The 57,671-nt window shown below is 68.9% G+C and carries 29 protein-coding genes and 2 pseudogenes (2 of these 31 cut by a window edge); 12 read left to right on the top strand and 19 right to left on the bottom strand.

Annotation, left to right across the window (positions count from 1 at the left end):
- Together ACT89H_RS22550 and ACT89H_RS22545 are read right to left on the bottom strand one after the other, a co-directional pair.
- On the bottom strand, nucleotides 1-131 hold the beginning of the coding sequence (locus tag ACT89H_RS22550; RefSeq protein ID WP_445110625.1) for a hypothetical protein. Its footprint begins 394 nt before the window's first position; only the first 131 of its 525 coding nucleotides appear in the window; it begins with the start codon at nucleotides 129-131; its stop codon lies off the left edge, out of view.
- A gap of 262 nt (nucleotides 132-393) precedes the next feature.
- Nucleotides 394-966 (bottom strand): GNAT family N-acetyltransferase, encoded by a 573-nt coding sequence (locus ACT89H_RS22545; RefSeq protein WP_445110624.1) that lies wholly within the window; start codon nucleotides 964-966, stop codon nucleotides 394-396.
- A gap of 216 nt (nucleotides 967-1,182) precedes the next feature.
- On the opposite strand from ACT89H_RS22545, the gene ACT89H_RS22540 reads away from it, so the two are divergent.
- The 4 genes from ACT89H_RS22540 to ACT89H_RS22525 all read left to right on the top strand — a co-directional run bounded on the left by ACT89H_RS22540 (nucleotide 1,183) and on the right by ACT89H_RS22525 (nucleotide 4,216).
- Entirely contained in the window at nucleotides 1,183-2,091 is a 909-nt protein-coding gene (locus ACT89H_RS22540; RefSeq protein ID WP_445110623.1) for a TIGR04222 domain-containing membrane protein, read from the top strand.
- Nucleotides 2,092-2,104: 13 nt separating this feature from the next.
- Nucleotides 2,105-2,959, top strand: coding sequence for an MbnB/TglH/ChrH family RiPP precursor modification enzyme (locus ACT89H_RS22535; protein WP_445110658.1), 855 nt, complete (start codon nucleotides 2,105-2,107; stop codon nucleotides 2,957-2,959).
- Entirely contained in the window at nucleotides 2,956-3,339 is a 384-nt protein-coding gene (locus tag ACT89H_RS22530; protein ID WP_445110622.1) for an SCO6045 C-terminal-like domain-containing protein, read from the top strand. Before ACT89H_RS22535 ends, ACT89H_RS22530 begins: the two co-directional genes overlap by 4 nt.
- Nucleotides 3,340-3,715: 376 nt before the next feature.
- Nucleotides 3,716-4,216 (top strand): metallophosphoesterase family protein, encoded by a 501-nt coding sequence (locus ACT89H_RS22525; protein ID WP_445110621.1) that lies wholly within the window; start codon nucleotides 3,716-3,718, stop codon nucleotides 4,214-4,216.
- 111 nt (nucleotides 4,217-4,327) lie between these two features.
- On the opposite strand, the gene ACT89H_RS22520 is transcribed toward ACT89H_RS22525, so the two are convergent.
- The 4 genes from ACT89H_RS22520 to ACT89H_RS22505 form a co-directional block, all read right to left on the bottom strand.
- Nucleotides 4,328-5,398, bottom strand: a complete 1,071-nt coding sequence (locus ACT89H_RS22520; RefSeq protein ID WP_445110620.1) for a mechanosensitive ion channel family protein — start codon at nucleotides 5,396-5,398, stop codon at nucleotides 4,328-4,330.
- A 166-nt stretch (nucleotides 5,399-5,564) separates the two neighbouring features.
- Nucleotides 5,565-5,711, bottom strand: coding sequence for a hypothetical protein (locus ACT89H_RS22515; protein ID WP_445110619.1), 147 nt, complete (start codon nucleotides 5,709-5,711; stop codon nucleotides 5,565-5,567).
- A 167-nt stretch (nucleotides 5,712-5,878) separates the two neighbouring features.
- Nucleotides 5,879-7,330, bottom strand: a complete 1,452-nt coding sequence (locus ACT89H_RS22510) for a lipase maturation factor family protein (protein WP_445110618.1) — start codon at nucleotides 7,328-7,330, stop codon at nucleotides 5,879-5,881.
- Nucleotides 7,331-7,511: 181 nt separating this feature from the next.
- Nucleotides 7,512-8,864 carry a hypothetical protein gene (locus ACT89H_RS22505; protein ID WP_445110617.1) on the bottom strand — a complete coding sequence of 451 codons (1,353 nt, stop codon included), beginning with the start codon at nucleotides 8,862-8,864 and terminating at the stop codon, nucleotides 7,512-7,514.
- A 633-nt stretch (nucleotides 8,865-9,497) separates the two neighbouring features.
- Between ACT89H_RS22505 and ACT89H_RS22500 the strand changes: the two genes are divergently transcribed.
- Nucleotides 9,498-10,256 (top strand): PP2C family protein-serine/threonine phosphatase, encoded by a 759-nt coding sequence (locus ACT89H_RS22500; protein ID WP_445110616.1) that lies wholly within the window; start codon nucleotides 9,498-9,500, stop codon nucleotides 10,254-10,256.
- 307 nt (nucleotides 10,257-10,563) lie between these two features.
- On the top strand, nucleotides 10,564-11,046 hold the full coding sequence (locus ACT89H_RS22495; protein WP_445110615.1) for an adenosine-specific kinase: 483 nt from the start codon (nucleotides 10,564-10,566) through the stop codon (nucleotides 11,044-11,046).
- 94 nt (nucleotides 11,047-11,140) lie between these two features.
- Here ACT89H_RS22495 and ACT89H_RS22490 read toward each other — a convergent pair whose 3' ends face one another.
- Nucleotides 11,141-12,016, bottom strand: coding sequence for an LLM class F420-dependent oxidoreductase (locus ACT89H_RS22490; RefSeq protein WP_445110614.1), 876 nt, complete (start codon nucleotides 12,014-12,016; stop codon nucleotides 11,141-11,143).
- A 90-nt stretch (nucleotides 12,017-12,106) separates the two neighbouring features.
- Nucleotides 12,107-12,469 (bottom strand): ArsR/SmtB family transcription factor, encoded by a 363-nt coding sequence (locus tag ACT89H_RS22485; protein WP_445110613.1) that lies wholly within the window; start codon nucleotides 12,467-12,469, stop codon nucleotides 12,107-12,109.
- Between the two features lie 93 nt (nucleotides 12,470-12,562).
- Here ACT89H_RS22485 and ACT89H_RS22480 point away from each other — a divergent pair, with 93 nt between their 5' ends.
- Nucleotides 12,563-14,527 carry a heavy metal translocating P-type ATPase gene (locus ACT89H_RS22480; protein ID WP_445110612.1) on the top strand — a complete coding sequence of 655 codons (1,965 nt, stop codon included), beginning with the start codon at nucleotides 12,563-12,565 and terminating at the stop codon, nucleotides 14,525-14,527.
- A 49-nt stretch (nucleotides 14,528-14,576) separates the two neighbouring features.
- Here the strand turns inward: ACT89H_RS22480 and gnd are convergent, their stop codons facing one another.
- Nucleotides 14,577-16,022 (bottom strand): NADP-dependent phosphogluconate dehydrogenase, encoded by a 1,446-nt coding sequence (gene gnd / locus ACT89H_RS22475; RefSeq protein WP_445110611.1) that lies wholly within the window; start codon nucleotides 16,020-16,022, stop codon nucleotides 14,577-14,579.
- A gap of 639 nt (nucleotides 16,023-16,661) precedes the next feature.
- On the opposite strand from gnd, the gene ACT89H_RS22470 reads away from it, so the two are divergent.
- Nucleotides 16,662-19,013, top strand: a complete 2,352-nt coding sequence (locus tag ACT89H_RS22470) for an arylsulfatase (RefSeq protein WP_445110610.1) — start codon at nucleotides 16,662-16,664, stop codon at nucleotides 19,011-19,013.
- A gap of 87 nt (nucleotides 19,014-19,100) precedes the next feature.
- Here ACT89H_RS22470 and ACT89H_RS22465 read toward each other — a convergent pair whose 3' ends face one another.
- The 6 genes and pseudogenes from ACT89H_RS22465 to ACT89H_RS22440 form a co-directional block, all read right to left on the bottom strand.
- A complete protein-coding gene (locus ACT89H_RS22465; protein ID WP_445110609.1) occupies nucleotides 19,101-19,895 on the bottom strand; it encodes an FkbM family methyltransferase in 795 nt (264 codons plus the stop codon).
- Entirely contained in the window at nucleotides 19,889-44,341 is a 24,453-nt protein-coding gene (locus ACT89H_RS22460) for a non-ribosomal peptide synthetase (protein WP_445110608.1), read from the bottom strand. The genes ACT89H_RS22465 and ACT89H_RS22460 overlap by 7 nt, the downstream gene beginning before the upstream one ends.
- Nucleotides 44,342-45,874: 1,533 nt before the next feature.
- Nucleotides 45,875-46,777 (bottom strand): universal stress protein, encoded by a 903-nt coding sequence (locus ACT89H_RS22455; RefSeq protein WP_445110607.1) that lies wholly within the window; start codon nucleotides 46,775-46,777, stop codon nucleotides 45,875-45,877.
- Nucleotides 46,778-46,964: 187 nt separating this feature from the next.
- A complete protein-coding gene (locus tag ACT89H_RS22450; protein WP_445110606.1) occupies nucleotides 46,965-48,608 on the bottom strand; it encodes an MFS transporter in 1,644 nt (547 codons plus the stop codon).
- Nucleotides 48,609-48,914: 306 nt separating this feature from the next.
- Nucleotides 48,915-49,137: pseudogene (locus ACT89H_RS22445) on the bottom strand (pyridoxamine 5'-phosphate oxidase family protein); the annotation flags it as partial.
- A gap of 21 nt (nucleotides 49,138-49,158) precedes the next feature.
- Nucleotides 49,159-50,526, bottom strand: coding sequence for a wax ester/triacylglycerol synthase family O-acyltransferase (locus ACT89H_RS22440; protein ID WP_445110605.1), 1,368 nt, complete (start codon nucleotides 50,524-50,526; stop codon nucleotides 49,159-49,161).
- 188 nt (nucleotides 50,527-50,714) lie between these two features.
- Here ACT89H_RS22440 and ACT89H_RS22435 point away from each other — a divergent pair, with 188 nt between their 5' ends.
- On the top strand, nucleotides 50,715-51,851 hold the full coding sequence (locus tag ACT89H_RS22435) for an NAD(P)/FAD-dependent oxidoreductase (RefSeq protein WP_445110604.1): 1,137 nt from the start codon (nucleotides 50,715-50,717) through the stop codon (nucleotides 51,849-51,851).
- Here the strand turns inward: ACT89H_RS22435 and ACT89H_RS22430 are convergent.
- Nucleotides 51,841-51,981: a hypothetical protein gene (locus ACT89H_RS22430; RefSeq protein WP_445110603.1), complete on the bottom strand. Its 141-nt coding sequence runs from the start codon at nucleotides 51,979-51,981 to the stop codon at nucleotides 51,841-51,843. The two genes, ACT89H_RS22435 and ACT89H_RS22430, sit on opposite strands and share 11 nt — an antisense overlap.
- Nucleotides 51,982-52,148: 167 nt before the next feature.
- Here ACT89H_RS22430 and ACT89H_RS22425 point away from each other — a divergent pair, with 167 nt between their 5' ends.
- A complete protein-coding gene (locus ACT89H_RS22425; protein WP_445110602.1) occupies nucleotides 52,149-53,186 on the top strand; it encodes a cupin domain-containing protein in 1,038 nt (345 codons plus the stop codon).
- An 86-nt stretch (nucleotides 53,187-53,272) separates the two neighbouring features.
- On the opposite strand, the gene ACT89H_RS22420 is transcribed toward ACT89H_RS22425, so the two are convergent.
- A complete protein-coding gene (locus ACT89H_RS22420; RefSeq protein WP_445110601.1) occupies nucleotides 53,273-54,241 on the bottom strand; it encodes a TIGR03557 family F420-dependent LLM class oxidoreductase in 969 nt (322 codons plus the stop codon).
- A 321-nt stretch (nucleotides 54,242-54,562) separates the two neighbouring features.
- On the opposite strand from ACT89H_RS22420, the gene ACT89H_RS22415 reads away from it, so the two are divergent.
- Together ACT89H_RS22415 and ACT89H_RS22410 are read left to right on the top strand one after the other, a co-directional pair.
- A complete protein-coding gene (locus tag ACT89H_RS22415) occupies nucleotides 54,563-55,093 on the top strand; it encodes a hypothetical protein (protein WP_445110600.1) in 531 nt (176 codons plus the stop codon).
- Nucleotides 55,094-55,229: 136 nt separating this feature from the next.
- Entirely contained in the window at nucleotides 55,230-56,351 is a 1,122-nt protein-coding gene (locus ACT89H_RS22410) for a CapA family protein (protein WP_445110599.1), read from the top strand.
- Here the strand turns inward: ACT89H_RS22410 and ACT89H_RS22405 are convergent.
- Nucleotides 56,332-57,003, bottom strand: a pseudogene (locus tag ACT89H_RS22405) (dienelactone hydrolase family protein); the annotation flags it as partial. The gene ACT89H_RS22410 and the pseudogene ACT89H_RS22405 overlap by 20 nt on opposite strands.
- A gap of 93 nt (nucleotides 57,004-57,096) precedes the next feature.
- Nucleotides 57,097-57,671, bottom strand: the 3' portion of a protein-coding gene (locus ACT89H_RS22400; RefSeq protein ID WP_445110598.1) for a hypothetical protein. The gene runs 187 nt beyond the window's last position; 575 of the gene's 762 nt are visible here — the last part of the coding sequence; its start codon lies beyond the right edge, outside the window — the gene reads right to left on this strand; it ends in the stop codon at nucleotides 57,097-57,099.

Raw genomic sequence — 57,671 nt, 5'->3', positions numbered from 1 at the left:
CCGGGCCGTTTGCCCGGCGCGCCTTCGGCGAATGTCGTGAGATGTGTCCGGTCCGCGCCGGCCCCCGCGACCTCCCACTTGTCCTTGCTCTCGAAGTCGTCCAGGAGCACCTCGACCGAAGCGTCCGACATCCCCACTGTCCCTTCCTGCGCGCCCGCGCCGGTTGTTCTCCCGGCTCCGCGCACACCCTACAAGCCGCCGAATGCGGTTGCCCGCAGCACAACTGAGCGTTCGCCCGTTGGCCATCTCCACGCGGCATTCCCCGAAGCGACCGGCGCACGAGGTTTCGGCGTCAGCGGGGCCCGGCGTCCAGTTTCAGGACCACGCGCGCCGGTACCGGTATGCGATCGACGAGCGGGTTCGTGCGCCGACGGGTGAGCACGGTGACGACGATCAGCGCTCCTTGATCCAGTACATTCCGCGACCGGACTCCGCGGGCGCACACTTGTCGCGTGGCTCGATCCGGTCCAGGCGGTAGCCGAGCCGCCGGGCCACCGCGGCGCTGCGGATATTCGCCTCGTCACAATGTATCTCGACCCGGTCGACGCCCGGCAGTGTCAAGGCGATGCGGGTCAAGGCAGCTGCGCTGCGGGTGATCACCCCTCGGCCACGGTGTGCGGTGTGACACCAGTAGCCGATCTCCACAGCACGCGAGCCGAGCCGGTCGTGCAGGCCGATCCCACCGAGCACGCTGCCGCCGGCGTCGAAGATGCCGAAGTTGAAACTGCCCGCGGCGCTGGGCCAGCTCTCGTCCGTTTCTCTGCCGAAGGCGCGTTGACCCTCCAGTGTCGCCGGTTCGGCGAGCCAATCCATCCACGGGTGGATCTCGTCGAACGAGGCGTTGATCGCCTCGAGTCGCGGCCGCACATCCTGCGACAGCCACCGCCGCAACAGCAGATCTTCCAGTTCTATCCGCTCCGGTGGCCCGACGCCCGGTCCGAGCGCCGAGCATGATTCGACGTCCATATCGCTATCGTTGGTGTTCCACCCACCGCCGTGCAAAGCAATTTCCGCCGCGGGTCGTCCCTGATGGTCTCCGAGCAACTCGGCCTCGGCCGCACGACAGTGAGCCCGGCTGCCCGGGCGCGGCCGCTGACTTTGCACGCCACGGCGATTCGGCATGGCGTGTGAGCCGCCGCGGACCGATACTGAGGGCAGGTTGGACCGATTCCGAGGTGGGAGATGAACGTGATCGGGGTGGGCTCGGAGGGACTTGTCGCGGCCGGTGATACCTGGGGTATTTCCGGGCCGCAGTTCCTCGCCGTCTACATACCGCTCGTGCTGGTAGCCGTGCTCGCCGGGATCTGGCTGCGGTCGCGGGTGACGAGCGCGGATCCGGAGACCGACGCGGTCGCCGCGCCGGGCGCGGAACTGACCTCGCCCGAGCTGGGGATGCTGTACGGCGACCAGAACGCCGTACTCGCGGCGATAGCGCGATTGCGTGGCCTCGACGCGATCGATTCGGCCGCCGCGCCGGTTCGCGCCATCACCGCGCAGGAGCTCGGGCGGCTGGATCCGTTCACCGTGTCGGTATACGACCGGCTGGCGGCGGGTCAGCGCACGCCCATCGGCGCGATCGCAGGCGGGCCACTCGACGCGCTGCGCACCAGAATGGTCGGCCTCGGGTACTTCCCCGGACCCGAGACGCGCCGCGGTCTGCGTGACGCGGGCATACCGATCCTCGTCACCGGCGCGCTCGGCCTGGTGCGGATCATCGCGGGCGCGACGCACGGCAATCCGGTCGGTCTGCTGGTCGTGCTGGTGATCGCGCAGGCAGTCGTCTGCTGGTTGGTGGTGCGCACGCCGCGGCTCACCGCACTCGGCGTCCGCGCCCGGGACGCCGCCTCCGAGCGCAATCGGCATCTGCGGCCCGCCAATTCACCGTCGTATGCGACTTATGGCGCCGAGAGCGCGGCGCTCGCGGCAGCCGTTTTCGGTATCGGCGCGCTCGTCGCCCTCGATCCCGGACTCGCCCAGGCCGTCGCGCCGCCGAGTGCGTCGGGCGGCGGTGACAGCGGGGGCGACAGCGGGAGCGACGGAGGCGGATGCGGCAGCGGGTGCGGCGGGGGCTGCGGCGGTTGTGGTGGATGAGCGCACCGGACCGCTGCCGCCGGACGCGCTCGGTATCGGCTGGCGGCCCGAAATCTGCGGGGTGATCGCCACCTTGGCGGGACTCGGATTCTGCGAGGTCATCGCCGAGTCACTGCCCCGCGATCCCCGTCATGCCGGGGAGATCGCCGTCCCCGAGGAACTGGCCGCTCTACGGGCCCGCGGCGTGGCCGTGGTGCCGCACGGCATCTCGCTGTCGCTCGGCGGTGCGGAACCGGTCGCGGGGCATCGCGTCGAGCACTTGGCGTCCTGTGCGGCGGCGGTAGCGGCCCCCTTGGTGAGCGAGCACGTCGCTTTTGTCCGCGCGGGCGGCCTGGAAGCCGGACACCTGCTGCCAGTGCCGCGGACCCGGGAAGCCCTGGACGCACTCGCCCGCAATATCGCCCGGACCAGGGCGGCGCTGGACGTCCCGCTCGCGGTGGAGAACATCGCCACGCTGTTCGACTGGCCCGATGACGAATACACCGAAGCGGAGTTCCTGTCCGAACTCGTCGAGCGCACCGGTGTGTCGCTGCTGCTGGATCTCGCGAACGTCTACGCCAACGCCCGTAACCGCGGTCGCGATCCGCTCGCCGAACTGTCGCGCCTGCCCGCCGAACACGTGGCGTACTGCCACGTCGCGGGCGGTCACGAAGCCGGCGGTCGCTACCACGACACCCACACCGACCCGGTTCCTGGCGACGTGCTCGCGCTCGTCACGGAATTCACCGCGAATCGTCCGGCGCCGATGATGCTGGAGCGCGACGGCAACTATCCGCCCGCGGCCGAACTGCTCGACGAACTGGACGCCATCGCGGCCGCCGCCGCCCGCCCGCCGATCACCGCGCGCGCCAGGGCGGTACTGGCGTGAGTGCCGATTCGGTACCGGAACAGCGTGACCGCGCGACGCTGGCCCAGCGGCAAGCAGCCCTGGTGCGCGCACTGGTCGCGGGAGCCGCGGTACCCTCCGGCTTCGATGCCGAGGCCGTCGGGGCGGCGGCGGACGCCCTGCTGCGCAAGCGGTCCGGCGAAGTGGCGCGCCGTTTCCCACTGCTGGTGCACGCGTGTCAGGGTGACTTCACCGCCCGCTTCACGGCGTGGGCCCGGAATCACCCGAAGACGACCACCTCCGCCGATGCCGCCGCCTTCGCCAGCGCCGCCGGCATCGACTGGAGGGTCGCACCTCGCCGCCGGGTGACAACGCGCTGGCGATTCCCCCGGCGTCGCGCATCGGACGACAGCACCCCCTGAGTCAGACCGGGTCTTCCTACGAACGGCGGGCTTCGACTCCGACCGCGGAGTCGCCGGCGGCGCGACGCTCCTCGAGCCACACACTGATCGCCACCGTCACATACGCAGCGACGGTCGCCATCCCCGGCAGCATCAGCATGAGCATGAGAAATGAAAGCATCGAAGACACAAGCCCTCCCGGACAACGCGGTGGAAACTGTCGTACCGGTGCGCTGCACTGCGTCACCGTCACGCCCGGCATACCCACGATCGGAGGTCCGATCTCGACCGGGCCGCCGAGTTAATGTGATAGATGTCATAGACACGATCTGCCGCGCTGTCCGTCGGACGGACTGGATAATCGGCACCCCGCCGCAGCCGTGGTAGACCGGTTCCCATGCGGTTGCTCATCGTCGCCGATACGCACGTGCCCAAGCGTGCGCTGGATCTGCCGGAGGTGCTCTGGCGCGAGGTCGACGCCGCCGACGTCGTCGTGCACGCGGGCGACTGGGTGGACGTCGCGCTGCTCGATCGCCTCGAAGCGCGCAGCGAACGCCTCGTCGGTGTATACGGCAACAACGACGGTCCGGATCTGCGCGCGCGGCTGCCCGAGGTCGCCCGTGCCGAACTCGACGGACTCCGGCTGGCGGTGGTGCACGAAACCGGACCCGCGAAGGGCCGGGAACAACGCTGCGCCCGGAATTTCCCGGACACCGACGTTCTGGTCTTCGGCCACAGCCATATTCCCTGGGACAGCGTCGCCGACAGCGGGTTGCGCTTGCTCAATCCCGGCTCGCCCACCGACCGCCGCCGGCAACCGGAGCACACCTATCTCACCGCGCGAATACAGTCGGGGCGGCTCAGCCAGGTGACGCTGCACGCCGTTCCGAAGCGTTGACCGCTCGAGCGGCGGACGGCGTGGACGAGCATCGTGGGCGCGGGTCCAGCCCCACCGCATCGGACACGTGCCGCGCGAGTGGGACGGTGAGTCGGCCCGTGCCGAGTAGCCTCAGTCGCCCACCAGCGCCAACTGACGATCGCCGGTGGCGGAGCCGGTGATCGCAGTGGAGATCTTCGGCAGCGCGTAGGGATGATTGCGGCCGAGCCAGCCGAGCATTTCCTCGCGGACCGCGCAGCGCAGATTCCACACGTCGTCGGCATCGGCCGCCGACATCGTCGCGCGCACCACGATGTTGGTCGGCGTGCTGTCGGTGACCTGCAGACTCCAGGCGCGGCCGTCCCACTCCGCGCGCGTTCGCAGGTACTCCTGCAAATGCTCACGCAGGAGTGGCACCGGTGTGCTGTGGTCCAGATAGAGGAAGACCGTCCCGGTGATCTGCGGGCCGCCACGCGACCAGTTCTCGTACGGCTTGTTGTTGAAGTAGGAGACCGGCATGGTCAGCCGCCGGTCGTCCCAGATCCGCACGGTGAGGAACGCCAGAGTGATCTCCTCCACGATGCCCCACTCCCCTTCCACCACCACGGTGTCCCCGATCTTGACCGAGTCGCCGAACGCGATCTGCAATCCGGCGATCAGGTTGCTCAACGTCGACTGCGCGGCGACACCGGCGATGATGCCGATCACCCCCGCGGAGGCCAGCAGCGAGGTACCCAGGGTCCGCAAACTCGGAACCAGAAGCAGGATCACGACGGCGGCGGTCGTAACCACCAGTACCGACGTGATGATCCGGCGCACCAGGCCGAGTTGGGTACGCAATTGCCGCACCCGTGTGATGTCCTGGGTGCGCCGGGCGTACGAACGCAGCGTGTTCTCCGCTACCGCGTCGGCGGCACGGATGACCACCCATGCCGCCGCCATGATCGCCGCCGTTGCCAGGGCCGTACGGATCATCGCATCCTGGCGCAGTTCGAATCGCGCCAGCGGATAAGTGGCGTGCAACGCCAACGCGCCGAGCAACATCTGCACAGGCAACTGCACCCGGCGCAACAATGTGGGGAGTTGGTTGCCCGGACGTCTGCGGGCGCTGTAACACAGTAAGCGATCGATCAGCAGACCGGCTGTCACGGTGATGGCCACCGTACCGAGAAGCACGATGAGCGGCCGTAATACTGCTTCCAACGGATCGAACTCCTTCTCCTCGTCCACTCGCCCGTGCGATGCACTGTTTTCGCCGCATCGGCAAGGAACCTCGAACACTCGATGCTGCTCGGCTCCGCACAGGTGAGTGCAATGCTTCGATTCCGGCGCCGGCGAAGCGGCCCGTCATCCGACCGAGGTGGTGCTCCTACAGGAGCGCCAGCGCCATGCTCAGCACGGTCAACACCAGGACCCATGCCGCGATGGTCCATTCGACGGGACCCTCCGTGCCGGGACAACCGCTGTCACCGCGTCGAGCGGCGCGATACTGCGAGCGCGAGGCCGAGATGGACATACATCCTCCTTCGGTCGGTTGCGTCATCCAGGCGCATACCCGCTTTCGCCGCCCATCGTCGCCACGCCACTGTGGCGAATGCCACGCTTCACGGCGTCCTACGGGCGCACGCCGTTGTGTGTCAGGGATTCTCAGGTCGAGCGCAGTGGCCGATCCGAGCGTCATCGTCAGCCGTACTGGCTGCGGTAATGCAGGTCGTCCAGCGATAGGGGCGGAACGTATCGCGTCACCAGCGTGCGGTCCCACCACGCCCGGGTGCGAGCCCACTCGCGAAATGTGGTGAAGCGGTACAGATACAGTTGCGCCCGGACGAAGCGCGGCGCGGCTTCCTGGAACGGATTGTGCCGGAGCAGTCGCAGGGTGGCCGCGTCGTTTTCCAACAGCCGCGCCAAGAAGGGGCCGAGCCACGACTGCGCGTATCGCGGTGAGGCGGCGGCGAACCACATGAGCCAGTCCAGCCGTAGGTGGTAGGGGGCCCATTGGCGCGGCAGACGGCGTGGATCACCGGGTTTGCCCTTGAACTCGTACTCCTTCCACTGCGTCCGGCCGCTGACGGTCGGCTCGTCGGTGCCTTCGACGACCACCTCGTAGCGGGTGCGGCCGATGCTGCCGAACGCGCCGTAGGTGTTGACCAAGTGATAGGGGTCGAACGACCGGTTCATGGCCTGATGACTGGAGACGAGATTGCGCGCGGGCCGGTAACTCAGGAAGACCACCAGCGCGGTGAAGGCGATCACCGAGCCCGCGAACCACGGCGGCGGTGCCGGCAGCGACGGCGGTTGTGGCACCGGCAGCACCGCCGCGGCCGCGGAGTCGCTGACGGCGCCACACGCGAGGATGATCGTCAGCCAGTTCAGCCAGGCGAAATTTCCGGACAGCACCAGCCACAGTTGGGTGATCACGATGATTGCCGCGGCGATACTCGCCACCGGCTGCGGGGCGAACAAACCGAAGGGCACGACCAGCTGTGCGAAATGATTGCCCAGCACCTCCGCCCGATGCAGCGGCTTGGGCAGGTGGTGGAACAACCAGCTCAGCGGTCCCGGCATCGGCTGCGTCTCGTGGTGGTAGTACAGGCAGGTCAGATCGCGCCAGCACCGGTCACCGCGCAGTTTGATCAGCCCGGCGCCGAACTCCACGCGGAACAGCAACCAGCGGGCGAGCCACAGCACCAGCACCGGCGGCGCGGTGCGGTCGTTACCGAGGAATATCACCAGGAACCCGCACTCCAGCAGCAGTGACTCCCAGCCGAACGCGTACCAGTCCTGTCCCACGTTGACGATCGACAGGTAGAGCACCCACAGCAGCGTCCACATCAGCATCGCCGCCCACAGCGGCACCAGATCGGCGGCGCCGGCCACCATCGCCGCGGACAGCGCCACACCGAACCAGGAAACGACCGCGAAGAAGCGGTCGGAGTAGTGGACATGGAAAATACTCGGCGTGCGCCGGAACGACCGCCGGGCCAGCCAGCGCGGCACCGGCAGCATGCCGTGCTCCCCGATCAGCGCCCGGAATTGGCGGGCGGCGACGACGAAGCCGATCAGATAGACGGCCGCGACACCGCGGGTCAGCAGCTGCCTGCTCAACCAGTATTCGGATGCGGTGAACCAGTCCATGCCCGCAACTCCTCCGACCGCGGACCTTCGTCCTCCGGCCCGCATACCCAGCCCGGCAGCGGGGAAACACGTACTGCATCCGGTAAGGCTGTGCTACGTGGGTTGGGTTCGGCAGCCGCGTCTCATGGCAACAGGCCCCGCCATCTGCCCGACGACGCGGGGAACTGCTCGGCGCCTGGCGTCAGCGTGCGCGGCGGCGGCGTGGCCGAGGCGCGAGTTTCAGGCCGAAGAGCAGATCGGTATTGCGGACCGGCGTCGGTTGTTCGGACTTCCGCAGCAGTCCGGCTGCGCGGATCCAGCTGTGGTGCCAGTGGTACAGATCCGGCAGCGTCACCTCGCACGTCGCGGCGAGCCTGCGGAGACGGAAACCCGCTCCGCCGACGGCGCCTGCGAACAGTTTGGTGCCGGGGGTGGGGCGCGATTCCTGGTGGACGCGGGCTTCGTAGAGCAGAGGCCGCGCCGGTGGCGGTATCACCCACACATACAGGTCGGGAGCATGGGTGTAACCGATCGGGCCGTTGAAGATCAGCGCGTCCGCGGTGAGCGCGACGCATGGGATGGCGTTGAGTTCCATCGCGGTGGCTCCGGTGAACAGCGCCGTGACGATCGCCGCCGCGTCCACCGGATCGGCGGTCCTGGCCCGGACCCGGGCGACGATGTCGTCATCGACCGGTACCGTCGTCAGCCCTGGACCGACCGAGTAGGCCAGGTCGTGCGGCAGATCCAAGCGCAGCGCGTGCAGCAGGAACGCCGCTTGCGCGCCACGCAGTCGCGTGATGGTGTGCCCGCGGCTGGGACTGTCGGCGACCAGGGTGCCGAGGAACCGGTACAGGCCGAGAATGTCGTTCCACTCGTCCACCACACCGGCGCCCTGCTGGATTCGGTCCGGCACGGTGAGACGAGGTTGCAGTACCGAAAGCATGTATTCGGCCAGCCCCGCCCCCCGCGGCCCCAGCCGGCTGCCGACGCCGTTCTGGTTCAGGTCGTGCCGGCACGGTCGTCCGGTGTGTTCGGCCAGCCACCGGCAGGCCGTCTGGATCCCGTCGGTGTAGACGGCATCGATGCGCGCGAATTCTTCCGGTGGCAGGTTCCGGTAGGCATCGGCCCGGAAGGTCGTGACGTTCCCGTCGGAGATCTGCGGCAGCAGCCCGCCTCCGGCCGCCTCGGGAAGCGTGATGATGCGGGACGGCCGGTGATCGATCCGGCCATATCCCACCTGCCTGGTCGGTGGCTCCGGGCCGTCGATCCGAGTGGTGGGCGGATCAGGGACGCCGATGCGGGTGGTCGGCTGCTCGGCAACATCGACGCGGGTGGTCGGCTGCTCGGGGAGATCCTGCTCGGGGAGATCGATGCGTCTGGTAGGCGCGGACGCATCGCGGCGCTCGCCCAGCCACCGCCACAGGTCGTCCTCCGGCACGCCCAGCCGCTGCGAGCTCGATCGCACCTGGTCTGCGGAAAGTTCGTTGTGTTCGTCGAGCTGAGCCAACCTCTCCAGCTCGGACGGACGCAGCGTGGGCACGCTTGCGTCGACCACAGCCACAACCTCCCGGATTATTACACCCGTGATTCGTCACACGGGTTCGAGACTTCAGTTGCAGGGCATTCGATCACGTACCCGCCGATAGGGCTGGGAATTCAACCGAGTTTCGGCTGTTGTCTACGTCACCGACAACTTCTCCCGCGACCGAAATCGCAGCCTGCGGAACGCATTTTGCCTAGTCATCATGTCTGCCGGCAGCCGCGACGCAAGCGCGCGAGCGATGCCGACATCCGAAACCCTAGGTGGCTTTGTCTACTGCGCTGGACACCGCCACGTCGGCACACCCTCGATCGCCACAGGCACGAGCGTGGACGCGGGAACCCGACGCCCGCGGCCACCGCGGGCTCCATGCCGGCGCCGCGTAGAAGCACAGGTCCATGCCCGCGATGGCCACCGGTGAGCGATCAGTGCGGCCCCACGTACGTCCCCGCCGGCGGCATCCCGCGACGATGTCCTCTGCGGTCGCAACCGCGCAGCTCACCCGACCGGGACTCCGGCCGTGACCTGATCGAGAGCGAATTCTCAGCATTCACACAACGGACTCTCGCCAAGCCCAAATACTGATGCGGTGTCCTGGACAGGTGCTGGTCGGCAGCACTCAGAGCCCAACCCCGAGGAGACCAGTTCATGTCTACCGGCACCACCGCGAGCATGCCGCGCATCGAGACATCGTGGTTGGGCGGGGCGATGAGCGCTTCGGCTAGTCGGCGCGCGTCACGATCGATCAACGCCGACGCGGTCGCGGCCGAGACCAACGCGGACACCGGAGCGACCGCGTACGTCGTCGCCGATGGCGTCGGAGATCATCTGCTCGGCGCCCGCGCGGCACGCACGGTCGCCGCCGCGGCGGCACGCGCCGCCGCGGGCGACGGAGCACGCGCGGGAATTCTCGCGGCCCAAGAGGAACTGCTGCGGGAGGTTCCCGAGCCTTCGGCCGACAGCGTGCTCGTGGTCGCGGTTTTTCCGGCCGCCGGTGGACTCGACGGCCCCTGTGAGGTGGCCTGGGTCGGTGACTGTCGCGCGTATCGCTGGAACGGGCGGGTGCTGCATCAGATCACCACCGACCACACCGTCGCCGAGCTGTATCGAGCCCGCGAGATCGATCCCGGACCGCGGATGCACCACCTGGTCACCACCTCGGCGCGCACCGTACGGCCGGACGCGATCGGGTACGCCGTCACCGGGTCGAGCACAGGCAGACTGCTGTTGAGCACCGACGGTGTACACAAGCCACTCGGGATCGCCGCGGTCAAAGCCATCCTTGCGCAGAGCGACGGGGCTCCCACGGTCGCGAACACCTTGGTGGACGCCGCCCTCCGGGCTGGTGGAAGGGACAACGCCACCGCACTGGTCGTCGACCTGCCTTCCCGGCCCGGCGGGGCATAGGCGTACCTCCGCATTCGCTCCGGCCATGCGCACCAGACGTACCTCCGCATTCGCTCCGGCCATGCGCACCAGACGTACCTCCGCATTCGCTCCGGCCATGCGCAGGCTACCGACGGGACAAGCCCGACCACACCCACCAGACGTACCTCCGCATTCGCTCCGGCCATGCACAAGCCACCGACGGGTGCGATGACTGCCCTCAGGCTGGTGCGTCCCCACTGCGGGCGGTCACGCGACCGCGCACGACGCGTGCGGTACAAATGTCGAAATGCTATGAATCGACGTGGGTAGGGCGCAGTATGTCGCTGTGGAGTTGACAGCCGTGCGTATCGACAAACCGGACGATCTCAACGTCGTCCTCGGACAGTCCCACTTCATCAAGACCGTGGAAGACCTGCACGAGGCGCTGGTCGGGGTCGGTCCCCACTTGCGCTTCGGGCTGGCGTTCTGCGAGGCCTCCGGACCGTGCCTGGTGCGCTGTTCCGGTAACGACGACGCGCTCGTCGAGCTCGCCACGAAGAACGCGGTCGACATCGGCGCGGGACACTCGTTCATCGTCTTTCTCCGCGAGGGATACCCCGTCAACGTACTCAACGCCGTGCAGCAGGTGCCGGAAGTATGCGGAATCTACTGCGCCACAGCCAACCCCGTCGAGGTTCTGATCGCCGAGACGGAGCTCGGCAGAGGAATTATCGGCGTGATCGACGGTTCGGCCCCGCTCGGTGTGGAGAATGCCGACGACCAGGCGGCCCGCAAGCATCTGTTGCGCCAGATCGGCTACAAACTGTAGAACCACGATCCAACGGCCCGCCCGGTGGTATCGCGTGAGCGCCGCACCATCCGGGCCCGGAACTCGCAAGCTGTCCGGGCCCGCGCCGGAGAGCTCAGCCGAGTTCCGCCAGTTGCCGGACAGCAGGCGCCATGCCATCGATCCAGGCCGCCGGTGAGCCGGTAGTGGGAGTGACGATGGCGGTCCCGATGCCGAGTTTGGCGTAGTCGGCCATGTGCCGGACGAATTCGTCGCGGTTTTCCGGGTTCGGCCGCGGATTGTTCGCGAGGATGGTCTTGCGGATCTCGTCATAGTCGCGGCCGACGTCGTCGCAATGCCTGCGCAGCACGTCGAGCTTGTGCTCGACATCCGCCGGGGAGGAGCCGAACAGGTTGCAGGCGTCGCCGTACTGCGCGACCAACCGCAGCGTCTTGCGCTCTCCCCCACCGCCGATCAGCAGCTTCGGCCGGTTGATCGGCTGCGGCGAACACAGCGTCTCGGCCAGCTGGTAGTACTTTCCGTCGAAGGGCCCGTTGTCCTGCGGGTCCCACATCTGGCGGCAGATGCGCAGCGTCTCCTCCAGCCGCTCGAACCGTTCGGCAGTCGGTGGGTACGGCACGCCGAGCCCGCGGTGTTCGCGCTCGAACCACGCGGCGCCGATCCCGAGGACCGCCCGCCCGCCCGAGAGGACATCGAGGGTGGTGACGATCTTGGCGAGCAGGCCGGGGTGGCGGTAGGTCACGCCGGTGACGAGCAGGCCGAGGTCGATGCGCGACGTGTGCGCGGCCAGGTAGCCGAGGGTGGTGTACCCCTCCAGCATGTTGGCCTCCGCGGGCAGGCCGGTCGGCTCGATCTGGAAGTAGTGGTCCATGAACGACAGCCAGGTCGCCCCGGATTCCTCCGCGGTCGCGCCCACCCGCGCCAGCTCACCGGCGATGGCAGTGGTGCCACCGTCGATATCGAAGATTGGTAGATGAAACCCGAGCTCCATGAAGTGATCCCTTCCGCTGGACAACCCAGTACGAGCGCACACTAAGTGCTGGAGTGCGCTCTAGGTCAAGCGGCGGCTCGATCCGGGTGGTCAGCCTGCGGCTTCGGGGCGGTCGGACAACCCGAGTCGCAGGTGTTCGCTGTGGTAGATCGCCTCGTCCAGCAATTGCGCGACGTGGTTGTCGTAGAGGCTGTAGACGATGCTGCGGCCGGTGCGGGTGCCGGTGACCAGACCCAGATTGCGCAGCAGCCGAAGCTGGTGGGAGACAGCGGACTGTTCCATGCCGATGGCCTCGGCCAGCGCGCTCACCGGCCGCGGGCCCTGACGCAGTTCGGTGAGGATCATCAAGCGGCTCGGCGTGGCCAGCGCCTGCAATGTGGTCGCCACATGGGTGGCCGATTCGGGATCCAGGCGCACGGCGGGACGGTCCCTGCCCTCGACACCGTGTCCCATGACTGAACAGCATACTCTAGGAACAAATGAAGACCTGTTCATATTTTCTGATATGGTCTGCCCGTCTGTTCGTTGCCGTCCTGGAGGTGACCTGTGGCCGCGCCGACGCTCGCGCCGACCCGTCCGACTCCGCCATCCGGCCGCGTGCCAATGCGCCGGACCCGGCTGTTCGCCCTGCCCGAAGCGCGTTGGGCCGCGGCGGCTGTGGCGTTCTTCTGCGCCGGGCTGGCGGTGCAGCTGACCGACGGCCCCCAGTGGATGTACTGGGGGCTGTATCTGGCCTGCTACGCCGCAGGCGGCTGGGAACCCGGGTGGGCCGGATTGCGGGCACTACGCGACAAGACGCTCGATGTCGACCTGCTCATGGTCGCCGCTGCGATCGCAGCGGCGGCCCTCGGTGAGATCGCCGACGGCGCGTTGCTGATCGTCATCTTCGCCACCTCCGGCGCCCTGGAATCGCTGGCCACCGCCCGCACCGAGGACTCGGTGCGCGGACTGCTCGACCTCACACCGGAGACCGCGACCCGGCTCGCACGCAACGGCGAGGAGGAGACGGTGCACGCCACCGAACTGCGCGTTGGCGACATCCTGGTGGTACGGCCCGGGGAGCGAATCGCCGCGGACGCGACGGTCCTGTCCGGCGGAAGTGAGGTCGATCAGGCCACGATCACCGGCGAACCGTTGCCGGTGGACAAGACCGAGGGCGACGAGGTGTTCGCGGGCACCCTCAACGGCACGGGCACCCTGCGTATCCGCGTCGAGCGCCGTGCGCGGAACTCTGTGGTCGCACGGATCGCGGCCCTGGTCGAGCAGGCCGCCCAAACCAAGTCGCGCACTCAGCTCTTCATCGAGAAGGTGGAACAGCGCTACTCCATCGGCATGGTCGCGGTCACCGTCGCGGTGTTCGTCATCCCTCTGCTACTCGGCGACAGCGTGCGGCGAGCGCTGTTGCGAGCGATGACGTTCATGATCGTCGCCTCCCCCTGTGCGGTGGTGCTGGCCACCATGCCGCCGCTGCTGGCGGCCATCGCCAACGCGGGTCGTCACGGTGTCCTGGTCAAATCCGCGGTGGTGATGGAAAAACTCGGCGCCACCACGCACGTCGCCTTCGACAAGACCGGCACCCTGACCCGCGGCACTCCCGAACTCGCCGAGCTGCGCTGTCTCGATCAGCGATTCACCGACGCCGAGGTGCTTCGGCTCGCCGCAGCCGTCGAGCGCCCGAGCGAGCACCCCCTCGCGGCGGCGATCGTGCGCGCGGCCCGCGCCCGGGATCTGCGACTACCCGACGTCACCGAGTTCACCGCCCACCCCGGTCGCGGCGTGACCGCCCGCGTCGGTGACCGGCTGATCGGCGTCGGCTCCCCCACCGCGTGGGGGCCCGACCCCGCGAGCAACACGGCCGTCGGCGCGCTGCACGCGAGCGGCTACACCACCGTGGTCGTGACCTGCGCGCACCGACCGATCGGAGTGCTCGCGCTGACCGACCGGCTTCGGCCCGAAGCGGTGGCGGCGGTGCGCGCGACGACCGAGGTGACCGGCAGCGCGCCGGTGCTGCTGACCGGCGACAACACCGCCACCGCCGATCGACTCGCCGCACGGGTCGGCATCACCGACGTCCGGGCCGAACTGCTGCCCGACGACAAGATGATCGCGGTGCGCGAGTTGCAGGCCGGCGGGCGGAAAGTGACCGTGGTCGGTGACGGCATCAACGATGCCCCGGCGCTCGCCGCGGCCGACGTCGGCATCGCCATGGGCGGTGCGGGATCCGACCTGACCTTGCGGACCGCAGACGCCGTCGTCGTGCGCGACGACCTGACCACCATTCCGGCGGTGATCGCGCTGTCCCGGCAGGCGCGACGGGTGGTGATCGCCAACTTGGCCATCGCAGCGACCTGTATCGGTGTGCTGGTCGCGTGGGATCTCATCGGGACCCTGCCGCTCCCACTCGGCGTCGCCGGGCACGAGGGATCCACCGTCCTCGTCGGGCTCAACGGGCTGCGCCTGCTCCGCCGGGCGGCGTGGGAGCGAGCTGCCGGAACACGGAACCAACGGTAACGCCCGGACGCGGTGCGCGACGAATTCCGCACCGCGTCCGGGCGTCCCGCTAGTCGGCGCGAACCTCGCTGCGGTCACCGCTCCACTGCGTGTGGAACTTGCCTTCGGCGTCCACACGCTCGTAGGTGTGCGCTCCGAAGAAATCGCGCTGTCCCTGGGTGAGCGCGGCCGGGAGGCGCTCGGCGCGCAGTGCGTCGTAGTAGGACAGCGACGACGCGAACGCGGGCACCGGAATGCCGAGCAAGGTCGCGGTGGCCACGACGCGCCGCCAGCTGTCGATGGCCGTCTCGATCGCCTCGCGGAAGTACGGCGCGAGGATCAGGCTCGGCAGTGCCGGGTTCTCGTCGTAGGCTTCCTTGATCCGGTTGAGGAATCGGGCACGGATGATGCAGCCGCCCCGCCAGATCGTCGCGAGATCGCCCGGGCGCAGGCTCCAGTCGTATTCGGCGCTGCCCGCGGCGATCTGGTCGAAGCCCTGGGCGTAGGCGACCACCTTCGACGCGTAGAGCGCCTGCCGGATATCTTCGGTGAACTGCTCCACATCGGTGGGCTTGTCGGCCAGCCGGCCGGAAGCCAGACCACGCGCGGCCTTGCGCTGCTCGCGGGAACCCGACAGTGCCCGCGCGAACACCGCTTCGGCGATGCCGGTCACCGGCACGCCGAGGTCGAGCGCGGACTTCACCGTCCAGCGTCCGGTGCCCTTCTGCTCCGCCGCGTCGACGATCACATCGACCAGCGGCTTGCCCGTCCTGGCGTCGACCTGATTCAGCACCTCGGCGGTGATCTCGACGAGGTAGCTCTCCAGATCGCCGGAGTTCCACTGGGTGAACACGTCGGCGATCTGCTTGGCGTCGAAACCGAGCGCGTCGCGGAACAGGTGGTAGGCCTCACCGATCAGCTGCATATCGGCGTACTCGATGCCGTTGTGCACCATCTTGACGAAATGTCCGGAGCCATCCGGGCCGATATGGGTGCAGCAGGGTGTTCCGTCGACCTTCGCCGCGATGGATTCCAGCAGCGGCCCGAGCGACTCGTAGGACTCCTTGGGGCCGCCCGGCATGATCGCGGGGCCGTTCAGGGCGCCCTCCTCGCCACCGGAGATGCCCGCTCCGACGAAGTTCAGCCCGCGCTCGCGCATCGCGGCTTCCCGCCGAATGGTGTCGGTGTAGAGGGCGTTTCCGCCATCGATGATGATGTCGCCCGGCTCCATCGCGTCGGCGAGTTCCTCGATGACCGCGTCGGTCGCGGCGCCGGCCTTCACCATGACGAGCACCCGGCGCGGCTTCTCCAGCGCGGCGACGAATTCCTCGATCGTTTCGGTCCGGACGAAGTCGCCGTCGTCGCCGTGGGCCTCGAGCAGTGCGTCGGTCTTGGCGACGCTGCGATTGTGCAGCGCAACGGTATAGCCGTTCCGGGCGAAGTTCCGTGCGATGTTGCTACCCATGACCGCAAGACCGGTGACCCCGATCTGTGCACGCGCTGTAGAGGTCGGCATCAATCAGCTCTCTTCGTTCGACAATGCGGCGCGTCCGCGCGAAGCTGTTCGGCGGCTGCATCGTGGGGTCCGTTTCCACGACGGTTCCGACCTTACCTACCCCGCCGGTGCGGGCACGGATTGCATCGCGCGCCGCAGATGTGGGCGTCGGCGCGGTCTGACGACACGTCCGGGCCGACCCGGGACCGGCGACCAACCGGCCACGCATCTCGGCGAACATGTCGGCCCACTGCTGGATGCCCGGCGTCGCCACCGGACAATGCCCCGCCGCGTCCAGTACGACCAGGCGCTCGGACGCGGCAATCCGTTCGACGAACGCCTCGCCGCGACACCGGTCGATTGCGGTCGCACGGCTTCCGCATCCGCCGACGCGGCGACCGGTCCACCTTCGGCACTGACAGTCGCGCCGGCGTCGTCTAGCATGTGACTCACGTCGCGACAGCGGATAGGCGAGAAACCGATATCGGACGCTCCGGCGACGTCGATTCTCCGACGATGAGGACCCACGCGGCTGCGCCGCGTCATCTGATTCCGTAGTGCCACCGCGGCACCGCTCGTCGACGCAGTGGCATCGCACGCGTTCATTCCGAGAACCAGGCTGGCGGTGTCCAGTCCATCCGCAGGACGGAGGGCGGGTAGATGTCACTGGAGGAGTACAAGCCGGGAACGGCTTTTCCCGGGGTCATCGGGCGAACGACCGACGTGTCGAGTCCCGCGTGGCCGCAACCGGTACGGGCGAGGCCCGGCGCGCCGAATCTGGTGTTCATCGTGCTGGACGACACCGGGTTCGGGCAACTCGGGTGTTACGGCAGTCCCATCGCCACACCGCATATCGACGCCTTGGCCGCGGACGGATTGCTGTACAACAACATGCACACGACCGCGTTGTGCTCACCGTCGCGTTCGTGTCTCATCACCGGGCGCAACCATCACGCCAACGCCATGGCGGGCATCACGGAGATCGCCACCGGATATCCCGGCTACAACGGGAATATTCCGTTCGAGAACGGGTTCCTCTCCGAGATGCTGTTGCAGCACGGCTACAACACCTACATGGTCGGCAAATGGCACTTGGTGCCGTCGGAGCAGGAATCGGCCGCAGGCCCCTATGATCGCTGGCCGCTCGGGCGGGGCTTCGAGCGCTTCTACGGTTTCCTCGGCGGCGATACCAGCCAGTGGTATCCGGACCTGGTGTACGACAATCATCAGGTCGAGCCGCCCGCCACCCCGGACCAGGGCTACCACCTGACCGCGGACCTGGTCGACAAAGCGATCTCCTTCATCGCCAGCGCGAAGCAAGTCGCCCCGGGCAAGCCGTTCTTCTTGAACTTCTGCACCGGCGCCACGCACGCACCGCACCACGTGCCCACCGAGTGGGCCGACCGCTACCGCGGCCGTTTCGACGGCGGCTGGGACGCCTACCGTGAGTACGCCTTCGACCGTCAGCGCGAGCTCGGTGTCGTACCGCGGGACGCCCGGCTCTCCCGTCGTGACCCCGACGTGCCGGACTGGGACTCGCTGTCGGCCGACGCCCGCCGCCTCGCGGCACGGATGATGGAGGTCTACGCCGGATTCCTCACCCACACCGACCATCACATCGGGAGGCTGCTGTCCTTCCTGAAGGAGGTCGGCGAACTGGACAACACCTTGATCATGCTGGTGTCCGACAACGGCGCCAGCCCGGAGGGCGGAGTCACCGGAACCACGAACGAACTGCAGTTCTTCAACAATGCCCCGGAATCGATCGAGGACAGCATGCGGGCCATCGACGAGCTCGGCGGTCCGACGACGTTCAACCACTATCCGTGGGGCTGGACCTGGGCGGGAAACACTCCCTTCCGGCGATGGAAGCGCGAAACCTATCGCGGTGGCGTCAGCGATCCCTTCCTGGTGCACTGGCCGCGGGGCATCACCGCGCGGGGCGAGCTGCGAACCCAGTACGCGCACCTGATCGACATCGTGCCCACGGTTCTCGACGCGCTGGGCATCGAACCACCGGACACCATCAAGGGCGTATCCCAGGCCCCCCTGCACGGTGTCAGCTTCGCCCACACGTTCGACGATCCGACCGCGCCGACTCGCCACCACACCCAGTACTTCGAAATGCTCGGCCACCGGGCCATCGATCACGACGGCTGGCGGGCGGTATGCCCGTGGCCCGGCCCGTCCTTCGCCGAGGCGGACAGACCATTCGGCACCCCCATCACGGCCGCCGACCTCGGCAGGCTCGACGCGCACCACTGGGAGCTGTACCACGTCGCCGAGGACTTCGCCGAGACTCGCGACCTGTCGGCCGAGCATCGCGACAAGCTCATCGAGATGATCGCCCTGTGGTATGTGGAAGCCGGTCGCTACAACGTGCTGCCCATCGACAGCAGCGGGTTGCAGCGCCTGATCGCGGAGCGGCCGCAGATCACCCCCGCGCAGACCAGATACACACTGCGCCCGGACACCGAGACACTGCCCGCGGCGGTCTCTCCGCGGGTGCTGAACCGCCCGCACAGCGTCACCGCCGAGGTGGAGATCCCGCCCGGCGGCGCCGAGGGTGTCCTGCTGTGCCAGGGGACCAATGCCGGAGGCTGGACCTTCTATGTCGAAGACGGCCGCTTGCACTACGCCCACAACTACGTGCGGCGCGCCGTGCACCGCGTCGCCTCGACACAGTCGATTCCCGAAGGCCATCACGAATTGCGCTTCGAGTTCGAACCCACCGGCGCACCGGACTTCGCCAACGGAATAGGCACCCCTGGCACCGCCCGGCTCTACATCGACCGCAGCCCGGTCGCCGAAGCCGATTTCCCGTTCATCACGCCGGTCGCGTTCAACCCCGGCGGGATGACGTGCGGTGCCAACCCGGGCTCCGCGGTGGTGCCCGATTACCGGCCGCCGTTCCGGTTCACCGGCACGTTGCGCACGGTCGTCGTCGACCTCTCCGGGGAGCTGATCACCGACGCGAAGAGCGAGATGCGCATGCACATGGCTCGGCAGTAGCCGATACCGCGACTCGGCACGGGAACAGCCTCGCCGGATCGTCCGCGGGCGGTTCCCGTGCCGGGATGGCGCAGCACGGCACGACCGTCAGAGGGTCTCCGGCCGGACGGCGTAGATCTCGTGCAGTTCGGTTCCGGCCAGGCTCGGGTCCTGGCGCGTTCGCGCGTACAGGCCGTGTCGGCTCAGCAATTCGCAGCACTGCGCCAAGCGATCATCCCGATCGTGCACCTCGGCGACGACGGCGCGGATGCGCGGCCAGTCCGCGTCGGCGATACCGCGCAGCACATCGAGTTCCGCTCGCTCGACGTCGACCTTGAGCAAGCCGACCTCCGCGTTGCGGCCGTGCTCGGCGAGTATCCGCGACACGGTGGTGACCTCGACGTCCATTCGCTCCCCCTCGTGCAGCCCGGCGGTGATGAGGGCGATCGCCTCGTCGTTCAGGCCGCTGTTGCGCAGGTAGATCTCGGTGGCCCGGTCGTCCGCTTCGCGGTCGGCATAGAGACCCGAATTCGCCGAGGCCCGGGGGTACCAGGTGAACGACGCGCTACCGGGCGCCGCACCGACCGCCACGCGCAGCGGCACGCCGTCCGGCACGTGAGCGGCCATATTGCGTTGCAGACAGTCGAAGGTCGCCGGGGCCGGCTCGGCGGCGATCACCCGGACGCCGGGGCGGGTGTCGGCGAACATCATCGCGCTCAGGCCAATGTTCGCGCCGATATCGAGTGCGATGTCCCCGGGCCGTAGCAGCGCGGCCGCCGTCCGATAGAAGCCGTCGGTCGACATCTCGCCCCACAACATCCGCGCCTCGGCCGGACTGGTGCAGGCGACCGTCCTGCCGTCCTCGAGCCGAACTTGCTGGAGTCGATCGAGAGCCTTCAGCATGCGTTCACGAACCTTTCGAGAATCGGGCCGATGACGGCCAGCGCGTGCGGGTGGGTCAACTCGAGATGTCGTGCGTCGACGACCGTGTTGTGCAGGTCGCCGGTGATGAACGGCCGCCACGTCCGCACGACGGCGTCGTGGTCCGCGCGGTCCCTTCCTGCGGCGAAGAAGAGCAGATCTCCGTCGAACACGCCCGGCCGGTATTCCCGGGCGATACCGCCCGCGGTCTCGAAGCTCTCCATCACCCGGTCGACCTGTTCGGCGGTGAACATCCCGGTGGCGGTCACCTGATCGCGGATCACCGCCCAGGCCTGATCGTGGGTCTGCGCCGCCACCTCGGCGCCGAGGTCGAACAGCTCACGCCAGCCACCGAGCAGATCGGCCATCAGCTCGCCGGGAGCCGGGTCGTCCGCGCTGGTGCTCAGCGCCTCCGGGTCACCGACGGCGCTGTCCATCATGGCGAGCACACCGACCTGCTGTCCCGCTTGCTGGAGCCGGACCGCGACAGCATGTGCGATCGCACCGCCCAGCGACCACCCCAGCAGGTGATAGGGCCCGTTCGGCTGCACTCGGCGGATCTCGGCGACATAGCGCTCCGCGAGTTCGTCGACGGAATGCGCACCAGGTTCACCCGCCACGACGTGGGGATCCTGCAAACCGTAGACCGGCCGGTCCCGATGCAGATGTTCGACCACTCCGCCGTAGAACCACGCCAGCCCGCCCGCGGGGTGCACCGCGAACACCGCGGGCTTCGGGCCGTGCGCGCGCAGCGGCAGCAGCACTTGCAACCCCGAGCCGCCCGCCGCGCCGTCGGCCCTGGCCGCCAGCGCTCGCGGCGTCGCGTCGTCGAACATCCACGGCAACTGGATCGTCACGCCTCGGCCGCGCAACTCGGTCACCACCATGGTGGCCAGCAGCGAGTTACCGCCGAGATCGAAGAATCCGTCCGATGCGCCGACCCGCGCGACGCCCAAGACCTGCTCGTAGACCTCGCTGATCATTTTCTCCGTGTGGGTGCGAGGCGCCACGAACGCGATCGCCGACTCCTGGAACTCAGGATGGGGCAGTGCTTTTCGGTCGAGCTTGCCGTTGACCGTCAACGGCAGCGCGGGCAGCACCATGATCGCCGCGGGCACCATGTAGCCGGTCAGCACCGCGGCGGCGGTCTCGCGGACCTCGGCCGGATCGATCCGCTCGCCGTCGACGCCGACGACGTAGCCGATCAGCTGATCCACCTCGCGATCGTGCCGGTGCACCGCGACCGCGGCCTGGGTGACGAGCGGGTGCCGCAGCAGCGCCGCCTCCACCTCACCGAGCTCGATGCGGAAGCCGCGCAACTGCACCTGTGCGTCGGCCCGGCCCGCGTACGTCAACTCCAGCCCGCTCGCGGACCGCCGCCAGCGGCCGACGTCGCCGGAGCGATAGAGCCGGGCGCCGTCGGCAGCGAAGGGATTCGCCACGAATCGGCCCGCGGTCAGTGCCGCGGCCTCGAGATACCCGCGGGAGAGCTGGCCACCGGCCACGTAGATCTCTCCGGCGACACCGATCGGCACCGGACGCAGCCGGTCGTCGAGGACGTACACCCGCAATCCGGGCAGCGGCACACCGATCCCGGCCGCGTCCGGCTGCGTGACCTCGGAGAACGTCACGTGCACGGTCGTCTCGGTGATGCCGTACATGTTGATCAGCCGTGGCGTTCCCGCCGCGTGCGCGGCGAACCAGTCGGCCAACCGGGACGCGTCCAGCGCTTCGCCACCGAAGACGACATAGCGCAATGCGAGCTCGCCCGCGGGACAACCTGCTTCCCGATAGCGGCGTTCGGCGTCGACGAATCCGTAGAACGCCGACGGCGTCTGGCTCAACACCGTTACACCCTCCCGCGCCACGACCTCCACGAACGCCTCCGGCGACCGGGAGGTGTCGTAGTCGACCACGACCACCTTGCCACCGGACAGCAGCGCGCCCCAGATCTCCCACACCGCGAAATCGAAAGCGTAGGAATGGAACATCGTCCACACGTCGTCGGGTCCGAGGTCGAATCGCTCGGCCGCGTGGGTGAACAGAGTGACCGCTTCCCGGTGGCCGACCGTCACGCCCTTCGGGCGGCCCGTCGATCCCGACGTGTAGATCACGTAGGCGACGTTGCCCGGTCGCGCTCCCGATATCACTGGATCCGGATCGCCCGCAGAGTCGTTCGCGCACTCCTCGACGAGCAGTACCGGCGCGGCGCACTCGGGAACCGCCGCGGACATACCCGCCGAAGTCAGAACCGCCGCCGGCCGCGCATCGTCGAGCATGAACCGCAACCGTTCGGGCGGATACGCCACGTCCAGCGGCAGATATCCGGCACCCGCGCGCACGACGCCGAGCAGGCCCACGATCAGATCCGCCGAACGCGGCAACGCCACGGCCACCAGCGATTCCGGACCCACTCCTCGCTCCACGAGCCGAGCGGCCACCGCGGCGGAACGCCGATCGAGCTCCGCGTAGGTCAGCCGCGACGCGCCGTCGGTCACCGCGACGGCGTCCGGCCGCGCGGCGGCCTGGGCGGTGAACAGGTCCGCGAGAGTCGTCTCCGGCACCGCAACCCCGGCGCCACCGGCCGCGCCGAGCAACTCCCGACGCTGTGCCGGGCCCACGAGGTCGATGTCACCGACGGCGACCTCCGGGTTCGCGGTCACCTGCTCCAAGATCCGCACGAAGGCCGCCGCGAACCGCGTCATCGTCTCCTCGACGAAGAGGTCGGTGGCGTAGGTCAGGCGTCCCCGGATGCCGTCCGCCTGCCCCTGCGCTCCGGACCGTTCGACCAGATTCAGGTTCAGGTCGGCCTGCGCGGGTTCGAAACCGTTCTCGACCGGCTCGACGGTGAGCCCCGGCAGTTCCAACGCGGCCCTGCTGAGGTTCTGCACATCGAGCGTCACCTGGTACAGCGGCAGATGGGCCGTGGAACGCGGCGGATTGATCGCCTCCACTACCTGCTCGAAGGGCACATCGGCATGGGCGAACGCGGCCAGATCCGTGTCCCGCGTCGCCGCGAGCAGGTCGGCGAACGACTGGCACGACGACACCCGTGACCGCAGCACCAGGGTGTTGACGAACATCCCGATCAGATCATCGAGTTCGCGCTCCCCACGGCCTGCCACCGGAGTGCCCACCGCGACATCGTCGGTGCGGGCCGACCGCGACAGCAGGACGGTCAGCGCCGCGTGCACGACCATGAAGACCGTCGCGTTCGCCGCGCGCGCGACCTCGCCGATTCGTTGCTGCAACGCGGCGGAGATCTCGAAATCGACGGTCCGGCCGCGCATGGACGCCACCGGCGGGCGCGGCCGGTCGGTGGGCAGTTCGAGCAGCTCGGGCAGCCCGCCGAGGGTGTCGGTCCAGAAGCGCAGCTGCCGGGACATGACCGAACCGGGGTCGTGCTCGTCACCGAGTACGTCGCGCTGCCACAGCGTGTAGTCCGCGTACTGCACCGTGAGTGCGGGCCAGAACGGTTGTGTTCCTTGCTTGCTCGCCTGGTAGGCCACCGCAACGTCCCGTGCGAGCGGCATCATGGACTGGCCGTCGGCGCAGATGTGGTGCACGGCGATGACCAGAACATGCTCGTCGTCGCCGAGCCGGAACAACGCGACTCGCAGCGGGGGCGCCTGCGTCACGTCGAAGCTCGCCGAGACGGTGGCGAGCACTTGTTCCATCAGCCGCTGCGCCTCGACTGGAACGGTGGTCAGCGCGGTCGCGACCTCCTCGACGGGAACCACGACCTGGTGCGGTGTCCCGTCGGTCATCGGGAATTTCGTCCGCAACGACTCGTGCCGATCGATCACCAGCTCGCACGCGCGCCGCAACGCGTCGAGGTCGAGTTCGCCTTTCAGCCGGATCACCAGCGGGATGTTGTACGCGCCCACGGAGGTGTCGAGCTGGTTGAGGAACCACATTCGCTGCTGCGCCAGCGACAACGGCACCAGCGCCGGACGGGTGCGCGGTACCAGCGGCAGCCGGGCCATCCGCTCGGAGGCGTCCAAGCGGGCGGCGAGTTCGGTGACCGTCGGTGCTTCGAACAGGTCGCGAACGCCGACGCGCACGCCGAGCGCGGTGCCCAACCGAGCGGTCACCCGCGTCGCCGACAACGAGTTGCCGCCGAGATCGAAGAAGCTGTCCTGCGCCCCGACCCGGTCGGTGTCCAGGACACTCGCGAATACTTCCGCGACCCGCCGTTCGGTCTCCGTACGCGGCGCGGTCCAGGCCCGCGCCGCCGAGAACCGCGGGGCGGGAAGCGCGAGGCGATCGAGCTTTCCGGTTCTGGTGAGGGGGAATTCGGCGAGAACCGTGCAGCTGTCCGGCACCATGTGGGCGGGCAGCCGCAGCCGCGCGGCGGCCCGGACTTCCTCCGCGTCCACGTCCTCGGCGCCGACCAGATAGCCGACGAGCCTGGCGACGCCGCGGTCGTCCGTGTGCAACACGACGACCGCGTTCTCCACACCGGGTTGCGCGATGAGCACAGCCTCGATCTCACCGAGCTCGATCCGTTGCCCGCGGATCTTGACCTGGAAGTCGCTGCGGCCGAGGTATTCCACGGTGTGCTCCGGCGTCCAGCGAGCCAGATCGCCGGTGCGGTACATGCGCGAGCCCGGCGCGCCGAACGGATTCGCGACGAACGCGCTCGACGTCGCCACCGGACGGTTCACGTATCCGCGGGCCAGTTGCACACCGGCGAGATACAACTCACCGACCACGCCCACCGGCACCGGCCGCAGCCAGGCATCCAGTACGACGGCCTCGACGCCGCTGAGCGGTCCACCGATCGTGACCGCCGCACCGGGACGCAGCGGACCACTGATTCCGGCGAGAATCGTCGTCTCGGTCGGACCGTATCCGTTCAGCAGTCGCCGGCCCGGTGACCACTGCGTCACGATCTCCGGCGTCACGGCCTCGCCACCGGCCATCAGCACCCGCAGGGAATCCAACCCCTCCGGCGACATCGTCGACAGCACGCTCGGCGTCATGAAGGAATGCGAGACGCGCTGCTGCCGAATGAAGTCCGCCAGTTCGGGGCCGCCGAACACCTCCGGCGGCGCCACCACGAGCGCCGCGCCGCTGGTGTGGGCCAGCAGCAGTTCGAGGACCACGACGTCGAAGCCGGGAGCGGACGCCTGCAATACCCGCGATCGGCTGTCCACGCCGAAGCGGTCACGTTCCACGGCCGCGAAGTTGGCCAGACCCTCGTGGGTGACCGCGACGCCCTTCGGGGTTCCGGTGGAGCCCGAGGTGTACAGCACGTAGGCGGTGTCGCGAACATGTTGCGTCCGGGTCCGATCCGTGTCGGTCACCGGGGCCGACGACCGCGCCTCGAGCGCCGTCCGGGTGTGCGGATCGTCGAGCACGAGCCGCCGGACGGGGCCGGAGACCAGCTCTCGTGTCGCCTCGATCGTGACCGCGACCCGCACCTGGGAATCGGCGACCATATGCCCGACGCGTTCGGCGGGGTTACGCGGATCGACGGGCAGGAACGCGGCGCCGGTCTTGGCGACCGCCCACATGCCGACCACGAGTTCCACCGATCGGGGCATCGCCAGCGCCACGTGGTCGCCGGGGCCGACGCCCCAGTCGATCAGCTCACGCGCGACACGATTCGACCAGGCGTCCAACTCCGCGTACGACATCGAGTGCTCGGTAGAAATCACCGCTGTCGCCTCGGGACGCACCGCGGCACCGGCGGACAACAGCTCCGCCAGCACCCGGGGCGCTGTGGCGGGCCCGCCCGTCGCGGGCACCAGGTCACGTCGCTCGTCCGCGGTCAGCAGATCGACCGCGCCGAGCCGTGCCTCCGGATCGATCGTGATGGCGCGCAGCACGGTGTCCAGACGAGCGGCCAGACCGGCGGCCGTGCGGTCGTCCACGCGGGCCTGCTGGTAGCGGATCATCACGTGCAGCTCATCGGTCTGGTGCGCCTGCACTGTGATCGGGTAGTGCGCGGCGTCGCTTCCGTCCGCCGCGACCACCCGCATGCCGTCGATGTCCGCGTCGCCCAGGCCACTGCTGTCGACCGGATACGACTCGAAGACGACCAGCGTGTCGAACAGCTCGGCAGCGCCCGCGTTCGCCAGGATCCGGGACAGTTCGACGTCGTGATGATCCAGCAGGTGGGTGTTGTCGGCCTGCAACCGCCGCAGCGCGTCCTCGATGGTCCAGGCCCGCGGGACGTGCACCGCGACCGGGATCGTGTTGATGAACAAGCCGATCATCGACTCCACATCCGGCAGATCGGCCGGACGTCCCGACACCGTGCTGCCGAACACCACGCGCTCGGTACCGAGCAGGTTCCCCAGCACCACCGCCCAGGCGAACTGCACGATCGTCGCCATGGTCACCGCCCGCGACCGAGCGAATTCCACCAGTTCCGCGGTGGCGGCACGATCCAGCACCACGGGCAGGTCGACCGGGATGCCGACGGTCGTGTGCGTGCGCGCGTCGGCGACCAGCGTCGGTTCGGTGACATCACGCAGGACCTCGCGCCACACCTCGATTCCGGTCGACGGCTCACGCCGATCCAGCCATTCCAAGTAGCCGCGGTACGACGCGGCGGGGGGCAGCAGCTCCGCTCGCGCGCCGACCGCGTAGAGGCCGATCAACTCCCGCCACAGCAAGGGCAACGACCAGCCGTCCAGCAGCAGGTGGTGCGCCGTCAGCACCAGCCGGAAGTCCTGCGGCGCCACCTCGATGAGCAGCAACCGCAGCAACGGAGGATCGGCGGGATCGAACGGGACCGCTCGCTCCGCCGCGATCAGCGCCTCCGGTGTCGTCGTGCCGTCACGCAATGCGACCCGACGCCAGCGCACCGCCGCGGCCGCCGGAATCACCTGCGCCGGAACACCATCGGCCGTTCGGACGAAGGCCGCGCGCAGATTGGGATGGCGCTCCAGCAAGGCCGCGGCAGAGCGCTCGAGCCGACTCTCGTCGATCTCACCGGCGAGCACGAGCGTCGATTGCGCCGTGTAGACGTCGAGGTCACCCGCGGCGAGCTCGGCGTGGAACAGCAGTCCCGCCTGCAACGGCGCCAGCGACCAGACATCGCCGAGTGCTCCGTAGCGGTCGGCGAACGTGTCCAGGTCGGACTGCGTGACCTCGACGAGCGGAATGTCGGCGGGGGTGAAGCCCCAATCCTCGTCCGCGAGAGCCGCGGTGGCGATCGCGGTCACCGCGCCGACCCATTCGTCGGCGAGCTCGGCCACATCGTCGCGTTCGAGCAGCCGGGACGCGTAACCGATCTGCGCCGACAGGCGCGGTCCCGCCGCGGTATCCGCGATGTGCACGTCGATCGTGACGGCCGCCACCGCGGGCATGTCCGGATCGAAGGCCGCCCAGCGGTCGAACGGCTCGTCGGTCGGAATCCACGCGAGGTCCGACAGTGTCGTGAGATCGACGCCGACCCGGCCCAGATTGTTGAAACCGATCTGCGGCTCCGGCAGTGCCGCGAGCCGGTCACCGGTGTCGGGGTGCAGATAGCGCAGCAGGCCGTAGCCGATTCCCTTGTCCGGGATGGCACGCAGTTGGTCTTTCACGGACTTCACCGCGGCCCGCGGATCGTCCGCATCGACTCCGCTCAGGTCGAGCGCTACCGGATAGGTGTTGGTGAACCAGCCCACCGTGCGGGAGACATCCGCTCCCTCGGCGATCTGTTCGGCGCGGCCATGCCCCTCCAACAGGACTTTCACACCCGCGTGCGCGACACCGCGCCGGTGGCGCCAGCGCGTCGTCGCCACGGCGAGGCCGGCCAGCAACGCGTCGTCGACGGTGCCGTGGGCGGCCTTCGGCACCGCGTCGAGCAACGCCGACGTGACCTCCGCCGGGATCGACACCGTCAGATGCCGCACGGTCGACTGGGTGTCGACGGCGGGATCGAGCACCGCGCGGCCGAGCAGCGGATCCGGCGCCGCGCCCATCCGGCGCCACAGTTCGAACTCCTCGGCGCGGGCCGCGGCGGCGTCGGCCACCGCGTGCGCCCACCGGCGCATGGACGTTCCCTGCGCGGGCAGTTCGACCGCTCGCCTCTGCGTGACCTGCTGCCAGGCGGTCGCGAAGTCCGGAATCAGGATTCGCCAGGACACACCGTCGACCGCCAGGTGGTGGACGACCACCAGCGCCCGCGCTTCGGCGTCGACGCCCGATGCGGGCAGCAGGCACACGACCTGCAGCATCCGGCCCGCGGCCGGGTCCAGTCGATTCGACGCCTCGGCCAGCGCCGCTTCCAGCACCGCGGTGAAACCTACGCTCCCCGGAATCTCGCGCACGCCGAACGTACGGGTCAGCACGGCGCCCGCGGCATCCGCGGCGCTTGCCGGCGGCACCTCCAAGCACTGTTCGCGCAGCCGCGCGCGCAACATGTCGTGCTGACGCAGCACGGCCAGCACCGTCGCGGTCACGTCCTCGACCCGCGCGTCGCGCGGCAAGCGCACCAGCATCGACTGAGCGAACCGCGGGGCGGCGCCGAGGCGCTCGGTGAACCAGGACACCACCGGGGTGAACGGGATCTCGCCTACGCCACCACCCGGCAACTCCGCGAGCGACGTCCGTTCGGTGGCCGCGGCGACCCGCGCCAGACCCCGGACGGTCTTCTGCTCGAAGATGTCGCGTGCTGTCACGACCACACCGGCCGACTTCAACCGGGAAGCCAGCTGAATCGACAGGATCGAATCGCCGCCGAGAGCGAAGAACGACGTGGTGACACCGACCGAATCGACACCGAGAACATCCGCGAACGCGGCGGCCACGGTGCGTTCCAGATCGGTGGACGCCGCCTCCGCGTCGTCTGCATCGGCTCGGAAGACCGGCTCCGGCAACGCTTTCCGGTCCACCTTGCCGGTCGAGGTGATCGGCATGCGCTCGAGCACGGTGAGCACCGACGGCACCATGTGCGCGGGCAATACCGACGCGACGTGTTCGAGCACGGTCGCCGGATCGGCGACCGTTCCGGCTTCGGTCACGATGTAGGCGGCCAGCACCGGGTGTCCGCCCGGTCCGGTACGGCTCACGGTCACCGCGGCGGCCACCGCCGGATGGGTGAGCAGCGCCGCGTCGATCTCACCGAGTTCGATGCGCTGGCCACGGATCTTGATCTGGAAGTCGCTGCGGCCGACGTATTCGATCGTGTGCCACGCCGTCCAGCGGACGATGTCACCGGTGCGGTACATCCGCGCGCCCGGCCTGCCGTAGGGATTCGCGACGAACGCACCGGCCGTGACCGCCCGCCGGTCGAGGTATCCGCGCGCCAGCTGGGCACCCGAAAGGTACAGCTCCCCGGCGACTCCCACCGGCACCGGACGCAAACGCGCGTCCAGCACCAAGGCCTCCGCGCCACGGATCGGGCCGCCGATCGCGATCGGATCGCCCGGCTGCACCGGGTCGCTCATCGTGATCACGATCGTCGTCTCGGTCGGGCCGTAGATGTTGTGCAACCGCCGTCCGGGCGCCCAGGTGGCGATCAGCTCGGCGGGCACCATCTCGCCACCCACCGCGAGCATCCGCACCGATTCCAGACCGGTGGGCGCCATCGTGGCCAGCACGCTCGGTGTCAGGAACGCGTGCGACACCTGATGTGTCCGGATCAGCTCGGCCAGATCCGGCCCACCGAACACCTCCGGGGGCGACACGACCAATGCCGCGCAGGCCGCATGGGCCATCAACGCTTCGAGCAGCACCGCGTCGAACGCCGGCGCCGCCACCTGCAGCACCCGGGACGTGCGGTCGACCTGGTAGCGATCGGTTTGCTCGGCCGCGAAGTTCGCCAGCCCGGCATGCGTGACCACGACGCCCTTGGGTGTTCCCGTCGAACCGGAGGTGTAGATCAGGTACGCGGCGTCCTCGATCCGCAGAACACGTCCGCGATCCGCGTCCGTCACCGCAGTACCGGCCTGCGCCGTGATCTCCTCCGCCGTGCGCGGATCGTCGAGCACCAGCCAGCGCACATCATCGGGCAGCGCCGCGCGTGCGGTCGCCAGCGTGATCCCGATGTCGACCCCGGAATCGCTCACCATGTGCGCGATCCGCTCGGCGGGATAGCGCAGATCGACCGGAACGAAGGTGGCGCCGGTCTTCGCGATCGCCCACATGGCGATGTGATAGTCGACCGAGCGCGGCACGGCCAGCGCGATGAACACCCCCGGCCCGGCCCCCCGGGTGAGCAGGTGGCGAGCGAGCCGGTTGGCCCTGGCATCCAGCTGTTCGTACGTGACGGATTCGGTGTCCCCGATCAGGGCCACCGCCGCAGGAGCCGCGGCCACGGCCCGGGCGAGCAGGTCCGGAAGCAGGCAGGGCTCCGCAGGGTCGCCGCCTCGGGCGGGCACCAGATGTTCGGTGTCGGCGGCGCTCAGCAGACCGATGCAGCCGATCGCCCGCGCCGGATCGGAAGTGACCGCCTCGAGGACGCGGAGGAACCTCTCCGCCAGCGCGCATGCGGTCGACTCGACGAAAAGATCGGTGGCATAGATGATCTCGCCGTCGATCCCGGCGGGACGATCGCCCTCGCGGCGCTCGGTCACCAGCACGGTGAGGTCGGCCTTGGCCTGCGCGAGGCCGGGATCCATGATCTCGACACCGATCCCCGGCAGCTCGAACCGGGCCGCCGCGGTGTTCTGCAACCCGAACATCACTTGGAACAGCGGCGAATAGGCCGTGGAACGCGGGCGCCCGATGACGTCGACGAGCCGTTCGTAGGGCAGGTCGGCGTGGGCGAGCGCGTCCAGGTCGACATCACGCACCTCGGCGAGAAGGTCCCGGAACGACCGGTCCTCGTCGATGCGCGTACGCAGCACCACGGTGTTGACGAACATGCCGACCAGATCGTCGAGCTCCGGCCTGCCACGACCGGCGACCGGGGTGCCGACCGAGATGTCGTCGCTGTGCGCGGTGCGCGCCAGCAGGATCGCCAGGGCCGCGTGCAGCACGACGAACACGGTGACGCCCTCCCGGTGGGCCAGCCGCACGATGTCGTCGTGCAGCCGCGCGGGCAGCTCGAACCGGACGGTGGCGCCGTCGGTCGAGAGCGTGGCCGGCCTCGGCCGGTCCGTCGGCAGGGCGAGCAGCTCCGGGGAACCGTCGAGAGCGCCGGTCCAGTACTCGATCTGCCGTGCGATCAGTGCCGCCGGATCGTCCTCGGAGCCGAGCAGCTCCTGCTGCCACATCGCGTAATCGGCGTACTGGACCGCCAGCGGTTCCCACCGCGGCGCATGCCCGCTCACCCGCGCCCGGTACGCGGCGAACACGTCGCGGGCGAGCGGAGCCATCGACGCCCCGTCGGCCGCGATGTGATGGACCACCACCACCAGCACATGTTCCCGCGGCGCGGTGCAGTACAGCCGCACTCGCACGGGTACCGATTCCGCGATGTCGAATCCCGCCTCCACTACGTTCCGGATCCGGCCGGCCAGTTCGGTCGCGCCGGCCAGCGGCTCCGGCTCGAACGCCAGGTCCGCGGCGACCGTCGCGATGTCTCGCACGACCTGGCAGGGTTCGCCGTCGACGAGCGGATACACCGTCCGCAAGGGCTCGTGCCGGGTCACCACGTCGAGGAACGCGGCCCGCAGCGCATCGGTCTCCAGCGGACCGGTCAAGCGGGCCGCAAAGCAGATGTTGTAGGCCGCCGACGAGGTGTCGAACTGGTTGAGGAACCAGATCCGCCGCTGCGCCGCCGCCAACGGGATCGCGCCGGGGCGTTGCCGCGCGGTCAGCGGCGCGGCGGTGGATCGGGTCCGCGCCGAAATCCGCTGAGCCAGGGCGGAGATCGTCGGTGCGTCGAAAACGTCCCGGATACCGACCTCGACACCGACGCCCGCTCGAGCCCGTGCCGCGAGCTGGGCGGCCGACAGCGAGTTGACACCGATCTCGAAGAGGTTCGCGGTCACGCTCACCCGCTCGGCGCCGGTGAGCTCGGCGACCAGACGCGCCAGCACCACCTCGGTGTCGGTGCGGGGCGAGATGAACTTCTCGCCGTCGTCGAACACCGGCCGGGGCAGCGCCGACCGGTCGAGCTTGCCGTTGGCGGTGAGCGGCATCGCGTCGAGCACCTGCACGACGTCCGGAACCAAGTACGACGGCAGGGTACGCGTCAGCTCTTCGCGGATCGCGCGGCCGTCGGTCACCGCGCCCGGCACCAACGTCACGTAACCGACGATGCGATCCGTCGTCACGATGGCCACCGCGCGCGCCACCTGCCCGACAGCGCGCAGCGCGGTTTCGATGTCGCCGGGCTCCACCCGCTGACCGCGCACCTTCACCTGGAAGTCGCTGCGCCCCAGGTACTCCAGCTCGCCGGTTTTGCGCCACCGCACCAGGTCACCGGTCCGGTACAGCCGCTCCCCCGCCCCGCCGAACGGGTTCGCGATGAAGGCGCCGCAGGTGAGATCCGCGCGTGCGTGGTACCCGCGCGCCACTTGGACACCCGAGACGTACAGCTCTCCGACCACCCCGACCGGCACCGGCCGCAACCGCGAATCGAGCACGTAGACCTTCGTGCCCGCGCACGGCGCTCCGATCGGCACCGCGGCGACGGTCGCCGCACCCGGGGCGCACCGCTGCGCGGTGACCACCTCCGCTTCCGCCGGCCCGTACCAGTTCACCAGCTCCGCGTGCACGAAGACCTGCGCCGCGGCGTCGACGGTGCGCTGCACCAGCGCCTCCCCCGCGACGAACACCCGCCGGACCGAGGGCGATTCGGTGCCAGCGGCCGATTCCAGCAGAACATCGAGCATCGACGGGACGAAATGCACGGTGGTGATCTCAGTGCGTGCGATCACCTCGGCCAGGTATGCGGGATCGCGGTGTCCGCCCGGTTCGGCGATGACGATGTGCGCGCCGGTCTGCAACGGCCAGAACAATTCCCATACAGCGATGTCGAACGTGATCGGTGTCTTGTGCAGCACCGCGTCGGACGTTCCGTGCGGCCATTGCTGCTGAGCCCACGCGAGCTGACTCACGGTGGCGGCATGGGTCAGGGCCACACCTTTGGGGACGCCGGTGGATCCGGAGGTGAACAGCACGTAGGCCAGGTGGTTCGGCCGCAGCGGTGTGCGTCGCTCCGCCTCCGTGATCCGGGCGCCGGACAGGCCGGTGACGTCCAGTCGGTCGATTCGGGCGCACTCGAATCCGTCGGGCAGGCTCTCGCTGTCGGCGGTGGTCGTCAGCACCAGCAACGGTCGGGCCGCGCCCAGCACGTGCGCGATGCGCGCACTCGGGTGGTCGGGGTCGATCGGCAGGAACGCGGCTCCCGCCTTCACCACCGCGTACAGAGCCGTGACCAGCTCGGCCGATCGGCGGACGGCCACCGCCACGATCGTTTCCGGCCCGGCCCCGCGCTCGATGAGCCAGCGGGCCAGCCGGTTGACGCGCGTGTCGAAGTCCCGGTAGGTCGACGTGCTTCCGTCCGGAAGCCGCAGCGCCGTGGCGTCCGGGGTGCGCGCGACCTGTGCGTCGAAGACATCGACGAGCGTGCGGCCCGGTGCGGCGGAGCCACCGGTGTCGTTCCACTGCTCCAGCACTCGGGACCGCTCCGCCTCGTCGAGCAACCCGATCTCCCCGACGACCGCCTCGGCGTCCCGGGCCGCGGCATCGAGTACCCGGACGAATCGGTCGGCGAAGCGCCGCGCCGTGTCCTCGTCGAACAGGTCCGTGGCATAGGTCAGCCGCAGCGTCATGCCGGTCGGCTCGTTGTGCGTGCCGTGGCCTTCGCTGATCATCAGCAGCAGGTCGTAGATCGCCGCGCTGTCGCCCGGGTCGACGTTCTCCACGGTGAGCCCCGGCAATTCCACGCGAGCCCGCGTCATGTTCTGGTAGGCGAGCAGCACTTGGAACAACGGTGTGTGCGCGGTCGATCGCACCGGATTCAGCGCGTCCACCAGTTGCTCGAACGGCACGGTGGCGTGCTCGAACGCCTCGATATCGGTGTGCCGTACCTCATCCAGCAGGCTCGCGAAGCTCTGGTCGAGCGTGATCCGCGACCGCAGTACCAAGGTGTTCACGAACATTCCGACCAGGTGGTCCAGCGATCGATCGCCCCGGCCCGCGTGCGGCACACCGATGGTGACGTCGTCGCTGCCGGACAGCCTGGACAACAGCACCGCCAGCGCCGCGTGCACCACCATGAACGTGGTGGCGCCGGACCGTCGGGCCAGCGATTCCACCCGGCCTTGCAGTTCACCGGGTATCGCGACCTGGATCACCGCGCCGCGCTGGGACTGCACGGTCGGCCTCGGCCGGTCGGCCGGCAATTCGAGCAGCTCGGGTACGCCCGCGAGTTGGGTTCGCCAGTAAGCGATGTCGCGGGCCACCGACGAGTCCGGGTCGTCCGCGGAACCGAGGACCGCACGTTGCCACAGCGCGTAATCGGCGAATTGCACCGGCAGCGGCGCCCAGTCCGGCGGGGTGCCGCCGGAGCGCGCCCGATACGCCGTCACCAGGTCGGCGGCCAACGGCGCCACCGAGAAGCCGTCGCAACTGATGTGGTGCGCGGCCAGCGCGAGCGTCCACGCCTCATCCGACAACTGGTACAGCGTCACGCGCAGCGGCACGCCCGTGGCCACGTCGAATCCGGCGCCGCAGAATTCGGCCAGCCGGTGCGGCAGTTCCCGCTCGCCGACCGCCTGCGGGGTGAGATCGCAGTTCGCCAGCACGTCTTCGGCCTTCAGCACGACCTGCGTAGGTGTGCCGTCGACCGCCGGATACATGGTGCGCAGGCTCTCGTGCCGCTTCACGACATCGCCGACAGCGGCCGTCAGAGCCGCCGTATCGAGCGCGCCGTCCAATCGGATCGCCAGCGGCACGACATATCCGGGTGCGGCGGGGTCGAACTGGTTCAGGAACCACATCCGGGTCTGCGCGTGCGACAGCGGGATACGGTCCGGTCGCGGCACCCGCGTCGGCGCGGGCAGACTCGGGACCGCGCGCAACTGGGCGATGCGCTCGGACAGTGCGGACACGGTCGGGGCCTCGAAGATCGCGCGCACCGGAATGGTCACATCGACGATGTCCCCGATCCGGCTCAGCGCGCGCGTCGCGACGAGCGAGTTGCCGCCCAACTCGAAGAAATCGTCGTCCGCGCCGATCTCGGGGCGGTCGAACAGTTCCGCGAACACCGCGGCGATCGCCTGTTCGACCAGCCCCTGCGGCGCCCGGAACTCGGTGTCCCGGACACCGCCGTCCGGCTCGGGCAGCGCTCGGTGGTCCACTTTGCCGTTGGCGCTGAGCGGAATCGAGTCGATCCGGGTGACCGACGACGGCACCATGTAAGCGGGCAATCGGTCCAGGAGCGAACTGCGGACCTGCCGGACGTCGAGCGTGGGATCGGCGACGACGTAGGCCACCAGCCGCTGCTCGCCGCCGTCGGCGCGTACCTGCGCGACGGCCGCGCGCACCTGCTCGTGCGCGAGCAGCGCGGCTTCGATATCACCGAGTTCGATCCGCAGGCCGCGCACCTTCACCTGGGTGTCGGCGCGGCCGACATAGCGCAGATTTCCGTCGTTGTCCCAGCGCACGAGGTCACCGGTGCGGTAGAGGCGTGCGCCGTGCGCGCCGCCGAAGGGATCGGCGACGAACGTCGCCGCCGTCAGGTCCGGGCGTCCGTGGTATCCGCGGGCCAGCTGCACACCGCCCAGGTACAGCTCACCGGTGACACCGACCGGTACCGGATGCAGCCGCGAGTCCATGACGTGCACTGTCACGTTGGCCTCGGGGACGCCGATCGGCACGGCCGCGCCTTCGACCGCGTCGATCCGGTGGGCGGTGACGCTGACCGCCGCCTCCGTCGGGCCGTACAGGTTGTCGATGCGGGCATCGCCGAAATCCCGGAATCGGCGAACGAGCTCGACGGACAACGCCTCACCGATGCACAGCACACGCCGCAGGTCCGGGAACTGATCCGGAGTCGCCACCTCGAGGAACGCCGCGAGCAGTGACGGCACGAAATCCACTGTGGTCACGCGGTACTCCGCCAGCAGCCGGGCGATCTCACGCGGGTCGCCGTGCGCGTCGGGCCCGGCGACGACCAGGGCTGCGCCACAGGTCGGCGCGCAGAACAATTCCCAGACCGACAGGTCGAACGTCACCGGGGTACGCAACAGCATGACATCGCCCTCGCCGAGCCGGTAGTGATCGCGCATCCAGCGCAACTGGTTGACCACCGCGGCGTGCGGAACCGCCACGCCTTTGGGCACCCCCGTCGAACCGGAGGTGTAGATGACGTAGGCCAGATCGTCCGGGCGCAGCGGCCGGATCCGGTCGGCATCGGTCAGCGCCGACGTGTCCAGGTGCTCGGCCTCCAGTTCGCCGAGCGTCCAGATCGGCCCGTCGCCGGGCAGACTCGCCCGGTCGTGCGGACGGGTCAGGGTCGCGGCGGGACGCGCGGCGGCGAGAACGGAGCGCACCCGGTCGACCGGATGGTCCGGGTCCAGTGGCAGGTAGGCCGCGCCCGCCGCATGGATGGCATACAGCGTGGCCAGCAGATCCACCGAGCGGCGCATCGCCACCGCCACGATGGACTCCGGCCCGATGCCGCGCCGGATCAGCGCGCGGGCCAGCGAATTCACCCGCGCACCGAATTCCAGGTAGTCGAGCCGGGCACCGCCGGTGCCGTCGAGCACCGCCGGGTGTCCCGGCGTCGCCGCCACCTGCGCGGCGAACAGGTCGGCGAGCGTCGCCGCAGGAGCCTGGGTCCGCAACCCGCTCGACCGGGCCACGATCCGGCGCGCCTCCTGCGGGGTCAGCAGATCGATGTCGCCTATGGCGCGGGTGGGGTCGCCGACGATCGCGCGCAGCAACGCCAGATAGCGGTCGAACATCGAGCTGACCGTCGCCTCGTCGAAAAGGTCTGTCGCGTAACCGAATTCGACCGCCATATCACCCGGCTCGCCGTCCGCCGCCAAGGCGTCGACCAGATTCAGGTGCAAGTCGTATTTCGCCACGCTCGGATCGGCCAGCTGCGCCGAGACCGTCAGGCCCTCGAACCGCACCGTGGGGATCTCGATGTTCTGGAAGGAGAAGCCGACCTGCGTCAACGGCGCGTGCGCCGTCGAGCGCGGCGGATTCAGTACCTCGACCAGCCGCTCGAACGGGATATCGGCGTTCTCGAAAGCGGCCAGGTCGGTAGCCCGGATCTGGTCCAGGATCCGGACGAAGGACGCGCCGGGCTCGATGTGGGTGCGCAACACCAGGGTGTTGACAAACATACCGACCAAACCGTCCAGCCCGGGCTCGCCACGACCGGCGATCGGTGTGCCGACCGCGATGTCCCCGGTACCGGACAGCCGCGCCAGCAGTGCCGCGTAGGCCGCGTGCATCACCATGAAGACCGTCGCGTCGTGGCTGCGGGCCAGCGCGACCACCGCACGGTGCAGATCCGCGGGCAGAGTGGCCGAGACCGTCGCCCCGCGGAAGGACTGCTTCGCGGGCCGCGGACGATCGGTGGGCAGATCCAGCACCTCGGGCAGACCGGACAGAGCCGCGAGCCAGTACCGGGTCTGGGCGGCGGTCGGGCTGTGCGGATCGTCCTCGCTGCCGAGCATCTTCCGTTGCCACAGCGCGTAATCCACGTACTGCACCGGCAACGGCGTCCACTGCGGCGCTTCATCCACGACCCGGGCGCGGTAGGCGGTCATCAGGTCGGTGGCCAGCGGTGCGAGCGACGACCCGTCGAAGCTGATGTGATGGACGACGAGCACCAGAGCGTGGTCGTCGGCCGCGATGCGCAGCAGGGCGACCCGGAACGGAACCTCGGCGGTGACATCGAAGCCCACAGTCGCCTCGGCGGCGACACGCGCCTCGACCTCGCCGGCCGGGACCGGCACCGGCGTCAGCGGGGGCAGCGCCGTCGACGCCGATACGATCACCTGATGCGGCCCGCTGTCGCTGTCGGGGTATACGGTCCGCAGCGCCTCGTGCCGTTCGAGCACATCCGCGATCGCCGCGTGCATCGCGGCCACGTCGAGGTCTCCCGCCATCCGCACGACCAGCGGGATGTTGTACACCGCTGAGCTCGTGTCGAACTGATTGAGAAACCACATCCGGGCCTGGGCGGGCGACAGCGGGATCCGGGCCGGGCGCTCCTGTGGCACCAGCGGCGCCCGGGTCGCCGCATCCGCGCTGCGCAGGCGCTCCGCCAGCGCCCCGATCGTCGGCGTCTCGAAGATCGCGCGCAACGGCACCTCGACGCCGAACGCGCCGCTGAGCTGCGCGGCCGCGCGGGTAGCCGACAGCGAGTTGCCGCCGAGGTCGAAGAAACCGTCGAGCACGCCGACGCGTTCGATACCGAGCACACCCGCGCAGATGTCGGCCACGATCTGCTCGGTGGCGTTGCGCGGCGCGACGAACTCCACGGCGCGCGCGAATTCCGGCTCCGGCAGGGCGGCACGATCGACCTTGCCCACCGACGACAGCGGGAGCGTGTCGAGCACCACGACCGTGTCCGGCACCATGTGCGACGGCAGGCGTTGCGCCGCGTAGCTCGTCAACTCCGCGGTATCGACCGCGCCGTCGGCGGGCACCACGTACGCGGCCAGCCGGGATCCGCTCTCGGCGGGCACGCCCACCACGACGGCTGCCGCGACGGTGGGGTGTCCGGCGAGGACGGCTTCGATCTCGCCGAGTTCGATGCGCTGGCCGCGGATCTTGACCTGGAAGTCCGTGCGCCCCAGATACTCCAAGGTGTGATCGCCGGTCCAGCGCGCCAAGTCGCCGGTGCCGTACATGCGAGTGCCCGCGGGGCCGTACGGGTTGGCGACGAACGTCGCCGCGGTAGAGCCGGGACGGTTGAGGTAGCCGCGGGACAGCTGTACACCCGAGACGTACAGCTGTCCGGTCACCCCGACCGGGACGGGCCGCAACCGGTCGTCGAGAACCACCGCGTCGACGCCGCGGATCGGGCCGCCGATGGTGACCGGATCGCCAACGCACAGTGGATCGCTGATCGCCACCATGATCGTGGTCTCGGTCGGCCCGTACCCGTTGTGCAGCCGGCGTCCCGGCGCCCACACGGCGACCGTCTCGGCCGACACCGCTTCCCCGCCCGCCACCAGCACCCGCAGCGAATCGAGTCCGGCGGGCGACATCGTCGCCAGCACGCTGGGGGTCACGAACGCGTGCGAGACCTCCTGCGCGCGAATCAACTCCGCCAGCTGCGCCCCGGCGAACACCTCCGGCGGCGACACGACCAGCACCGCGCCGTTCGCGTGCGCCATGAGCAATTCCAACATCACCGCGTCGAAGCCCGGCGCAGCCACCTGCAACACGCGTGACCTGCGATCGACCCGATAGCGCTCCCGCTGCTCGATCGCGAAATTCGCCAAGCCCTCGTGGGTGACGGCCACGCCCTTCGGCGTGCCGGTCGAGCCCGAGGTGTACACCACGTAGGCCGCGTCGGCCACCCGGCAGGCCCGCACACGGTCCGCGTCGGTCACCGCGGCCGCGGACTGCGCCGCGAGGAACGCCTCGGTGCCCGGATGGTCGAGAACCAGCTGCCGCACGTGGCCGGGAAGCAGCGTGCACGACGCCTCGACGGTGAGCGCGACCTCGATATTCGAGTCCGCGACCAGATGCGCGATTCGCTCGCTGGGATAGCGGGGATCGACCGGCACGAACGCGGCACCGGCCCGCGCTACCGCCCAGACACCGACCACGAACTCCACCGACCGCCCCATCGCCAGCGCGACCTGGTCCCCCGGACCCACGCCCCAATCGATCAGTACCCGCGCGAGGCGATTCGACCAGTCGTCCAGCTCGCCATAGGAGAGCACCCGGTCACCCGCCACCACGGCAGGCGCGGTGCGCTCCCCTACCAGCAGCACGTCCGCCAGCACCCGGGGCGGTTCGGCACGACCACCGGAGGCCGGGACCAATCCCAGACGCTCGACCCCCGACAACAAGTCCACGTCACCGACCCGGCCGCGCGGATTCGTCACGAACGCGTCGAGCACCCGATTCAGCCGTTCGGCCAGCTCTTCGACGGTCTCCCGATCGAACAGGTCCGTCGCGTAGTTGATGCGCAGCGCGACGTCGCCGCCCGCGGCGGTGTTCTCGGCGACGGTGACGATGATGTCCACCTTCGCCGGTTCGGCGCCCGGATCGAGCAGCTCGACGGTGAGTTCGGACAGCTCCAAGCTCGCCCGGCCCATGTTCTCGAACGCGAGATACACCTGGCACAACGGCGCGTACGCTGGCGACCGCGTCGGATGTAATTCGTCCACGACACGCTCGTAGGGCAGGTCGCTGTTGGCGAAGGCGTCGACGTCGATGCCCTTGACCCGCGTCAAGAACTCGGTGAACGACTCCTCGGGCGACACCTCGGTGCGCAACGGAACGGTGTTGACGAACATGCCGATGAGCGGTTCGAGCGCGCGTTCGCCGCGACCTGCGACCGGCGTGCCGATGGTGATGTCCGCCGAGCCCGACATCCGGGCCAGCAGCACGGCCAGCGCGGCGTGGACGACCATGAACGTCGTGACATTGGCCGCGCGTGCCAGCCGCTCGATTCCGGCGTAGGTTTCCGCGGGGATCACGGTGTCCGCTACGTCGCCACGCATGGACCGGCGGGCCGGACGCGGCCGGTCGGCGGGCAGCTCCAGAACCGGCGGCATCCCCGCCAAACGCTGCGACCAGTACCGCAACTGGCGGGCCGCCCGGGAATCCGGATCCTCCGGGTCGCCGAGCAGGCTGCGATGCCAGACGCTGTAGTCGGCGTACTGGACGCTCAGCGGCTCCCAGTCGGGGATCTTCTTCTGCGCCCTCGCCTCGTAGGCAACCGCGACATCGGCCGCCAGCGGCCGCAGCGACGAACCGTCACAGCAGATGTGATGCAGGACGACGGCCAGAACATGCCGCGTGCGGTCGGCGGTCGCGAGCAGCGCCACCCGGATCGGGGCGCGTTCGCGCAGATCGGTACCCATCGCGGCCAGGTCGCGAATCCGGTCCTCGACGTCGTCCGGGTCGGTCGGCTGCGGAGTCAGGTCGAGTCCCGCGACCACCTCCTCGGCAGGCAGGATCACCTGTGTCCCTTCGCCGTTCACGGCGGGGTAGACGGTGCGCAGCGATTCGTGCCGATCGATCACGTCGGTCAGCGCGGCACGCAGCGCCGCCGCGTCGAGCCGTCCGGTCAGCTGGACGATCAGCGGAATGTTGTAGGCGGCCGAGTCCGGATCGGTCTGGTTGACCAGCCACATCCTGTTCTGCGCCGGCGCGAGCGGAATGGGGGCGGGTCTGTCGGCCGCCCGCAGTACGGGCCTGCCGGAGCGGTGTCCGTCCTCGACGTGCGCGGCCAGTTCCGCGACGGTCTGCTTGACGAACAGGTCGCGCACCGACACATCGCACCGGGTGACTTCGGCGATGCGCACGGCCGCGCTGGTCGCGGTGATCGAGTTGCCGCCGAGTTCGAAGAAGCTGTCGAATACGCCCACCCGGTCGATGTCCAGAACCTCGGCGAAGACGTCCGCGATCGATTCCTCGACGACCGTGCGGGGCGAGACATAGGCGGCCGAATCGAACACCGGCTCGGGCAGCGCCCGGTAGTCCACCTTGCCGTTCACGGTCAGCGGCACCGCGTCGATCACCACGACGCTCGACGGCACCATGTATTCCGGCAGCATCCCGCCGACGTGGGCGCGCAACTCCTCCGGCGCACAGGTGGCGCCGACGGCGGGCACCACGTACCCCACCAGTCGGGCTGCCTCCGTGCCCGGCAGATGCACGATGACCACTGCCGCGGCGACGCTGTCGTGCGCCAGCAGCGCGTTGCGGATCTCGTCCAGCTCGATGCGGAACCCGCGCAACTGCACCTGCTGGTCGGCACGGCCGCGATACTCGAGCTCACCCCGGTGATTCCAGCGCGCCACGTCGCCGCTGCGGTAGAGGCGCTGCCCCGGACCGCCGAAGGGGTCGGCGACGAAACGTCCCGCGCTCAACGCCGGCCGGTTGAGATAGCCGCGAGCCAGCTGCGTTCCAGCGACGTAGATCTCGCCCCATGCTCCGAGCGGGCACGGACGCAACCGCCCGTCCAGGACATAGGTTCGCAAGCCCGGCAGTGCCGGACCGACCGTGCTCGGCGCCCCCGGAACGGCGATGTCCGGTGTCAGGGCGGTGTAGGTGACGAAGACGGTGGTCTCGGTGATGCCGTAACTGTTGGCCAGCACCGGCAGCTCCGGGTTGTGTTCGTACCAGTCGGCCAGCCCGGCGGGATCGAGAGCTTCGCCCGACAGCACGACCAGCCGCAGCGACATCCCGCCGTCCGGGTCCCCGGCGTGCGCGTACCGCTGCCGTGCGGCGGCGAACTGATAGAACGCCGACGGTGTCTGGCTGAAGACGGTGACCTTCTCCCGCGCCGCGAGGCGCACCACATCGTCCGGCGAGCGAGTGGTCGGACCGTCCACGACGACGATCCGGCCGCCGGTGACCAGCGCCCCGAAGATTTCCCAGACCGAGTAGTCGAAAGCGAAGGAGTGGAACAACGTCCAGACGTCGTCGGACCGAATCCCGATCTCCGCGCACGAGTTCACCAGGTAGGTGGATACGGCACGGTGAGTGATCGAGACGCCCTTCGGGCGGCCCGTCGATCCGGACGTGTAGATGACATAGGCGAGGTGGTCGGGACGCAGCGAGCCGGTCCGATCGGCGTCGGTGATCGGGTCCACGGATTCCTCCCCGGCGAGAACGTCGTCGAACAGCAGCACGCGGCCGGGATCGCCCGGCACGTGCTCACGCATGCCCCGCGTGGTAACCACCGCGATCGGGTTCGCGTCGCCCAGAACATATTCGAGCCGCTCGGCCGGATGGGCCGGGTCCAGCGGAAGGTACCCCGCGCCCGATTTCAGTACGCCGAGTACGGCGACGATCAGGTCGGCGTCCCGCGGCATCGCGATGGCCACCAGCGCTTCCGGTCCCGCGCCGAGTGCGATGAGCCTGCGGGCGAACCGGTTGGATCGCTCGTCGAGTTCACGATAGGTGAGCGTGGCGGACTCCGCCGTCACCGCCACCGCGGACGGAGTCGCCGCCGCCTGCCCGGACAGTAGATCCACCAGTGTGGCCGAGGGGGATTCGCCGTCGCGGCCCGCGAGTTCCGCCACGATGCGCAGTTTCTCGGCGGGGCCGGCGAGCTGGATGTCCCCGATCCGGGTGTCCAGCGGCGAGTCCATCATGCGCCGCAGGAACTCGAGGAACCGGTCGGCGTGCGACTCGAGTTCCTCCTGCCCGTAGAGGTTCGGATTGCCGTGCAACTCGATGAGCAGCGGAGCGTCCGCGCCCGAGCGGTACAGGTTCAGCTGCAGATCGTCGAGCGCGCCGGAGGTCAGTGCGCGGTAGCGGCCGACGGCCGAGCCGAGGCGGATCTCCGAGTCGAAGAACAGGATGTTCACGATCGGGCCGAACGAGTTCGCGGCCGAGTCGATCGCGGCCGAGTCGCGGCGCAGGTCCTCGAACCGGTACAGCTGGTGGCGCATGGCCGAGACGAGCTCGGACACCGAAGCGCGGACCAGTTCGTCCACGGTGGTCGAGTGGTGTACGGCGAAGCGGATCGGCACCATGTTCGCCAACATCGCGGCGGCGTTGCGCAGGCGCTTGGTCACCCGAGCGGTCACCGGCAGCGACAGCGCGACGTCCTCGGTGCCGGTCATCCTGGCGAGGAACGCGGCGAACGCCGCGATCACCACCTGCGCGGCGGATGCGTTCACCTCGGCGGCATAGCGATCGAGCCGGTCGGACAAGTGCGCGGGCAGTTGCAAACCGGCCACGCGGTCGACCTTGCCGGAGCGGGCGGTGCGGCCGGACAGGCTGACCGGCTTCGGCAGGTCGGCAACCTTACTCAGCCAATATGCCTTGTCCGCCTCATATCGCGCGCTGCCGCGATAGGCCTGCTCCGCTTCGACGATGTCGTGCAGGCTCGCCGCGTCCAGTCGCGTCGGTGGCCTGCCCTCCAGCAGAGCATTGTAATGCTCGGCCATCCGGGTCAAGCTGTTGAAGGCGCCGTAGCCGTCGATCACCAGATGGTGCGCGCGGCCGTACCAGAAGTAGTGGTCTTCGCCGACCCGGATGAGTCTCGTCTCGGTGAGCCGGTCGCGGCTGAGATCGACAGCCTTGGTGTTGTAGTCGCGGCGCATCCACTCCATCGCCGTCGCGACCGGATCGTCGGCACCGGTGAAATCCAGTACCGGCTCGTCGTAGACGATGCTGCGGTCGACGAATTGATAAGGCCGGCCGTCGGATTCGACCACGCGCACCACAAGCGACTCGGTTTCGTGACCGCCGTCGTTCACCGCCCGCGTGAACGCGTCGTAGTCCACCGCGCCCTCGATCTCGACGCAGTGTGCGATGTTGACAGCCGGTCCACCGGGCACATGGTCTGCGAGCCACATACCGTACTGCGCGCTCGAGAGCGGAATCAGCCCCAGTTCGCCATCGGTGGTTCCGTCTGACTTCAGATGCATCGCATAACCCCTTATTCGTACCCGGACGCGTGCGGGCACGGCGGAGCACGCCGCCTCACCGCGTCCGAAATCTGGCTTATATGCACTCGGTCTGCTCAGGAGCGGCGTACCCCTGCTGTTCGCCGCGCCTTCAGGTTTCGCGTGTAGCTCGATCAGCCCGTTCCAGGCGTCCGAAGCGGACACCATCGTGGCATCTACAGCAGCTCGCACACCTCCCAATTGTCGGCATTTCCGGTCGTCTCAAAATCTGAAAACAGAACTTTTGAACCAGCGGTGGAGCATCGACACTCTGGTAGTACAAGCAATCTGACAGCAGCCCGACCGAGTCTAGTCGAATCAAACCTGCTGCCTTCGCATGAAAGCCGGGTGTTTCGGATCGCGATCGGAGCAATGCGGGCGCATCGAACACCCCGCACGGTACGGCGACTCCGGCACCGTATCACCGAAGAAGAGCCTGGTACCACGAGGGACAATCCGTGAGAGACACCCGCGATCGGGCATAGTACATGCCGAGTCAGGGCCGCAATCAAGCCGGTACCGACGTGACCGTGGAGGCGGGCGGGCAAGGGTCGCAGCGGCTCACCGAGATTCTCCGGACCCACTGAAAAATACTTATCAGTACTTACGCAAATAATCTGGCAATCGACGAGCGACTTGTCAAAATACGCCCCCAAGCCAAACTTTTTTGTCTCTACGTCCATTTCGGACAAGTATCGCTTTCATAGGACGGCAATCCGCCATCAAGAATACCCACTCGCCGAACATATTTCCGTCTGGTATTTTGCCTATATCAAGCGCCCGAACGTTCTTCGCGCAACACCGGTGCCGGGAACCACATCCAGACAAGGCCGGTTCGCCCGAGGAATCCAGCGGCCACGATGCTGTCCACGCGTGGACGGACCCGAGCGGGCGGAGGTCGATCAGCCCCCAACGGTCGGATGTCGTCCCGGTCAGTCCACGGATTCACGCCGCCGACGGCGGACCGAGCAGACACCGACGACCGGCGCCGAAGGCCGACCGATCGGCACGGCTGCCGCGCCGGGCGCGGACTCGCACGGCGTCGAACACAGTGTGCCCACAATGCAATCGAGGCGGCGCCGAAGCCGCGTGCCGGTCGCTCGGATACATCCGCGAAGAAATTCCGGGTAGGCGAGTTCGGCAAATCGGCGCGGAGTCTCCTGCTGCCCATCGGGTCCGGTCCGGAGAAGATCACCGCGATTCCGCGATGTCGCGATTCCGCGATGTCGCGATCCCGCGATGTCGCGATCCCGCGATGTCGCGATCCCGCGATGTCGCACAGCACCATTCGTTCCCTCGCCCGTCCAAGACCGCCATTGTGAGAATCGGAGCGGGCGCGCCGGATCGGCGACCACGTCGCGCCGCCTTCTCCACTTCGATGACGATCGCCACCGTGGGCGACCAGCCCAGGCGGGCCCGCCACGGACCGGCGGTCAGCGACATCGTCGCCCACTGGGGGCAGCACTGCGCCCGACGCCGGGTCAGTGCTGGGGACAAGGGATCACACGTGATCCGTCATCGCGATCGAACGACGATCAAAGGGACGTCCACCGAGTGCAGCAGCGTATTGCTCGTCGATCCCAGCAGCATGCCGGCGAACCCTCCTCGTCCGTGGCTGCCCACTACCACCAGCTGTGCGTTCGCCGACTCGTCCAGCAACGATCGTCCCGGCCGGTCCGCCGTGACGACGCGCCGCACCGCGACGTCCGGGTAGCGCTCGGCCCAGCCGGCCAGACTCTCGGCCAGCACCGCCTCCGCCGCTTCGCGCGCGCCATCCCAGCCCCGGGCCGGCACGTCCAGACCGCTGGTGTCGCTCCAGGCGTGCAGCGCGACCAGGTCGACCTTTCGCCGCGACGCCTCCTCGAATGCCAGCTCCACGGCGGCCACACTGTTGTCGGTCCCGTCGACGCCCACCAGCACGGGCTGCCGGGCCGACACCGCGTCGATCGCCGCGATGCCGTGGATCACCGCGACGGGGCAGCGCGCGTGATGGGTGGTCGCGGTGCTCACCGAGCCGAGCAGCCCCCGCTGGAACGCACCCATCCCGCGGCTGCCCACCACCAGCATCCACGCTCGCGCGGACCTTTCGATGAGCATGGGAGTGATCAGTTCGAAAGTCACCTCGGTGGTGATGGCGGGTTCGGCGCCCGGTACCGCCGTCCGCGCCACCCGGGCGGCATCGGCGAGGATGCGCTCGCCGTCGCCGCGCAACCACTCCAGGTCGGCCTCGCCCAGTGAGATGCCGGGCCCGAAACCGGTTGGGATCGCCATCGAAGTGACGATGTGCAGCGCGCGATGATGCAGCGCGGCTTCGACTGCGGCCCAGGCGACCGCCTGATACGAACTGGCCGAGCCGTCGACGGCCGCCACCATGGGAGAGTCGAGGTCGCTTGCGCGCGAGAGGCTTTCGGTGGTCATGTGGATTCCCTCCGTCGAGAGACAGGTGCCGCACCGCGGGTCGTATGCGGCGCCGCTGCCATCGGCATCGAGCATCTCGCGTCTCGCACGGATGCGGCAGAGACGAAGGTCATTCCCCGGGCGGGCCGTCGGACCTCGCGTCATCGGTCGCCCCGCGCAGCCGGCGGCAGTACTGGTCGGAGGCAGTTCAGGAATCGTCGGCGGCGCCCGCGTCGTCCCGTTTCGGCGCTGCGGCCGTTCGCCGCGGCAGTCTGCCGGTGGCGAACAGCGGGGCGATGGCCAGCAGGGCTGTGACGGCCAACGCCACCCGCAAGGCTTCCAGCCGCGCCTCGGAATTGACCGCGATGACGGCGTTCGCGGTGGCCTCCTCGACGCCCGCGGCGTCGAGGGCGTCCCGGAGCTGGCTGTTGGACAGGAACGGCACACCGTCGGCCAGCTCGGTGGTCGCCCGTTGCTGGACCGACGCGGGAATCGCGGGGTTGCTTTCGATGCCCGTGACGACCGACGAGGTCAGGGTCGCGAGGAGCACCGAGCCGATCAATGCGGTGCCGAGCGACGCGCCGAGATTGGTGACGGTGTTCTGGAGCCCACCGACCGAGCCGCTCTGCGCATCCGGGAGCGACGAGACAGTGACCGCACCCAATTGCGAGGCCAGAGCGCCCAGTCCCAGTCCCATCAGCAGCATCGGAATCGACACCACCCCGGCGTTCGCTCCGGGGTCCAGCCCGGCGACCAGGATCAGGATGCCCGCGATCATCGACCCCAGGCCCAGCCGCACCACGCGCCGCGGGTTCGCGTGCGGCCGGAACTTCGGAATCGCCGTCGCCGCCACAACCAGCGCCACCGACAACGGCAGGATGCGGACGCCTGTTCCCAGAGCGCTGAGTTCGAGCACCACCGACAGGAACAGCGGCACCGCGAAGAACACCCCGGCCTGCACGGTGAACTGGGCGAAGAACATGCTCAAGCCACCGGTGAGCTGCCGATTACGCAGCAAGCCCGGGTCGACCAGCGGCTCCCGTCCGGTGTCCACCAGATGGGTCTGCCACCGCAGGAACGAGTACGACACCAGTAGCCCGGCGATCAGCAGCCAGATGACCGGGGAAAGTCCGAGCAGGGCGGGACCGCCCGGCTTCACCCGCACCCAGCCCCACGTGCTCGATCGCAGGACGCCGAAGACGACCATGGCGAGCCCGGCCACCGACAGCAGCGAACCCACGAGATCGAGCCGGACCCGCTCGGCCGGGGCGTCCTCGACCCTGCGCAGCACCAGCAGGATCAACACGACGATGACGACCTCGCCGAAGAAGACGTACCGCCAGGACGCGTAGGTCGTCACGGCGCCGCCGAGCAGCGGGCCCACGGCGACCGCCATCGCGCCCGCCGCCGCCACCAACCCGTAGGCCGCCGGGCGGCGTTCCGGGGCGAAGTTCGCCGCGACCAGGGACACGATCGCGGGCATGATCAGGGCCGCGCCGATTCCTTCCAGCAGCGACCAACCCAACAACAGAGTCGGCAGATTCGGCGCCAGGCCGGTGGTGGCGGAACCGACGCTGTAGATCACCAGGCCGAGGCCGAATGCTCGGCGACGGCCCAGGATGGTGCCCACCTTGCCGCCGGTCAGCATGAGCGACGCCATCACCAACGTGTAGAGGGTGATGGCGGTCTGGATACCGGTGATCGTCGTACCGACGTCCTGGGCCACGGTCGCCATCGACACGTTCATCACCGAGCTGTCGAGCGTCATCAGGAATTGGCCCGCGGCCAGCACCCCCAGCACCAGAACAGAATTCGGCCTGGCCTGCGATACCGAAGAACTCTCGATGCTCATGTGTCGGTTCCGTCCCGGTTCAGCCGAGCGGCTCGGGCCCCGAGCGCTCGGCTACGGCAGCGGTCATCGTGCCGGAATCGAGCAACGCCCCGGCACCGGCGGGCGGCTCGCGGGGCCACCTGCCGCGTTCTGGTCCGGTGGCCAGATCGGCCACGCGCCCCGCCCGGCTCGATTCGGATCGTCGCGAGCGGCCGGAGGGAACGCCGTCACAGCCCCCTCATTTGATCACAGTCGGCCACCGCGGCTCGACAAGTACTCGCGGTGATCACCGAACCCGGCACGGTCCGCGGCGCTGACCTCCCCCTGCTCGCCGAGCAGCCTGACGCCCGTCACGATCGTGGGTTCGATGGCGATGACCGTGTCCATGAGCCCATCGGCCCATGGGCGCAGCAGCCGCGTATAGCGCGCGATCCGTTCGGGGTCGGTCACCGTGCGGGGCGAGACCGGTCACGACGACCGACCAGCCCACCTGGGTCACCGCGTCGATGTCGTCGGCCTCGTACGCCACGGCCGGTCCCGGAGACCGGGAACCCACCGCCGAGAAGGCACGTCACCCTCGGCTGACCTCGGGTCTGCGCGGTCGCCGCATCCCGGCACGCTCCCGCAACCGCCGGATCTCCCGCTCGATGCCTTCGGCGAGCACGGCGATATCGGGTACGGTGTCGTAATCTCCGGTGATGCCGAAGCTCAGGTCGCCCGCATAGCTGAGGACCGCGATCGCGGTGCGCAAGCGCATGGCGATCGGCATGGCAGGCAACAGTTCCGCCACCACGCGCCCGCGCACGGTCAGCTGTTCCCGCGGGCCGGGCACATTCGTCACCAGCGCCCCGACGGCTCGTTGCGGAAATCGTGCCAGCAGACGGAGACTCCAGGCCAGGGGCGCGAACGGCAGCAGGCCCACCAGCGCGAGCACCGACTTCTCCGCTTGCGCTTCGCCTCCCGACTTGCGCCTGTTCATCCGCTCCCGGATCGCCTTCAACCGCTCCACCGGCTCCGCGACTTCGATCGGCAGGAACGGCAGCACCGCCGAAACCCGATTGTCCAGTGTGTATTTCGCCTGTTCCGAGCGCATCGAGACCGGAACGAGGATACGCAGTTTGTCCGGCGACGGCCGTTCGTCGCGGCCGCCCAGCAGTTCACGATAAGCGGCGGCGACCGCGGCCAGGACGACGTCGTTGACCGTGACGTCGAACGCCGCACCGATCTCGTGCACATCCGACAGCGCGGCCCGGGCCACGACATACCGGCGCTGACGTCCGATGGGGCCGTTGAGCGAGCACTCGGTGGCCGGCGACACGACGGCGGACAGCAGCGGAGCCAGACCGCGCGCCATAGCGACCACCGAACGCGGCACCGCGACGGGCAGCCGTGGCAGCGCTCGAACCAGATCCGGCCAGCGCACCGCGGGACGGCCGTGCGGCTCGGCCCCGGAGTCTCGCGGCTCCCCGGCCACGGCGTCGCAGAAACTTCGGAACACCGATATTCCGGATACCCCGTCCACCAGACTGTGATGTGCTTTCACCAGCAGTGCCCAGCGGTCGCCCGCGAGGTGTTCGACGACGACGCACTGCCACAGTGGATGATCGCGATCGAGTCGCTCCTCCAGTTCCGACGCCACCAGTTCGCACAACGCGGTCTCGTCACCCGGCGTGGGCAGCGCGGTCCACCGGATGTGATGTGCGAGATCGAAGTTGGGATCGTTCTCCCACACCGGCGTGGCCAGGTCGAGCGGCGCCCGGCGCACCTTCTGGCGCAGGCGCGCGTTCCGCTCCACCCCCCTGGCGACCACGCCGCTCAACTCCGACCGGCTCGGCGGAGCGCCGGAGATGACCGCCACCGCGCCGATTCCGAGACTGATATGCCGGTCGGAGTCCTCGAGTTCCATGAAGCCCGAATCAAGAGGCCGTAGTTCTGTCATGGGGTGCTCATTCACGTAGCTTCGTCTCCCCAGCATCGCGCGACGCGGCGGCGTAGATGATGGCCGAAGGTCACCGAATGCGGGGCACTCCGGCCACGGCGCGCCCCTGCGGGCGGCTGGGACCTCGGTCGTCCGCGGCACCGCACGCACGCTCGACTCGGCGGCGGCAGCAGGGGAAGAATTGCCGTATGCGAACCGTACTCATTCTCGGTGCGGGGTTCGGAGGACTGGAGCTGGCCACCCGCCTGTCGGGTTCGTCGGCCGACGAGTTCCGTGTCGTCATCATCGACCGAAACGACTCCTTCACCTTCGGCTTCGCCAAACTGGACATCCTGTTCCGTGACCTGCCGCCGGAGCAGGCGCGGGTGCCGTACTCCCGCTTCATCCATCCGCGCGTCGAATTCCGGCAGGAGGAGGTCACCTCGATCGACCCGAGGACCCGTCGCGTCCACACCGACCAGGCCGTGTACGACCCCGATATCCTCGTCGTCGCGCTGGGTGCCGACTACGACCCCGGCGCGACCCCCGGCTTCGTCGAAGACGGCTACGAGTACTACTCGATCGACGGCGCCCGCCGCTTGCGCGATCGACTCGCAGGCTTCGACGGCGGCACCGTGGTCCTCGGGGTGCTGAGTGTCCCGTTCAAGTGCCCGCCCGCGCCGTACGAAGGCGCGATGCTGCTGCACGAGACGCTCGCCAGGCGCGGGATCCGAGAGCGCACGCACATGCGATTCCTCACCCCGATGGACGCACCGATTCCGGTATCCGCGCAGACCTCCGCCGCCATCGTCGAAGCGCTCGCCGGGCATGGCATCGCCTATTCGCCGGGACGCCGGGTGCACGCGCTCGACCCGGATCGCCACGTGGCGGTCACCGGGACCGGAGACGAACCCTACGACCTGTTCATCGGAATCCCGAAGCACCGGGTTCCGGCGGTCGTCGAGGCATCGGGGCTCACCGAGGGCGGAACCGACGGCTGGATCGCCGTCGACCCGCACACCCTCGAGACGCCGTATCCGGGTGTCTACGCCCTCGGCGACTGCGCCGACGCACCGGTCCCACGGGCGGGCGTGTTCGCCGAGGACGCCGCCCGCACGGTCGCCGCGGGCATCGAGGCCGGGTTGCACGGCTCGGCGCCGTCGGAGCGGTACCGCGGGCGGGGCACCTGCCACATCGAGTTCGGCGGCGGCCTGGTCGGCAAGGTGGAGGCCGATTTCCTCTCCGGTGCCGCGCCGGTCGCACCGTTCACCCCGCCGTCGGTGGAACTCGCCCGGGAGAAGTCCACCGCCGCCGCGGCCCGGCTGGGCCGCTGGTTCACCGGCTGACCGGGTCGTCCACGCCCGGCTCGTCCGCCCGCCACGCGCTGGTCGGCACCGCGGCGATCTCGGCCGCACCGCCGCGCCACTCGCTCGCCTTCCCGTCGCGGCCGGACCGCCACGCGCGCGATGACGCCACCGAAGGACCAGGCGAGTGTGACCGAAAGCCGAAGGGACGGCGCTCGGCGATTACCCGGCCCATATCGGGCTATGACCTGGTGTGACCACCATTCGTTTGGGCTGCCGTGCGCCGAGACCGGCGCGATCGCGCAAAACCGATCCTTCGATTGCGAGCGAGGAGCAACCGTGCAGACGCCATCGATCCATGTCGCCTCCCTGCAGAACGGCGAGCAGATCCACCGCAGCGAACTCGGCTCCCTCACTCGGCTCACCGCCGATAGTTTCCCGATTCTCAGCGGGCTTTCGATCAAACGCCTGACGCTCGCGCCGGGTGCGATCCGCGAACCGCACTGGCACGCCAACGCCACCGAACTCACCTATTGCACGGCGGGGCGGGCACTGGTCTCGGTCCTGGACGACGGCAGCAGATTCTCCTCGTTCCTGGTGGGCGCGGGCGAGATGTTCCACATCGACTCCGGCGCGCTGCATCATGTGGAGAACGTCGGCGACACCGAGGCCGAGTTCATCCTCGCCTTTCGCCACGAACGACCGGAGGACTTCGGATTCAGCGCGGGCCTCGGCGCGATGACCGATTCGGTGCTCGGTAACACCTACGACCTGCCCGCGGAAGCCTTCGCGAAGATCCGGCGCGACACCACCGCCAGGCTCGTCGTGCGACGCGAGGGCGAACCCGATATCCCGTGGACCGCCCACTACGGCGACCCGCACCACTTCGCGATCGAGGCGATGCCCGCCCCGGTGGACTCGCCGGTCGGTTCCGCGCGCACCGCGCGCGCCCAGTTCTGGCCCGCATTGCGCGACATCTCGATGTACTCGCTGCGGGTATGCGAAGACGGCATGCGCGAACCGCACTGGCACCCGGTGACCGCCGAAATGGGTTATGTCCATCGCGGCTCGGCGCGGATGACGATCATGGATCCGGACGGCACTCTGGACACCTACATCGTGCGCGAGGGCGAGGTGTACTTCGTTCCGCGCGCCTACCCGCACCACATCGAAGTCGTCGACTCCCCCGAGATCCACTTGCTGATCTTCTTCGACCAGCCCACGCCCGCGGACATCGGCTACCGCGCCTCGATGAGCGCCTACTCCCGGAAGGTGCTCGCCGCGACTTTCGGCGTCGCCCTCGATGAACTTCCCGACCTGCCCTTCACGCCGACCGATCCGTTGATCGTCACGCGGAGCAACGCCTTCGTCCGGTAGTCGCGGCAAATACCCGGCCGCATCGTCACACCGTCACCGCGGGATCGAGCATTACCGCCGATTCGAGTGTCCCGGATCTTTCGCGCTCAGGCGCTCGGCGTCAATGCACGCAGCGGCTGGTCGAGTTCACGGCGGTAGAAGTCCAGGAAGCCGTCCGGGTCGGGGCCCGCGTTCTGCATCACCAGATGGTCGAATCCGGCATCGGCGTACTGCTCGGCGGCGTCGAGATAGCGGGCGGGATCCGGGCCGCAGGCGAAGTTGTCGAGGATGTCCGCGAGCCGGACGGTGGTGGTCGCGGCGGCGAAATTGACCGGGTTCGGCAACTCGCTCATGACCTTCCAGCCGGTCACTGCCCAGCGGGTCGTATCGAGCACCGCCTTCGCCGCCGTGTCCTCGTCGGGCGCCCAGGCCATGCCGACTTCCGCGTATCGAGGGCCCGTACCGCCCGCGGCGCGATAGTGCTCGACGATGTCGGATTTCGGCTCGGTGGCGAACAGCCCGTCGCCGAACTCCGCGGCGATGCGTGCGGCCTCCGGTCCGGCGCCGGCGACGACGATGGGCGGGAGCGTCTCGGGCAGATCGAAGACGCGGGCATCGGAAAGGGACAGGAATTCCCCGTCGTAGCAGCGATAGCCACCGCTCCAGAGCAAGCGGATGATCTCGATGGCTTCACGCAGCATCCGATGCCGGATGCGCACGGGTGGAAACTCCCGGCCGACGACGTGTTCGTTGAGACGTTCGCCCGAACCGACCCCGAGGGTGAAGCGGTTGCCGGACAAGATCGCGAGAGTGGCCGCGGCCTGCGCGATGATCGCGGGGTGATACCGCAGGATGGGGCAGGTCACTCCGGTCGCGAGCTCGATCCGGTCGGTCTTCGCCGCGATGGTTCCGAGCACGCTCCAAGCGAACGGCGAATGCCCCTGGTTGTCCAGCCAGGGATGGAAGTGATCGCTGATCTCGACGAAGTCGAACCCGGCCTCTTCCGCCCGAACCGCTTGCCGGACAAGCTCGTTGGGACCGAATGCCTCAGCCGCCAGTTTGTACCCGATGCGCATCGCCACCTCCTGGTTCGACGGGGAGCGGCCGGTCACCGCATGAACCGGCTCGTGGCGCGCATACCCGGCAGGCGGCAGCGAAAACTCGGCCGGGCCCGCAGCGGCGGCTACCACCCCATCCGGCCGCCCCGGACCCGAATGGCGGCATCGCGCCGGTTTGTCCTGTGGCACCCTGAGTGCGGCAATAGCAGCTGTCGTGGCGGCGCGATGGAGCGAACCCGGCCGGCGGCCGACTCTCGCCCCTCGACCGACTCGCGACATCTGGCGAACTTTCAGCGTTTCTTCGTATGTCTCACCTGGGTAACGGCGTATGGTCGCGCTATGCCGACAGCGACGTCGATCGACACCGGAGCCGAACACCTCGCCTGCTGGGTCACCGTCGTCGGGGAACGTCTACACCAGTTGCCGACCGCAAACCCGCATATCCTGCTCGCCCACGCCATGAGCGGCTTCCTCGCGATCGGGCGGGCGAGCATGGCCCTGCTGACCACCTCCGTCGATCCCACCGACATCCGAGACCACGATCTCGTCTTCGAGATCACGGCCGACGCGGAGCGCTGGCTCACCGACGCGGCGACCGAACCGATTGTCAACCAGGTCACCGATCGCGGCGAGCACATTCAGCGCTACCTCAGTCCCACCGCACTCGACACCCTCGCGAAGGCCCGCCTGCGACGCTGCGCGCAGACAACGGCGATCCATACCCGTGATCTGCTGACCGGGATCGACACCGACCCGACCGCGCCGGAGGAGATCCGCGATCTCGCCCGTGATCTCGCCACGCGAGCGAATGTCATCGCGACCGTCTACGCCGACGACCCGCAACAGCTGCTCTCGATGACCGGCAGGTGACCCCTGCGGGGCGTGCGCCGGCGTTCGACGAGGCAGCCCGCCGCGGCAGCCCATTCCGGGACGTCGGCGACCACCGGCCACCCACGGATGCTCGGGCGTAGCACCCGACCGGCGGCACGTTCACATCGAGACCGCGATGATCGACAATGGTGTCATGGTGACGGTGCTGCTCGGCGGCGACGTCATGCTGGGCCGAGGTGTGGACCAGGTCCTGCCGCATCCCGGTGATCCGAGGCTGCGCGAACGGTACGTCGACGACGCCCGAACCTACGTCGAACTGGCCGAACGCGCGCACGGCGAGTTCCCGCATCCGGTCGGATACCGCCAATTGTGGGGCGATGTGCTGCCGCTGCTCGCCCAGCTCGATCCCGAGGTGCGGTTGCTCAACCTGGAGACGTCGATCACCGCCGACGGCGCGTTCGCCCCCGCCAAAGGCATTCATTACCGGATGCACCCGGACAATGTGCCCGCGTTGACCGCGATCGCACCGGTGATCTGCGCGCTGGCCAACAATCACGTGCTCGACTTCGGAATTCCCGGGATGGCCGACACCATCGAAGCGCTCGATGCCGCGCATATCGGCCGCGCCGGCGCCGGCGCCGATCTGGCGGGCGCCCGCGCCCCCGCCACGGTGGAACTCGCCGACGGGCGCCGCGTGGTGATCGTGTCGGTCGCCGCCGGATCCAGCGGTGTTCCGGAATCATGGTCGGCGCGGCGCGACCGGCCGGGGCTGTGGCGGGTAGGCTACTCCCCCGGCGCCGCGGCGGCCGACGATGTCGCCGCCGAGGTGGCGGCGCATACGCACGACAACGACATCGGCATCGTTTCCGTGCACTGGGGACCGAACTGGGGCTACGAAGTCACGCGCACCGAAACACAGTTCGCGCATCGGTTGATCGATGCCGGAGTCGACGTGGTGCACGGGCACTCCGCGCACCATCCGCGTCCGATCGAAATCTACCGCGGCAAACCCATCCTGTACGGGTGCGGCGACGTCATCGACGACTACGAAGGTATTCGTGGCCACGAGCGATACCACACCGATCTGCACCCGCTGTACCTCGTATCGGTCGATCGCGGGCCGGCAGCGGTCCGGCTCATTCCACTCCAGGTACGGCACATGCGCCTGGAATGGGCACCGCGGGCCGAATCCCGCTGGCTCTGCGCGAAACTGGAGGACATCAGCCGCCGCTTCGGCACTCGTGTCGCCCGCGGAACCGACGACCTCCCCGTGGTGTTCAGTGCCGCACGACGGTGAGATGGCGGTGGAACCATTGAACCGCCGAATCGGCGACTTGCTCGAGCGCACCGGGTTCCTCGAACAGGTGTGTCGCGCCCGGAACGATGTCCAGCTCACTCGGACACGGCATCCGTAGCTGGGCCTCCCGATTCATCTCCAGCACCCGACTGTCGTTGCCGCCCACGATGAGCAGCGTCGGCGCGCGGACCGCGGCCAACCGCGCACCGGCCAGATCCGGACGACCGCCACGGGAGACGACCGCCGCGATCTCGGTGCCCGGTTCGGTCGCCGCCCACAGTGCCGCGCCCGCGCCGGTGCTCGCCCCGAAATATCCGGTCGGCAGGCCGCGCAGCTCCGGCCGCGTTCGCAGCCAGTGGGTCACCTCGACCAGGCGATGAGCGAGCAACTGGATATCGAACACGCGGGCGCGATCGCCCTCCTCCGCCACAGTGAGCAGATCCACCAGCATTGTCGCGAAACCCGCCTGATTGAGGACCTCGGCGACGAACCGGTTTCGCGGGCTGCGCCTGCCGCTGCCGCTGCCGTGCGCGAAGGCGACCAGCGCGGTGCACTCCGACGGGACAGCCAGTACCCCGGCCAGCCGGGTGTACTCCGACGGCACGATGACCTCTTCTGTTCGCGTCGGGGACCGGTGTGCGGACGGCATCGAACACCTCCTGCTATCCGGCGTACCCGATCAGGTCGGTCCTGCGCAAGAGGGGAAGGGCTTTCGTCCGCACGACTGACCACGGACGGTCGATGATCAGCCCGCGTCCTCGGGTTCGTCGGACTTCTCCGACTTCACGATGTGGACGCGCACCGGGAGACGGAACAGGTTGCCCGACCGGTTGCGGACCCACTGGGTGACGGCGGCGACCGCCGAGCCCAGCGATGTCACGCCCGCCAGCAGCGCCCACGGCGTGAGCGCAGCGGACGTGTAGGCCACCTGCCCGATACCGGGCACGACGAGTCTGCCGTTGCCGAACGCCCAGTTCATCAGCGATCCGATCTGTCCCCCGAGATCCGATCTGCGTCCGACCATCGCCTTCAACTCCGGGCCCTTGCTGTTGATGTAGAGCACGGTGAACACGACGAACAGCGCGCCGACCACCGTGGCCAGCGTCGCCAGCCGATCGAGCGCCTCGATGCGCAGACGCAGGTTCACCACGACCGCGAAAATCGCGACGACGATCGCGGCACAGGCCAGCAGAGCCCAGAATCCGGTGATCCGGGCACCGGGAGGCGCCGATCGCGACCAGACGTTGAGGAACCGCGTGGTGATCTCCATCCGGCCGAACGCGTTCGTGCTCACCTTGCCATCGGCACCCGCGGCGGTGA

This window comes from Nocardia aegles (assembly GCF_052545135.1).
Note: the sequence above shows the minus strand (reverse complement) of the source record. Positions and strands in the feature narration are given on the sequence as shown.

Coding starts and splice junctions, on each gene's coding strand:
- ACT89H_RS22545 (WP_445110624.1), bottom strand. CDS start 966: ATGGACGTCGAATCATGCTCGGCGCTCGGACCGGGCGTCGGGCCACCG.
- ACT89H_RS22540 (WP_445110623.1), top strand. CDS start 1,183: ATGAACGTGATCGGGGTGGGCTCGGAGGGACTTGTCGCGGCCGGTGAT.
- ACT89H_RS22525 (WP_445110621.1), top strand. CDS start 3,716: ATGCGGTTGCTCATCGTCGCCGATACGCACGTGCCCAAGCGTGCGCTG.
- ACT89H_RS22515 (WP_445110619.1), bottom strand. CDS start 5,711: ATGTCCATCTCGGCCTCGCGCTCGCAGTATCGCGCCGCTCGACGCGGT.
- ACT89H_RS22510 (WP_445110618.1), bottom strand. CDS start 7,330: ATGGACTGGTTCACCGCATCCGAATACTGGTTGAGCAGGCAGCTGCTG.
- ACT89H_RS22500 (WP_445110616.1), top strand. CDS start 9,498: ATGTCTACCGGCACCACCGCGAGCATGCCGCGCATCGAGACATCGTGG.
- ACT89H_RS22490 (WP_445110614.1), bottom strand. CDS start 12,016: ATGGAGCTCGGGTTTCATCTACCAATCTTCGATATCGACGGTGGCACC.
- ACT89H_RS22485 (WP_445110613.1), bottom strand. CDS start 12,469: ATGGGACACGGTGTCGAGGGCAGGGACCGTCCCGCCGTGCGCCTGGAT.
- gnd (WP_445110611.1), bottom strand. CDS start 16,022: ATGCCGACCTCTACAGCGCGTGCACAGATCGGGGTCACCGGTCTTGCG.
- ACT89H_RS22470 (WP_445110610.1), top strand. CDS start 16,662: ATGTCACTGGAGGAGTACAAGCCGGGAACGGCTTTTCCCGGGGTCATC.
- ACT89H_RS22465 (WP_445110609.1), bottom strand. CDS start 19,895: ATGCTGAAGGCTCTCGATCGACTCCAGCAAGTTCGGCTCGAGGACGGC.
- ACT89H_RS22460 (WP_445110608.1), bottom strand. CDS start 44,341: ATGCATCTGAAGTCAGACGGAACCACCGATGGCGAACTGGGGCTGATT.
- ACT89H_RS22455 (WP_445110607.1), bottom strand. CDS start 46,777: ATGACCACCGAAAGCCTCTCGCGCGCAAGCGACCTCGACTCTCCCATG.
- ACT89H_RS22450 (WP_445110606.1), bottom strand. CDS start 48,608: ATGAGCATCGAGAGTTCTTCGGTATCGCAGGCCAGGCCGAATTCTGTT.
- ACT89H_RS22440 (WP_445110605.1), bottom strand. CDS start 50,526: ATGACAGAACTACGGCCTCTTGATTCGGGCTTCATGGAACTCGAGGAC.
- ACT89H_RS22435 (WP_445110604.1), top strand. CDS start 50,715: ATGCGAACCGTACTCATTCTCGGTGCGGGGTTCGGAGGACTGGAGCTG.
- ACT89H_RS22420 (WP_445110601.1), bottom strand. CDS start 54,241: ATGCGCATCGGGTACAAACTGGCGGCTGAGGCATTCGGTCCCAACGAG.
- ACT89H_RS22415 (WP_445110600.1), top strand. CDS start 54,563: ATGCCGACAGCGACGTCGATCGACACCGGAGCCGAACACCTCGCCTGC.
- ACT89H_RS22410 (WP_445110599.1), top strand. CDS start 55,230: ATGATCGACAATGGTGTCATGGTGACGGTGCTGCTCGGCGGCGACGTC.